The 57,671-nt window shown below is 49.7% G+C and carries 46 protein-coding genes (2 of these 46 cut by a window edge); 23 read left to right on the forward strand and 23 right to left on the reverse strand.

Features of this window, described 5'->3' with window-relative positions; genetic code table 11:
- The 5 genes from ACO0LL_RS12320 to ACO0LL_RS12340 all read right to left on the reverse strand — a co-directional run.
- A protein-coding gene (locus ACO0LL_RS12320; RefSeq protein WP_422951155.1) for a glutathione S-transferase family protein crosses the window boundary here: on the reverse strand, positions 1-36 show its beginning. The gene continues 573 nt to the left of window position 1, outside the view; 36 of the gene's 609 nt are visible here — the first part of the coding sequence; its start codon is at positions 34-36; its stop codon lies off the left edge, out of view.
- A gap of 143 nt (positions 37-179) precedes the next feature.
- Complete coding sequence (locus tag ACO0LL_RS12325; RefSeq protein ID WP_422951156.1) at positions 180-2,972, reverse strand: Ig-like domain-containing protein; 2,793 nt, start codon at positions 2,970-2,972, stop codon at positions 180-182.
- Between the two features lie 528 nt (positions 2,973-3,500).
- The gene (locus ACO0LL_RS12330) at positions 3,501-3,872 is read right to left on the reverse strand and encodes a protein-tyrosine phosphatase family protein (protein ID WP_422951157.1); all 372 of its coding nucleotides are present in this window, start codon (positions 3,870-3,872) and stop codon (positions 3,501-3,503) included.
- A gap of 170 nt (positions 3,873-4,042) precedes the next feature.
- Positions 4,043-4,519 carry a hypothetical protein gene (locus tag ACO0LL_RS12335; RefSeq protein WP_422951158.1) on the reverse strand — a complete coding sequence of 159 codons (477 nt, stop codon included), beginning with the start codon at positions 4,517-4,519 and terminating at the stop codon, positions 4,043-4,045.
- Between the two features lie 73 nt (positions 4,520-4,592).
- Positions 4,593-6,380 carry a DUF885 domain-containing protein gene (locus tag ACO0LL_RS12340; protein WP_422951159.1) on the reverse strand — a complete coding sequence of 596 codons (1,788 nt, stop codon included), beginning with the start codon at positions 6,378-6,380 and terminating at the stop codon, positions 4,593-4,595.
- 232 nt (positions 6,381-6,612) lie between these two features.
- Here ACO0LL_RS12340 and ACO0LL_RS12345 point away from each other — a divergent pair, with 232 nt between their 5' ends.
- From ACO0LL_RS12345 to dut, 7 genes are all read left to right on the forward strand, one after another.
- Positions 6,613-7,761, forward strand: a complete 1,149-nt coding sequence (locus tag ACO0LL_RS12345; RefSeq protein ID WP_422951160.1) for a methyltransferase — start codon at positions 6,613-6,615, stop codon at positions 7,759-7,761.
- A gap of 74 nt (positions 7,762-7,835) precedes the next feature.
- Complete coding sequence (locus tag ACO0LL_RS12350; protein ID WP_110257360.1) at positions 7,836-8,051, forward strand: hypothetical protein; 216 nt, start codon at positions 7,836-7,838, stop codon at positions 8,049-8,051.
- Between the two features lie 138 nt (positions 8,052-8,189).
- A complete protein-coding gene (locus tag ACO0LL_RS12355) occupies positions 8,190-9,167 on the forward strand; it encodes a bifunctional riboflavin kinase/FAD synthetase (RefSeq protein WP_422951161.1) in 978 nt (325 codons plus the stop codon).
- Positions 9,168-9,233: 66 nt separating this feature from the next.
- Positions 9,234-12,098 (forward strand): isoleucine--tRNA ligase, encoded by a 2,865-nt coding sequence (gene ileS / locus ACO0LL_RS12360; RefSeq protein ID WP_422951162.1) that lies wholly within the window; start codon positions 9,234-9,236, stop codon positions 12,096-12,098.
- A 92-nt stretch (positions 12,099-12,190) separates the two neighbouring features.
- Positions 12,191-12,715, forward strand: coding sequence for a signal peptidase II (gene lspA, locus ACO0LL_RS12365; RefSeq protein WP_422951163.1), 525 nt, complete (start codon positions 12,191-12,193; stop codon positions 12,713-12,715).
- 17 nt (positions 12,716-12,732) lie between these two features.
- Positions 12,733-13,938 carry a bifunctional phosphopantothenoylcysteine decarboxylase/phosphopantothenate--cysteine ligase CoaBC gene (gene coaBC, locus ACO0LL_RS12370; RefSeq protein WP_422951278.1) on the forward strand — a complete coding sequence of 402 codons (1,206 nt, stop codon included), beginning with the start codon at positions 12,733-12,735 and terminating at the stop codon, positions 13,936-13,938.
- A gap of 58 nt (positions 13,939-13,996) precedes the next feature.
- Positions 13,997-14,446, forward strand: a complete 450-nt coding sequence (gene dut / locus ACO0LL_RS12375) for a dUTP diphosphatase (protein ID WP_422951164.1) — start codon at positions 13,997-13,999, stop codon at positions 14,444-14,446.
- 28 nt (positions 14,447-14,474) lie between these two features.
- Here dut and ACO0LL_RS12380 read toward each other — a convergent pair whose 3' ends face one another.
- Both ACO0LL_RS12380 and ACO0LL_RS12385 read right to left on the reverse strand, forming a co-directional pair.
- Entirely contained in the window at positions 14,475-15,830 is a 1,356-nt protein-coding gene (locus tag ACO0LL_RS12380; RefSeq protein ID WP_422951165.1) for a sensor histidine kinase, read from the reverse strand.
- Positions 15,827-16,567 carry a response regulator gene (locus tag ACO0LL_RS12385; protein ID WP_422951166.1) on the reverse strand — a complete coding sequence of 247 codons (741 nt, stop codon included), beginning with the start codon at positions 16,565-16,567 and terminating at the stop codon, positions 15,827-15,829. The genes ACO0LL_RS12380 and ACO0LL_RS12385 overlap by 4 nt, the downstream gene beginning before the upstream one ends.
- Positions 16,568-16,862: 295 nt before the next feature.
- On the opposite strand from ACO0LL_RS12385, the gene ACO0LL_RS12390 reads away from it, so the two are divergent.
- Positions 16,863-17,522 (forward strand): ABC transporter ATP-binding protein, encoded by a 660-nt coding sequence (locus ACO0LL_RS12390; RefSeq protein WP_422951167.1) that lies wholly within the window; start codon positions 16,863-16,865, stop codon positions 17,520-17,522.
- The gene (locus ACO0LL_RS12395; protein ID WP_422951168.1) at positions 17,512-19,938 is read left to right on the forward strand and encodes an ABC transporter permease; all 2,427 of its coding nucleotides are present in this window, start codon (positions 17,512-17,514) and stop codon (positions 19,936-19,938) included. Before ACO0LL_RS12390 ends, ACO0LL_RS12395 begins: the two co-directional genes overlap by 11 nt.
- A gap of 254 nt (positions 19,939-20,192) precedes the next feature.
- On the opposite strand, the gene ACO0LL_RS12400 is transcribed toward ACO0LL_RS12395, so the two are convergent.
- Positions 20,193-20,717: an NADPH-dependent FMN reductase gene (locus ACO0LL_RS12400; RefSeq protein WP_422951169.1), complete on the reverse strand. Its 525-nt coding sequence runs from the start codon at positions 20,715-20,717 to the stop codon at positions 20,193-20,195.
- A gap of 257 nt (positions 20,718-20,974) precedes the next feature.
- Between ACO0LL_RS12400 and ACO0LL_RS12405 the strand changes: the two genes are divergently transcribed.
- A complete protein-coding gene (locus tag ACO0LL_RS12405; RefSeq protein WP_422951170.1) occupies positions 20,975-21,841 on the forward strand; it encodes a pirin family protein in 867 nt (288 codons plus the stop codon).
- 8 nt (positions 21,842-21,849) lie between these two features.
- Positions 21,850-22,254, forward strand: a complete 405-nt coding sequence (locus ACO0LL_RS12410) for an OsmC family protein (RefSeq protein ID WP_422951171.1) — start codon at positions 21,850-21,852, stop codon at positions 22,252-22,254.
- 53 nt (positions 22,255-22,307) lie between these two features.
- Here the strand turns inward: ACO0LL_RS12410 and ACO0LL_RS12415 are convergent, their stop codons facing one another.
- The 3 genes from ACO0LL_RS12415 to clpS all read right to left on the reverse strand — a co-directional run bounded on the left by ACO0LL_RS12415 (position 22,308) and on the right by clpS (position 25,255).
- Positions 22,308-22,574: a hypothetical protein gene (locus ACO0LL_RS12415; RefSeq protein WP_422951172.1), complete on the reverse strand. Its 267-nt coding sequence runs from the start codon at positions 22,572-22,574 to the stop codon at positions 22,308-22,310.
- Positions 22,575-22,649: 75 nt separating this feature from the next.
- Complete coding sequence (clpA, locus tag ACO0LL_RS12420; protein WP_422951173.1) at positions 22,650-24,950, reverse strand: ATP-dependent Clp protease ATP-binding subunit ClpA; 2,301 nt, start codon at positions 24,948-24,950, stop codon at positions 22,650-22,652.
- Positions 24,947-25,255: an ATP-dependent Clp protease adapter ClpS gene (gene clpS, locus ACO0LL_RS12425; RefSeq protein WP_422951174.1), complete on the reverse strand. Its 309-nt coding sequence runs from the start codon at positions 25,253-25,255 to the stop codon at positions 24,947-24,949. Before clpS ends, clpA begins: the two co-directional genes overlap by 4 nt.
- A 397-nt stretch (positions 25,256-25,652) precedes the next feature.
- On the opposite strand from clpS, the gene ACO0LL_RS12430 reads away from it, so the two are divergent.
- The 3 genes from ACO0LL_RS12430 to ACO0LL_RS12440 all read left to right on the forward strand — a co-directional run bounded on the left by ACO0LL_RS12430 (position 25,653) and on the right by ACO0LL_RS12440 (position 28,052).
- A complete protein-coding gene (locus ACO0LL_RS12430) occupies positions 25,653-25,856 on the forward strand; it encodes a cold-shock protein (protein WP_110257373.1) in 204 nt (67 codons plus the stop codon).
- Positions 25,857-26,046: 190 nt separating this feature from the next.
- The gene (locus ACO0LL_RS12435; RefSeq protein ID WP_422951175.1) at positions 26,047-27,414 is read left to right on the forward strand and encodes a cache domain-containing protein; all 1,368 of its coding nucleotides are present in this window, start codon (positions 26,047-26,049) and stop codon (positions 27,412-27,414) included.
- Positions 27,411-28,052, forward strand: a complete 642-nt coding sequence (locus ACO0LL_RS12440; protein ID WP_422951176.1) for a response regulator transcription factor — start codon at positions 27,411-27,413, stop codon at positions 28,050-28,052. Before ACO0LL_RS12435 ends, ACO0LL_RS12440 begins: the two co-directional genes overlap by 4 nt.
- 111 nt (positions 28,053-28,163) lie before the next feature.
- On the opposite strand, the gene ACO0LL_RS12445 is transcribed toward ACO0LL_RS12440, so the two are convergent.
- From ACO0LL_RS12445 to icd, 3 genes are all read right to left on the reverse strand, one after another.
- Complete coding sequence (locus tag ACO0LL_RS12445; RefSeq protein ID WP_422951177.1) at positions 28,164-29,393, reverse strand: hypothetical protein; 1,230 nt, start codon at positions 29,391-29,393, stop codon at positions 28,164-28,166.
- Positions 29,394-29,415: 22 nt separating this feature from the next.
- A complete protein-coding gene (locus ACO0LL_RS12450) occupies positions 29,416-32,331 on the reverse strand; it encodes a DUF3857 domain-containing protein (RefSeq protein WP_422951178.1) in 2,916 nt (971 codons plus the stop codon).
- Between the two features lie 371 nt (positions 32,332-32,702).
- Complete coding sequence (icd, locus tag ACO0LL_RS12455) at positions 32,703-33,956, reverse strand: NADP-dependent isocitrate dehydrogenase (protein WP_422942419.1); 1,254 nt, start codon at positions 33,954-33,956, stop codon at positions 32,703-32,705.
- Positions 33,957-34,316: 360 nt separating this feature from the next.
- Between icd and ACO0LL_RS12460 the strand changes: the two genes are divergently transcribed.
- Positions 34,317-34,862 (forward strand): pseudouridine synthase, encoded by a 546-nt coding sequence (locus ACO0LL_RS12460; protein WP_422951179.1) that lies wholly within the window; start codon positions 34,317-34,319, stop codon positions 34,860-34,862.
- A 145-nt stretch (positions 34,863-35,007) separates the two neighbouring features.
- Positions 35,008-35,184, forward strand: a complete 177-nt coding sequence (locus ACO0LL_RS12465) for a hypothetical protein (RefSeq protein ID WP_422951180.1) — start codon at positions 35,008-35,010, stop codon at positions 35,182-35,184.
- Positions 35,185-35,453: 269 nt separating this feature from the next.
- Here ACO0LL_RS12465 and rpsT read toward each other — a convergent pair whose 3' ends face one another.
- Positions 35,454-35,717 carry a 30S ribosomal protein S20 gene (rpsT, locus tag ACO0LL_RS12470; protein ID WP_162040741.1) on the reverse strand — a complete coding sequence of 88 codons (264 nt, stop codon included), beginning with the start codon at positions 35,715-35,717 and terminating at the stop codon, positions 35,454-35,456.
- 314 nt (positions 35,718-36,031) lie between these two features.
- Between rpsT and ACO0LL_RS12475 the strand changes: the two genes are divergently transcribed.
- Complete coding sequence (locus tag ACO0LL_RS12475) at positions 36,032-36,622, forward strand: GNAT family N-acetyltransferase (protein ID WP_422951181.1); 591 nt, start codon at positions 36,032-36,034, stop codon at positions 36,620-36,622.
- Between the two features lie 19 nt (positions 36,623-36,641).
- Positions 36,642-37,811 (forward strand): vWA domain-containing protein, encoded by a 1,170-nt coding sequence (locus ACO0LL_RS12480; protein ID WP_422951182.1) that lies wholly within the window; start codon positions 36,642-36,644, stop codon positions 37,809-37,811.
- A 120-nt stretch (positions 37,812-37,931) separates the two neighbouring features.
- Here the strand turns inward: ACO0LL_RS12480 and ACO0LL_RS12485 are convergent, their stop codons facing one another.
- Positions 37,932-38,759 carry a response regulator gene (locus ACO0LL_RS12485; RefSeq protein WP_422951183.1) on the reverse strand — a complete coding sequence of 276 codons (828 nt, stop codon included), beginning with the start codon at positions 38,757-38,759 and terminating at the stop codon, positions 37,932-37,934.
- Positions 38,760-38,909: 150 nt separating this feature from the next.
- Between ACO0LL_RS12485 and ACO0LL_RS12490 the strand changes: the two genes are divergently transcribed.
- Positions 38,910-40,901, forward strand: a complete 1,992-nt coding sequence (locus ACO0LL_RS12490; protein WP_422951184.1) for a DNA topoisomerase IV subunit B — start codon at positions 38,910-38,912, stop codon at positions 40,899-40,901.
- Positions 40,902-40,951: 50 nt separating this feature from the next.
- A complete protein-coding gene (parC, locus tag ACO0LL_RS12495) occupies positions 40,952-43,279 on the forward strand; it encodes a DNA topoisomerase IV subunit A (protein WP_422951185.1) in 2,328 nt (775 codons plus the stop codon).
- Between the two features lie 223 nt (positions 43,280-43,502).
- Here the strand turns inward: parC and ACO0LL_RS12500 are convergent, their stop codons facing one another.
- Positions 43,503-44,234: an SDR family NAD(P)-dependent oxidoreductase gene (locus ACO0LL_RS12500; RefSeq protein WP_422951186.1), complete on the reverse strand. Its 732-nt coding sequence runs from the start codon at positions 44,232-44,234 to the stop codon at positions 43,503-43,505.
- Positions 44,235-44,236: 2 nt separating this feature from the next.
- On the reverse strand, positions 44,237-45,334 hold the full coding sequence (locus ACO0LL_RS12505) for a patatin-like phospholipase family protein (RefSeq protein WP_422951187.1): 1,098 nt from the start codon (positions 45,332-45,334) through the stop codon (positions 44,237-44,239).
- A 41-nt stretch (positions 45,335-45,375) separates the two neighbouring features.
- On the opposite strand from ACO0LL_RS12505, the gene ACO0LL_RS12510 reads away from it, so the two are divergent.
- Positions 45,376-46,569: a phosphatase PAP2 family protein gene (locus ACO0LL_RS12510; protein ID WP_422951188.1), complete on the forward strand. Its 1,194-nt coding sequence runs from the start codon at positions 45,376-45,378 to the stop codon at positions 46,567-46,569.
- Positions 46,566-47,186, forward strand: coding sequence for a CDP-alcohol phosphatidyltransferase family protein (locus ACO0LL_RS12515; RefSeq protein WP_422951189.1), 621 nt, complete (start codon positions 46,566-46,568; stop codon positions 47,184-47,186). The genes ACO0LL_RS12510 and ACO0LL_RS12515 overlap by 4 nt, the downstream gene beginning before the upstream one ends.
- Here ACO0LL_RS12515 and ACO0LL_RS12520 read toward each other — a convergent pair.
- The 4 genes from ACO0LL_RS12520 to ACO0LL_RS12535 all read right to left on the reverse strand — a co-directional run bounded on the left by ACO0LL_RS12520 (position 47,134) and on the right by ACO0LL_RS12535 (position 52,085).
- Complete coding sequence (locus ACO0LL_RS12520) at positions 47,134-48,936, reverse strand: bifunctional alpha/beta hydrolase/class I SAM-dependent methyltransferase (RefSeq protein ID WP_422951190.1); 1,803 nt, start codon at positions 48,934-48,936, stop codon at positions 47,134-47,136. The genes ACO0LL_RS12515 and ACO0LL_RS12520 overlap by 53 nt on opposite strands.
- A gap of 26 nt (positions 48,937-48,962) precedes the next feature.
- Positions 48,963-49,844, reverse strand: coding sequence for a phosphatidate cytidylyltransferase (locus ACO0LL_RS12525; RefSeq protein ID WP_422951191.1), 882 nt, complete (start codon positions 49,842-49,844; stop codon positions 48,963-48,965).
- A 204-nt stretch (positions 49,845-50,048) separates the two neighbouring features.
- Positions 50,049-51,692, reverse strand: coding sequence for a diguanylate cyclase (locus ACO0LL_RS12530; protein WP_422951192.1), 1,644 nt, complete (start codon positions 51,690-51,692; stop codon positions 50,049-50,051).
- Entirely contained in the window at positions 51,693-52,085 is a 393-nt protein-coding gene (locus ACO0LL_RS12535) for a response regulator (protein ID WP_422951193.1), read from the reverse strand.
- Positions 52,086-52,450: 365 nt separating this feature from the next.
- Between ACO0LL_RS12535 and ACO0LL_RS12540 the strand changes: the two genes are divergently transcribed.
- The gene (locus ACO0LL_RS12540) at positions 52,451-54,094 is read left to right on the forward strand and encodes a M28 family peptidase (protein WP_422951194.1); all 1,644 of its coding nucleotides are present in this window, start codon (positions 52,451-52,453) and stop codon (positions 54,092-54,094) included.
- Between the two features lie 131 nt (positions 54,095-54,225).
- On the opposite strand, the gene ACO0LL_RS12545 is transcribed toward ACO0LL_RS12540, so the two are convergent.
- Positions 54,226-57,671, reverse strand: the 3' portion of a protein-coding gene (locus ACO0LL_RS12545; RefSeq protein WP_422951195.1) for a DUF748 domain-containing protein. It continues 289 nt past the right edge of the window; only the last 3,446 of its 3,735 coding nucleotides appear in the window; the start codon falls outside the window, past its right edge — the gene reads right to left on this strand; the stop codon is at positions 54,226-54,228.

The following is a 57,671-nucleotide window of genomic DNA, read 5'->3' on the forward strand; positions in this document are numbered from 1 at the left end:
ATTCGCGTCTGGTGCGTGATAAAACCTGATTTTCATTTTGGTCTCCGGCATTCGTTGGGTGGATGGCTTGGCTAGATGGCTTGGTTATATGACATATCTTACCGCGAATCATACAAATAAAAAAAACCCGCCAGGCCTGGCGGGTTTTCCCCGTTTTTACTACTTCAGCATATAAAAATTTATTGCGAAATCAACGATATATCATCGATCAGGAAAGATGTCGCTGTCACACTACCTTCAACGCCCACAAAATACACGCGTATGGTCTGACCTTTATAGCTGCTCAGATCAAAGGTTTTGTTGACATAGGTCGTGCCCTTGTTCAGGTTCGAATAGGTCGCCAGCGTTGCCAATACCGTGCCGCTGCTGTTTTGAATTTGCAGCTTGAGGGTATCGTAAGCCTGGGTAGTCGTGGTTTCGTCGGAGCTCACTTTCAGCCAGAAACTCAGGTTGGCAGATGTTGCTGCGGCAGGGATAGTCACTTGCTGATACAGAGTATCAGTGTGGGCACTGCCATAGCCATTGAGCCAGGCTTTGTAGCTGCCTGTACGCGATGCTTCAGAGCCACCGGTACTGATGACGCCTGAACTGGCCGTCCATGAACTGGCACCACTCTCGAAGCCGCCGTTGGTAATCAACTGTGTAGAGGTACTGTTATTGACAGTAAAACTCACGGTAGAAGAAGTACCAATATTATTGGCAGCATCATAAGCTTTGGCAACCAGGCTATGCGTACCGTTTGACAGTGTTGTTGAATTCAATGTCGTTGAATATGGTGTGCTTGTGCTGGTCGCTTTCAGAGCACCATCGACATAAAACTCCACTTTGGTCACGCCTACATTATCTGTCGCTGTCGCTGACAGGCTAATGTTACCGCTGGTGCCACTTTCACTGGCTGACACGGTAGGTGCAGTCGTATCACTGACAGGGTTATTGATAGTGAAGCTGACTGCCGATGAAGTGCCAACATTATTGGCCGCATCATAGGCTTTGGCGACCAGACTGTGGCTGGCATTGGTCAACGTTGTGGAGTTCAGCGTCATGCTGTACGGTGTGCTGGTGGCCGTACCTTTGAGTGCACCATCGACATAGAATTCCACTTTGCTGACACCAACATTATCTGTCGCATTGGCAGACAAGGTGATGTTGCCGCTAGCACCGGATTCGCCTGCGCTGACTGTCGGTGGCGTGCTGTCTGTACTATTCGATTGGGTAACCCAAATCGGTGCTGACCACAGGATTTTACCGTCATCCTGGGTGATCTTTGCATAGTAAAAATGCTCGCCTACTGCCGGGGTAATCGTTGTCGTTGCAGTGCTGGATAATTGCGTGACTGTACCATTACGGCCTGGTACGCCTTCATAGATCACTACGGTAGAAACAGTGCGGCCACTGGTGCTGGCGAAATTGCTGACCAGGGTCAACGGGCCACTATTGGTGAAACGCTCTCCCATGATATGGCCATTCGCAGTCAGGATGATTTGCGAAGTTTTGTCCATGGTGGCAAAGATACGGCGTGCCTTCATGGCATCGACGAAATTTGCATTATTCAGAGCAGCACCGTTTGCCAGCAAGATGCCGGTGCGATTAGTATAAGAAGCACCCCAGTTGGCGCAGTGATTATCCTGGTCTGTCGTAAATGCAACGTGGAAACCGGCTTCCAGTGCTTTGTTACAGGCACCTTCATAACTGCTACGGCTGGTTTCTGTCTCTGTGGTGTTGGTCGAAAAAGCTGAAGTATTCAAGACTTCGCAGGCAACCATAGCTTGGTCACCGTCGGCGGTGTAGCCAAGTGCAGTACCATTGACGATGAACTGACCACTGCTCGATGGATGATTGAACTGCCCTATCCAACCACGCTGACGCATCAGGGTATACAAGCCAGCATAATCATTCTTGGCAGTCAGTGTGTCTGCGATCAATTGATTGCTGCTATTGTATTCCCAACCCAATAATTCATTGGAGTTGAAAATATTCATGTGGCCGCCATTGTTGATGACGCCCCATTCCAAACCGTAAATCGCCAGGAAGCCAGCATGGCCAGAATTAAAACTGCTCGCCGCTGTCAGACCTGACTGATACAGATTCTTTGCTGTTACCGGGTTGGCTGAAGTATTCGTGCTGTCAGAGCCATCGTACATATGGTTGTGCTCAGACGTCATCAGGAAATCCAGGCCCTTGTTCAAGGCAAACTGATACGCATCGGTAGGGCCATAGACAGCAGATTGCGGATTTTGCGCACCTGTACATGAAGTCAGTTCACCACCACCATCACTGTGATTGGTCTGGCTGTGCAGGTTGCCGTAGTAGATAGTGTAAGGCAATGAACCTGTAGCCGCTGCTGGTGGCGGTGCCATACCTGCTACAGTCTTGGCTGTGGATGCAGTGGCAAGTGCCTTGCTGGCCTTGGTCGGCAAGGCGGCAAAGCTTGGCATTTTTGGTGTAGCGAGCTTACCGACTTGCAGCGGCCAGCTTTGTGTAATGATTTCTGTGTCGTGGACAGCCAATGCGCGCTCTACCGTGCTGGCAACATCGCCAGCGGGAGCCGCTTGAATAGCAGATGTGTCCGTTGCCTTGGCGGTGAGCCTGACTTGATAGACGCCATCTTTCAAAGCTGCGCCAGTTGGGCCACGGCCGCTCCAGAACATTTGTGCGGTGACAGTTTTCTTGAACAGTTTTTCTGTGCCATACCAGCGGTCAACGACCTTGCCATCGCTGCCCAGCAACTCCAGACGCCAGGTGATGGTCTGTTCTTTTGTCACGTAGGGATATTCGAATTCCATCGTAAAGTAACGGGATTCGGCACCGGCTTTTGCATCTGAGCGATATGGCACATGCAGACTTGCGTCAAACTCGTGATGATCCGGGATGGACGCGTAGGCTGCGCAGATACCTGTAAAACTAACTGTGAAGATAAGACCAAGTTGCAGTGCCAGCACTTTTAGCTTGCCGGCTTTTTGTAGACCTTGCATAAAAATATTCCCCCTGAATGATTGTTCATTAGTATTGATCTATGTGGCCGTCTCACACATATCCTCACCCAGATGAAAGTATCAAAGCAGAGTCATACTTTGCCTGCGCGTATTCCATCAGGAACACACCTGTCTCGCTTCTTTTTCTTCAGCCTTTGTTCAGATATCCGTAAGCAGCCATTCTTGTACAGCTCTACTATTTTTCTTACCACCATGCTGTCTGCAGCTTTCCAGAAACGAGATTTAACGACAGTTATATTAAGCAATCGTTTGCGCAAACGATTACTAGATTAACATCCGCTTATGTCAGTTTTGTTACCAAGGTTTGACTTTTTTTAACAAATTTGTGAAAAAACCACTCTTGCTTATCTGTTTTGTGCATTTCTATGACTTTTGCACCACAATTTTTGGTGGCGCACCAAAACAGGCGAGTGAATATTTTTCCCGAGAGAAATTTAAATTTCCGCAGTGAAATATTTATCGAAAAAGATGAATAACAAAATCTGCGCAGAGCAGAATTTTGCTATTTCATGCACGCAATGCGGCCTGATGCTTGTTCAGCCAGTCGATTTGCTCTTCGGTATCGGGAACGGTAACAGCGCCTGCCTTGCTGATCATTGCCAGCGCAGCATTAGCATCAAGCCCGTGTCTTATCAAGACTGCTGCTGCAAGCAGGCCGGTCCGCCCTATTCCTGCGCGGCAATGAATGACGGTATTGTTCCCCTTGAGAATGTCATCATGCAATTGCACTACCAGTCTCTGCGTGACAGAAAAAGACGATGGCAAGCCTTTGTCCTTGATGGGGTAATGCATGAAGTTAATTTGATTTGCAGCGCATAAATCTGGCGCGGTCAGCAAACCCAGATCACGTATTTCATGGGTTTCCAGCAGAGAGACCATCCTGCTGATGCCGAATTACGCAATGCCACGAAATTCATCTTCTATCCATTCGCCCGCAACAGGCTTGGCCATGACGGCGATGAAACCTTTGCCGATCTGGCTGACTTTATAAATATCAGGGCGCATTGCTATTTGCTGTTGAAAATCATGTCAGCTTGATTTGCACAATACTAAGAGCATTGCGGAGGGAACTTGCCAGAATATTTCCCCATCCTGTCGCCCGTGCCAGGTTTGCCTATGGTCAACACAAGTTGTTCATTTATCCAATCAATTTTCGATACTTGCGTAAAGACTTTGCCTTTATTGCTGACTTCACTCACCAAATCACCAGCATCATTGATCTGCCAGGTACCCTCAATAAAACTCAGCCCAAGTTTACGCAAATCTTCCGCCTTTTTTCCACAAGGTGGATACATGACAAAACTATGGTCGGCCTTGTATTGAACCACTTCTCCTAAAGGGCTCGACGATTTGTAAAGAGCCAGTTTATCTGCGTTTAATGCAGCAATTTCGGCGGTCAAACCTTTTTGCCATGTGCCGATAAGCAGTTGTTCTTTATCCTTGATAGTCGATTCCAGACTGAATGCGTAACCAGGGCATATCGCCATGAGAGCTAACATAAAATTGAATGATTTTAATCTGATCATGGCGGGCGACTTTACTTGATAATTTTGAAGAACAGCAATGCTAGCAACAATTCAGAAATCATTTAAGAAATCTTTACTTTCCCGCATCCTTCAACATCAGCTTCTTGATCATCCCGACAGATGCACTGCCATAGCTCAGGAATTGCTCATGGAATTGCTTGAGTTTGAATTTATCGCCTTGCTGTTTCTTGAGCTGTTCGCGGAATTCAAGTATCTCGCTATAACCACTGAAATAGCTGGTGAGCTGCACGGATGTATATTGCACACGCAGCCATTTTCCATCAGCCTCTGCCTTGGTCTGGAAAGCCTGGTTCATTAAAAAGTCTTTGGCTTCTGTCTCGGTCATGCCGAGTACGTGCACCTGATAATCGAGGATGGTATTGCAGACTGCGCGCAAGTTCCATTTGTAATACATAAGCCACATCTCGGCCGTATTGCCACCATAGCCTGACTCCAGCATCATGCGTTCGCTATACACAGCCCAGCCTTCTATCATTGCGCCATTGCCAAACAGGGTCTTGATGACTGATGGTGATTTATTCGCATGTTGCAGTTGCGTGTAATGACCAGGGATGGCTTCGTGAATGTTCAATATCTGCAAGACCCAGTGATTGTATTCACGTAGCGTGCTTTCAACTTGCTCGGCGGGTTGGCCGTCAAAAGGGGTGACGTTGTAATAGGTTTTATCATTGGGTCTGAAGATGCCAGGCGCTTCGATGGAGGCCAGACTGACGCCGCGTTGATATACTGGGGTCTCGCGTACGACCAGTGGCTTTTTCAAGTCCAGGCTGACGAGATCATGTTCGCGTATCCATTTTTCCAGCTGCGGCAATTGTTGGCGAATTTCAGGATACAAGTCTTTTGCGACCACATGATTTTCAGACAGTTTGTCGATGACCATGGCAATCTTTTTGATGCGATCTGCAGGCTTGGCTTGCGCACCCATGGTTTTATCCCAGAGCTGGTCAGCCAGCTTTTCCATATTATTGTGCGCTTCGTCTCTGGCGGTCAGTGCGCGCTGGTAAGTCTGTTCGGCACTCAATGAAGACTGGATATCAGCAGTGAATTTACCTTCATATAGCTGCTTGCCTATGCGGAAAGAACGGGCCGTTGCGGGATCAAGTTTCTTTTCCAGATTTTCCAGAAATTGCACATAGTCATTGACGGCAGACCGGGCATTTTTCAAGCCTTCTTCCAGCGTTTGCCTGTCTTTTGTTGCGAGCTTTTCCTGCGATGCTGCTTTTTCCAGATCAGCCAATACCGAAATCGCGCCAGCACTTTGCTTGATCGCCAGACGGGTGTGCTCATTTGTAGGGTTTTTGATGCTGGCTTTGGCTGCTGCATAATAGGCAGGCACTGCTTGCAGGCGCTGTATCGCTACCTGCACCCGCTTTGCTTTCGGCGCGAAGTCAGTATTGAGAATGGCATCAAAACTGCCGGCAATATTGTGCTGGGTAGGGTTCCATTCAAATTCGCGGAACTGCGTCAAATACCACCGCGTGCCATTCAGGTAATTGCGCATCAGCGCCAGGTCAGTCTGTTCTTTGGCGGACAAGGCATCTGCACTAACCCTGTTCAACTGCGCCAGCCAGTTATCGGTGAATGCAACATAAGCATCGCGGGTAGCCTGATCTGGCAATACCAGTTTATTGGCATCCTGGTAACGGCCTGCTGCCATCGCCATGTCCGGGTCTTGTTGCCATAATGCGCTGAGGAAGGCTGTCTTGATCTGCGCAAAACCCAGGTCTGCCTTCCTGCTTTCCACTACGGTCGAGGGAGTAGCAGCCAAGCTGAGAGGAGCAGCAATAATCAATGACGACAACAAAGTCGCAAGAACAACAGGACGAAATTGGAGAGACATAGTGAGTTCCTGGTAGGCTTATAGCAGGATTAATATATTAAGAAACATGAGGTTAACATAAGATTGTGTCTGGCAGCTGGATTTTTTACTTTGTCCCAAATAGAGAAATTCGCTTGTAAAACCATGCACACCCTCACAGAGCCCTCATCCAGTCAGCATTCTTTGTTACACTCCAGCCTTGGCCAGACACTGGCAAACCTGCAGCATCAACAAAATCAACAAAAAGAAAAATATGAACACCCCCGATCCCGCTCTGCAATTGCACTGGACAGAAAACGACGAAGCCCGCTCATGCCGCTGGCATTCCGAGAGTGGTGCACCAGCGCCCAAGCGTGTGCAGATTGCCGATGACCGCATGAATGTCGAAACCGCATACAAGCTGGCGTGTGAAGGTACAGCCCTGCTATGGCGTGGTGATTACCACAATGCCAAGCAGCTATTGCAGGCACTGGCACGCCGCATAGATAAAAAACCAGCCAGGGCCAGCAAAAAGGCCAAGGTGCCTGAATCTGCGAAAGAAGCTTTCAACCTGCACCGCCAGGCGCAGTCGCAAAGAGCGCGCGTGCTGGCCATGGTCTTGATACCCTTTGAAGCCGACTACCGCATCACCCTGCGCCGTGCGCCGGATGTAACACTAGCCTGTCGCGAAGTTTATGGCGAACCCAGCACAGCCTTTGTGGCTTCCCTGCGTGAATTGCTGGGTCTGATAGGTGCGCATGAATGGCGCAAGAATGGCGTAGAGATAGCTGCGTTGAGTGCAAAAATCCACCCTTACTATGGCGTGTTCTCACCAGTGCGTGGTGAATATATAGATTTGCTGGCGAAAGCCCCGCTGCCATCGACGACACTGGCTTTTGATATTGGTGTAGGCACCGGTGTGCTGTCCGCCTTGCTGGCCAAGCGAGGCGTTAAAAAGATCATCGCGACTGACCAGGACCAGCGCGCCCTCGCCTGTGCCCGTGAAAACATAGACAGGCTGGGTTTGTCCGGCCAGATTGAATTGATGCAGGCAGACCTGTTCCCGCCAGGACGTGCACCTTTGATAGTGTGTAACCCGCCATGGTTGCCAGCACGCCCCAATTCACCTATAGAATATGCCGTGTATGATCCCGACAGCCGCATGTTGCGCGGCTTTCTGGCTGGCGTGGCAGAACATCTGGAACCACAGGGTGAAGCCTGGCTGGTCATGTCTGACTTTGCCGAACACCTGGGCCTGCGCGCAGCGGCAGAGTTGCAAGGCTGGATAGATGCTGGCGGTTTGACAGTAGCTGGCAAAATGGATATCAAACCGCGCCATCCAAAATCAACCGATGAAAACGATCCCTTGCACGCAGCCCGCGTCAAAGAAGTTACTTCATTGTGGCGTTTGAAATTAAAATAGTATTTGTATTTGTGGTCAGTAGCTGCCAAGGTACTGACCACCAGAATTGATTAATCGTTTAGAAAATTAGCATCATGATCAACAAACCCGCCCGCATCCTGACCTTTAAATGCAAAAATTGCAGCAAATCCGTCCAGGTTTTCTTGCAAAAAGTCTCTGCCTGCTCCCACATTCAACCCTATCAAGGCATTTGCAACTGCGGCGAGATCATGAAACATGCGACTGGCAATAAGGAAGCTGTGCAGTCTTATCTGAGCTCCAATGATGTTTTGTGGTCACATCATCATTGATTCAGGTGCCAAATGCTGAGAAATGGGAGGATTTCACAAATTAATCCCTTGTGAAATTTGCATTTCCACCTCAGATCAGGTCTATAGCCAGACGAAAGCATTTATAATCTACGGCTTTGCAGCAGTTTTCTGGAAACAATGAAGGTATTTCGCGGACTTCCAAATGCAGCCTCCCGTGCACCCTGTGCGCTGGCGATAGGCAATTTTGACGGCGTACATCTGGGCCACCAGACTTTGCTTGCCCGTTTGCGGGATGCCGCCACACGTCTGGGCATAGAAGCTGCCGTCATGACATTTGAACCACATCCGCGTGCATTCTTCGCGCAGATGCAGGGTGACCTGTCGAAAGCACCTACCCGTATCGCCAATTTGCGCGACAACATGGCTTCTCTGCAGGCTGCTGGGGTAGATCGCGTCATCGTTGAACATTTCAATGCCCATTTTGCCGCATTGTCACCGCAAGACTTCATAGAAAAAGTGCTGGTCGATGGTCTGCATGTCAAATGGGTCATGGTCGGTGAAGATTTTCGCTTTGGTGCCAAACGCGCTGGCGATGTCGCCACCCTGACCGAAGCAGGCTTGCGCCATGGTTTTACCGTTGAAACCCTACCCTCAGTACAAAACAAGGGTGTGCGCATATCCTCGTCTGCAGTACGCCTTGCGCTGGCGAATGGTGATTTTGACGAGGCAGAAGCCTTGCTGGGTCACCCTTACCGTATTTCAGGCCATGTGGTGCACGGTCAAAAGCTGGGGCGCACCATAGGCTTTCCTACGCTGAATCTGCGTATTGCCCATCACCGCCCTGCCCTGCATGGCATCTTTATCGTGCAGGTTCACGGTTTGGCCGAACAGCCTTTGCCCGCCGTTGCCAGCCTGGGTGTGCGCCCTACTGTTGATGACAGTGGCCGCGTGCTGCTGGAAACCCATGTATTCGATTACAGCGGTCATGCCTACGGCAAAGTCGTGCAGATAGAGTTTTTGAAAAAGCTGCGTGACGAAGAAAAATACATAGACCTGCCTACCCTGACTGCGGCCATCAACAAGGACGCTGAACAGGCTCGTGCCTATTTTGCCGACAGCCACCGCCCTGCCCGCTCTGCCACTGACCGAATTTGAAGCTCACACTTTGTTTGTTGTGATTGCTTGTGACTTCATCCCGATTTTAAAAATAGAAAACTCATTATGTCTGAAAACAAAGCGGCAAAAACTGCCAGTAAATACCCGGTCAATATGACCGAAACCACCTTCCCTATGCGCGGCGATCTGGCCAAGCGTGAACCCAAGTGGGTCAAGGAATGGCAAGACAAAAAAATCTATGAACGCGTGCGCAAGGCATCTGCCGGTCGCCCAAAATTCATCCTGCACGACGGACCACCGTATGCCAATGGTGATATCCATCTCGGTCACGCGGTCAACAAGATATTGAAAGACATGATAGTCAAAGCCCGCACCATGGCTGGCTTTGATGCACCGTACGTGCCAGGCTGGGATTGTCATGGCATGCCTATCGAAATCCAGGTTGAAAAACTGTTTGGCAAGAACCTGCCAGTGGCCGAAGTACATGCCAAAGCACGTGTATATGCGAATGAACAGATAGAAAAACAAAAAGCCGGCTTCATCCGCCTTGGTGTTTTGGGCGAATGGGATAACCCCTACAAAACCATGGCCTTTGGCAATGAAGCGGATGAACTGCGCGCACTCGGCAAATTGCTGGAAAAAGGCTATGTCTATCGTGGCCTGAAACCAGTCAACTGGTGTTTTGATTGCGGTTCTGCCCTGGCGGAAGCCGAGGTTGAATATGAAAACAAACGCGACCCGTCCATCGATGTCGGTTTCCCGTTTGCGGAACATGACAAGCTGGCTGCCGCCTTTAAGCTCGACAAACTGCCGCTGGACAAAGGCTATTGCGTCATCTGGACGACAACGCCATGGACTATCCCGTCCAACCAGGCGCTGAACATGCATCCGGAAATCACTTACGCTCTGGTCAAGACCCAGCGTGAAGGTGAAGACATCCTGCTGATATTGGCAAAAGACCTGGTTGAAGCCAGCCTGACTAACTACGGTTTGACAGGTGAAGTCATCGCAACTTGCCTGGGTGCGGATTTGTCTGAAATCAAATTCAAACATCCACTGTCAGCACTGGATGCGGGCTATGACCGTTTTTCTCCAGTCTATCTGGGTGAATACGTGAGTACAGAAACCGGTACTGGCGTTGTCCACTCTGCCCCTGCCTACGGTATCGAAGATTTCCAGTCATGCAAGGCGCATGGCATGAAGGATGATGACATCATCGCCCCTGTCATGGGTGATGGCAAATTCGCGTCCAGCCTGCCTTTCTTTGCCGGCATGACAATCTGGGAAGCATCCAAGCCTATCTGCGACAAGCTGCGTGAAGCAGGTACGCTGTTCTCGTTCAAGATGTTTGAGCATAGCTATATGCATTGCTGGCGTCATAAGACGCCTATCATCTATCGCGCCACTTCACAGTGGTTTGCCAGCATGGACAATACGCCCAAAGCCGGTGGCGACAGTTTGCGTCAGACAGCATTGAAAGCCATCGATGACACAGCCTTTTTCCCGGCATGGGGCAAGGCACGTTTGCATGGCATGATCGCCAACCGTCCTGACTGGACCTTGTCACGTCAGCGTCAATGGGGTGTGCCTATGGCCTTCTTCCTGCATAAGGAAACTGGCCAATTGCATCCACGCACACCTGAGCTGCTGGAACAAATCGCCCTGCGCATAGAAAAAGAAGGCATCGAAGCCTGGCAAAAAATCGAAGTTGCTGATTTGCTCGGTGATGAAGCTGCCATGTATGTCAAGAACCGTGACACCTTGGATGTGTGGTTTGATTCTGGCGTGACACATCAGACTGTCTTGCGCGGCTCACATAAAGCGCAGTCAGCCTTCCCGGCAGACCTGTATCTGGAAGGTTCTGACCAGCATCGCGGCTGGTTCCATTCTTCACTGCTGACAGCATCCATGCTGGATGGTCGTGCGCCTTACAAAGCCTTGCTGACACATGGTTTTGTCGTCGATGGCCAAGGCCGGAAAATGTCCAAGTCCTTGAAAAACGGCATGGAGCCGCAAGAAATCTCCAGCACCCTGGGTGCTGACATCTTGCGGCTGTGGGTAGCGTCTTCTGATTATTCAGGTGAATTGTCTATCTCTGATGAAATCCTGAAACGTGTGACAGAAGCCTATCGCCGCATCCGTAATACCCTGCGCTTTTTGCTGGCCAACACTTCTGATTTTGATGCGGCAAAAGATGCTGTTGCGATCAATGAATTGCTGGAGATAGATCGCTATGCCATCGCCGATACGGCAGCGTTGCAAAAAGATATCCTGGCACATTTTGAGGCATTTGAATTCCACCCTGTGGTCAGCAAATTGCAATCATTCTGCTCGGAAGATCTGGGTGGTTTCTATCTCGACATCCTGAAAGACCGCCTGTACACCAGCGGTACGACTTCGCATGCGCGCCGTTCTGCACAAACGGCGATCTGGCATATCACGCAATCACTGCTGCGCCTGATGGCACCAATGCTGTCTTTCACCGCAGAAGAAGCATGGCAATTCTTTGCCGCTGCCGATGCCTACAAAGACAGCGATGAAACCATCTTCACGCAAACTTATTACAGCTTGCCGGAGATCGCTGATGCTGAAGCCCTGCTGACCAAGTACGCCGCCCTGCGTGCAGTGCGCACTGATGTGACCAAACAACTCGAAGAAGTACGTGTTGCTGGTGGCATAGGTTCATCCCTGCAGGCAGAAGTGACAATCAAGGCCAGCGGCAGCAAGTTTGATGTATTGAACAGCTTTGCCGATGACTTGAAATTCACCCTGATCACCTCCGCAGCAGGTGTGGAGCAGGTTGCCAGCGAAGCGGAAGAAGCCGTGGTCGTTACTCCATCCAAATACGAAAAGTGCGAGCGTTGCTGGCATTATCGTGCAGACGTGGGTAGCAATGCTGAGCACGCTGGCCTGTGTGGCCGCTGTGTCAGTAATCTGTTTGGCGCTGGTGAAGCACGTCGCTTTGCATAGTAAAAATGTAGTTGTAATGTAGTTGCGAGTGTGGAGCAGGTGTAACCTGCTCCTGCCTGCATTAATCAAGACTTCACAAGAGTTCAATATCCATGGCGACCAAAAAACGTCCTGCTGCATCAAATAATTCTTCAGGCACCAAGTCATCTGGTTCCAGCCTGATACCCTGGCTGGGTCTGGCCGCCATCATTATCTTACTGGATCAGGTCACAAAAATCACGATCAGCAAGGCCTTTGCCTTTGGCGAGACTTTGAGTATTACTTCGTTTTTCAATCTGACGCTGGTTTACAACAACGGGGCAGCCTTCAGCTTCCTTGCCAATGAACCAGGCTGGCAGCGGTACTTCTTTACGGCTATCGGTTTGATCGCAGCCGCTTACATTATTTACCTGTTGAAACGCCATGCAGGACAAAAACTGTTTTGCACTGCACTGACGCTGATCAAGGGTGGCGCCCTAGGCAATGTCATCGACAGGGTGGTGTATGGTCATGTCATAGATTTCCTGGATTTCCATTACACAACTTATCATTTCCCGGCATTTAACATCGCTGACAGCGCGATTTGCGTAGGTGCGGCATTATTCATAATAGATGAATTACGCCGCGTCAAAAAATAAGGAATAACACCATGAGTCTGCGACTGGCTGGTAAAAAGATTGTTCTGGGCCTGACTGGCGGCGTCGCCTGTTACAAAATTGCAGAATTGACGCGCGCACTTGGCAAGGCTGGGGCCGATGTACAGGTGGTGATGACAGAATCTGCCACCCATTTCATCACGCCAGTGACCATGCAAGCCCTGTCTGGCAATACGGTCTATACCGACCAGTGGGATGCGCGCGTCAATAATAATATGCCGCACATAGACCTGACGCGGGACGCTGATGCCATCGTCATCGCGCCTTGCAGCACGGACTTTATCTTCAAGCTGGCACATGGTGCCTGCAATAATTTACTTTCCACTCTGTGCGTTGCCCGCCCTGCCAATCTACCATTACTCATAGCCCCAGCCATGAATGTAGAGATGTGGCAAAACCCGGCCACCCAGCGCAATGTGCAACAGATCAGGGCAGATGGCATACATCTGCTGGGCCCGGCTGCTGGCGATCAGGCATGCGGCGAAACCGGCATGGGCCGCATGCTGGAACCCGAGCAATTACTGACAGAAATCATCGCCTCCTTCCAGGCCAAGACGCTGGCTGGAAAACATGTATTGATCACCGCTGGCCCTACATTTGAGCCAATAGACCCGGTACGCGGCATTACCAATCTGTCATCTGGCAAGATGGGTTATGCGATTGCGCAGGCCGCCTGGGAAGCTGGTGCCATCGTGACGCTGGTGTCTGGCCCAACCGCGCTGGATGCGCCACATGGGGTGCGCCGTGTCGATGTACAAACTGCGCAGCAAATGTTTGATGCGGTAGTGGCTCAACTCCGGCAGCACAAGCAGGATGTGTTTGTTGCCGTTGCCGCCGTCGCCGACTGGCGCGTTGCCAATGCAAGCACGCAGAAACTGAAAAAAACCAGTGAAGGCGATGTGCCACAACTGCAATTTGCGCAAAACCCTGACATATTGGCCAGCGTCGCCGCCATGCCAAATGCACCTTATTGCGTAGGCTTTGCCGCAGAATCAGAAAACCTTTTGCAATATGGTGCTGCCAAACGCCAGAAGAAAGACGTGCCCCTGCTGGTTGGCAATATCGGCCATCACACCTTTGGCAAGGATGAGAACGAGCTGGTGCTGTTTGATGTGCACGGCCACACTACTTTGCCGCGCGCCGACAAACAAGCACTGGCCCAACAACTGGTGGCAGAAATCGCCTTGCGTTCCAGCCTCATTTAAATCTTCCCTACCTGCTCAAAGAGCGCCCGCTCTTTGAGCATTATTTTTTCTCAATACCATGAAAAACATAGACCTGAAAATTCTCGACAGCCGCATGAAAGACATGCTGCCAGCCTACGGTACACCTGGCAGCGCTGGCCTCGACCTGCGCGCCTGCATAGATGAAGCGATTACCATACAACCCGGCCAGACAGTGTTGATCCCTACCGGTCTGGCCATTCATATCTCTGACCCGGGCTACGCCGCCATGATCTTGCCACGCAGCGGCATGGGCCATAAAAACGGTATCGTGCTGGGCAACCTGGTTGGTCTGATTGATTCCGACTATCAGGGTCAATTGATGGTATCGACCTGGAACCGTGGCCAGTCAGAATTCACCCTGCAACCTATGGAAAGACTGGCGCAACTGATCATCGTACCTGTGTTGCAAGTCGGCTTTAATATCGTCGATGAATTTGGCCAGAGTGAGCGTGGTGAAGGTGGTTTTGGGAGTACCGGCAAGCATTGAAACTGTCATTACTGACAGATAACGAAGCTTATTTTGTTTCTGCAGCTACCGGAAAAATCAGCTTGGCCTCCAGGCCGCCGCCATCACGATTACTTAAAGTGATGGAGCCATTTACAGCAAGTGCTAATTGCTGAGCAATTGCCAGGCCAAGACCAGTCCCACCAGTCTTGCGGTTACGCGAATTTTCCACACGATAGAATGGCTGCAATACTGCAGCCATTTCACTATCAGGTATCCCTGGTCCCCTATCCAATACTGACACCGATATCTGTCCTGGCGATATTCTGCGAAGTTGTATCTCGACATCTCCTGCAAATTTCAAGGCATTGTCTATCAAATTAATCATGATACGTTTGAGCGTATTTGGCCTCGAAGAAAGTATCGTGCCGATTTCCCCACTCAGACGCACAGCGTGTTGGGCATCCACATAATCACAGACCAGGCTGTCAAGTAAAGCATCAATGTCGACCCGGCATACTTCTTCTGTGGTTCTTCGCGCGCTTCGTGCGTAGGTGATTCCCTCCTCTACCAGTTGCTGCATGGCGTCGAGATCGTTCAACATTTTTTCTTGCAAGCTGCCATCATCCATTAGCTCGGCTCGCAAGCGCATGCGTGTAATGGGCGTCTGCAAATCATGTGAGATCGAAGCCAGTATCTGCACTCTCTCAGCCAGATGTTCTTTGATCTGCGCCTGCATGGCATTGAATGCAGCCGCGGCTCTGGCAACTTCGCTGGGACCATCCACTGGAATGGCTTCACCGTGCAATGATGAACCCAGCGTATCTGCTGCCTCAGCCAAACGCTGCAAAGGTCGTGTCGCCTGTTTTACAGCCAGCCAGGTAAACGTGATCACTGCAAGCATTTGAAGTGCGAAGACTAAACCAGCCCCCCAATCTACAGGCCAGACAATTTTATTAATAATGGCGATTAATACGCTTCCGTCTTTCAATGAGAAATACAAACGCCCCATCTCTCCCGGATAAAGACCTACCGAGCTTCTCGCTGCATAGCTTGTAGCCAGTTCCTCCTTAAGGGGATCGGCCAAACCATGCCGACGATGCGGATTTGTCCATTTGCTCGTCGATGTTGCCAGATAATCTGGAGCAACTGTACTTAACTCATAGTGGTAAGCATGACGCTGCATTTTTTCCATCCAAAGCTTGCGTTCCGATGGCGTGGCTGCGTCAAGAATGGGCAACAGTACTGATAAATCTTTTGTCAGGTAATAATCTGTGCGGGCAATCTGATCTTCATGGATAGAAATGTATCCATATACGTTGTTGATAAGATGCCCAAGCAATAAAGCTAATATCCATACAAAAGCCAGGCGTGAAAATAATGAATTGGGCCATATACCTTGCAATTTCCGTTTCAACTCAGTCATGACTGCTCATCCCGGTGTTCTACCGTACTCGAAAAAATATAACCTTCACTTCTCAGCGTCTTGATGTATTGGGGTTCTCGTGAATCGTCACGCAGGCGCTTACGCAAACGACTGACCAGGATATCGATGGAGCGATCAAAATAATCTGCGTCGCGGTTTTGTGTCAGGTTGAGCAATTGGTCACGCGTGAGTACGCGCTTTGGATGGTCGAGAAAAACCCGTAACAGGCGATATTCGGCACCGCTCAATGAAACAATCGCGCCACTGTCGTCAATTAACTGTCGGGCATGTGTATCCACGACCCAGACACCAAAACCCAGCATGCGGCCGCCACTGAGCTCACGTAATTGCACTGGAATCATTCGGGCGCGGCGCAAGATGGCGCGTATGCGTGCCAGCAATTCGCGCGTCGCAAAGGGTTTGGTCAGGTAATCGTCCGCCCCCATTTCCAGACCCAGGATGCGGTCTGCCTCTTCATTCCTGGCCGTCAGCATCAAGATCGGCACTGGTTGCACTTGCGTTGCCGTCAACTCACGGCACAGGCTAAGACCATCCTCGCGCGGCATCATCAAATCAAGCACGATCAGATCAATGCCGCCAGTAGCAAGTATGCTGCGCATCTGCCGCCCATTGGCGGCCACGCTCACCTTGAAACCACTTTTTTCAAGGTAACGCTTTAATAGATCGCGAATTTCTTCATCATCATCGACGATCAGTAAATGATCTGCTTTCTCCATAACTTGCTTTATAACTGATTTATTCATCAAATCGGTACATTTTTTCTCCATATTTGTTTCTGGATTGTTTCTGTTCGTTCCTGGAAACATGGCGTTGCAAGAAGTGCCATGCACGGACACACAACAGAAACACCGCAGGAATTAAATAGCTTCAGTCGCAGTTCTGCACAGTATCCCGCTGGCAAATGCGCCTATCAAATCATATGGAAAAAAAATGCCAATACAAACAATAGCAAGACCATTGATCGTATTAAAAGACATATGTAAAACATACGAGACTGCATCAGGCGCATTCATGGCCCTTAAAAACATCAGTCTGGAGATACGAGAAGGGGAATTTGTCGCCATCATCGGTAAATCTGGTAGTGGAAAATCGACTTTGATGAACGTCATGACAGGTATTGACCACGTCAACTCAGGAGAAATATTGATAGGTGCCACTCCGGTGCATACTTTAAAACAAAGCGAACTGGCGACCTGGCGCGGTAAAAACGTCGGCATTATTTTTCAATTTTTTCAACTACTCCCCACCTTGACCATAGCCGAAAACGTCATGCTCCCCATGGATTTTTGCAATATGTACCTGCCTCGCGAACGCAAGCCGCGCGCCATCGCATTGCTGGAAAAGCTGGGGATAGGCGATCAAGCCAACAAATTACCCAGCAGCTTGTCTGGTGGTCAGCAACAGCGTGCTGCCATTGCCAGAGCACTGGCAAATGATCCGCAGATTCTGGTGGCAGATGAACCTACCGGTAATCTTGATACGGAAACAGCAAATAGCATCATGCAATTATTCGCGCAATTGGTGGTGGAAGGAAAAACCGTGTTGATGGTGACCCATGAGCGCGACTATAGCCATTATTTTAGCCGCAGCGTCAACATGGCAGATGGAGAACTCCGCAATGCAGCAGAACGCATTTCCGACCCAACTTGCGGGAGGCAATATGTTGCATAAGCCTCGCTGGATGAAACTGGCGCGCGACGCGCAATTAATGCCTGGCCGTACTGCCATGATGATACTGGCCATCGCTGCAGGTGTGTTTGGTCTTGCCACCATGCTAGTCAGCTATACCATATTGATACGTGAAATCCGGCAAAACTATCTGGCTACCAATCCAGCTTCCGCCACGTTGAGGATAGATAATATCGACGCTCAGTTGATTCAGGCTATACGCAATTTCCCTGGCATAGCGGCTGCGCAAGCCAGTGCGAAAGTGGATGCGGGCATACAACTGGCAGATGGTCGTTTGCAAGCGCTCAACCTGATGATCGTCGATGACTTTAAAGAACTGCGTATCAATAGTATTTTTCCAGAAACTGGTGCATGGCCACCACCGCCAGGCACACTACTTTTAGAAAAAGACTCCTTAAAGAAGTTGAAACTGAAAACAGGTGATGTGCTGCAATTGAAAATGGCGGATGGTAGCCAACGCCAAATAACTGTCTCCGGCAGCGCACATGACCCGGGCGTGCCCGTACCCAGCATGTCTGCCTTTGCCTACGCAACGCCAGATACCATGGCAGCTCTGGGTATCAGGGGTGGTATGCATGATTTGAAAATTACCGTCCGCAATAATCCCTTTGACATCGATGCTATCGAGCAAATTGCCAGCAGCCTGGCACTTTGGATACAGCAACAAGGGCATGTCGTAGAACGCATCAGAATACCGCCACCCGGTGAACATCCGCACCAACTGATCATGACTTCCATACTGGGAATGTTACTGGTGTTTAGTGGCATTGCATTGGTGCTGAGTGCGGTGCTGACCGCGACTATCATTGAAAGTATGCTGGCACAACAAGTGCGCCAGATCGGTGTGATGAAAACCATAGGTGCGCGAACTTCGCAAATCTCCGCCTTATATCTCAGCTTCGTCTTGATCATAGGCTTGCTGGCGACTTGCATAGGCGCACCAGCTGGCTTGGCGGCAGGTCGCGCCTTTTCTCAACAAATTTTAGTGAGTGTACTTAATTTCAATATGAATAGTGGCGCAGTCCCTGACTATGCATATCTGGTACTGATCATGGCTGGAGTACTAGTTCCGCTTTGCATGGCAGTATTACCTATTTCCAGAGCATGCAATGTAAGTGCGCATACTGCAATGACTGACTTTGGCACGGCAGGGAAATTTTTTACGGAAAAAGCTTTCGGCAACTGGCTATATCATTTGCCCGGACTGGATCGCGGCATGCTGATGTCATTCCGAAACAGCTTCAGGAGCCGTGGTCGTTTGATGCTCACGCTGGCTTTGCTAGCGACTGCCGGAGCGATGTTTATCAGTAGTCTTAACGTCAGGAAGGCATCGCAGGAACACCTGGTAGAGGCAGCCGCAGAACGTCACTATGATCTTGAAATTCATTTAAGCAAACCGGAAGACAAGAATAAAATCATTCTCATTATCGGCACCGTCTCTGGCGTGAACCTGGTCGAAGCCTGGAGTAGTAGCGCCGTAGCACGACACAGGCCAGACGGTTTGAATATTGAGAGAACCTATCCTGATGGCGGCCACGGCTCACTCAATGTGACCGCTATTCCCGATGGCAGCAAACTGATCAGCCTGACGATGCAAAGTGGGCAGTGGTTTAGTGAAGTAAAGAGTAGTACAGGAAATGACCTTGATACGGTAGTGTTAAACAACAAGGCACTGGAATCATTTCCCAAGGCTATAGTCGGCGATACCATTACCCTGGGAGTACGTGACAAGACAGCCAGCTTGCGTGTGGCCGGTATCGCCCGACAGAAAATGACTGGCGCAATGGCTTATGTATCGCCTGCCACTTACGCCAAATTAACCAGTCAGAGTGAGCTTTACAGAAGCTTTCGTGTAGTAATGGATCAGCATGATCCAAAAACGATAGATGCAATCACAAAGCAAATTGAAGCGGCTTTGAGCAGGCAAGACATACGTATCAGTGCGAGCATTACGGAAAACATGCTGCGCCAGGAAGTTGACGATCACTTTGATCTTCTGGTCAACGCCTTGCTATTTATTTCTATCCTGATGGCGCTGGTTGGCGTACTTGGCTTAGGCTCATCCATGAGTAGCAATGTCGCAGAACGTACTCGTGAGTTTGGCGTCATGCGTAGTATCGGTGCCAGCCCTGGTGTAGTAATACGCAACGTCATTGCAGAAGGTCTGTTCATCGCCCTGATGAGCTTTGGCATTGCCGTTGCCATGGCGCTGCCTTTGTCAGCAAGCATCAGCGCGTTTTTGGGCAATCTGCTATTTGACGAAGCCTTTCCTCTGGTCATCTCACAAAAATCTTTGTGGATATGGTTATTCATCGTCACAAGCGGCGCTGTTCTGGCTTCAGCTTATCCGGCCTGGAAAGCGTCACGTTTAAGCATACGCGCCAGTTTTGCGCATTGAACTCTTTTATTCTTTGAAAGTACTATATGAAAAAATCTACCACCATTGCGATTGCCGTCATCGTTTTCCTGATTACTTTATTCATCGTGGCACATCACTTTGATCTGACGCTGATACACAAAATGGTGCATGGCGGTTAGAAGCCAGCATCATTGTGGGGGGGCAGTATCGTCCCCCATATTCCCTTGTTGAAAAGCTGGAGTAGAATTTCCTTTCAATTCGCAAAAGGATTCAAAAATCAAGCAGCTTCAGACTCAAGCCAGAGTTGCCAGCGCCGCTAGCAATTTAACTTTCAATTCCTCATTCTTCAATTCCTGCTTCTCCACATCAAAATTATCATGGAAGGCAGGTACAGACAAACTTGCCTTCAGTTGCCCACCAAAAAATGGCGCAGATCCTGTAGCGGCAGCCAGTACACTGGCACCACCACGTGCGCCTGGCGAAGTCGATAGCATGACCATGGGCTTGCCCTGAAACACCTTGCCATTGGCACGAGAGCACCAGTCAAACAGGTTTTTATAGGCAGCGCTGTAAGAGCCATTATGTTCAGCAAAAGAAATCAGGATAGCGTCACTGGCAGCGATCTTGTCCAAAAAAGCCAGCGCCAGTGCTGGCTTGCCCAGGTCAGCTTCTTTATCAACGCTAAACAAAGGCAGTTCATAGTCATTCAAATCCAGTAATTCAACTTCGGCACCCGCGACCTGTTTGGCGGCATAAGTGACCAGTTGCTTGTTGATGGATTTTTTGCTGCTGCTGGCGGCGAAGGCGAGTAATTTCATGATGATGTCCTTATTGAAAAGTAAGAATCAAATTAAGTATAAATCTGCTTGTTACATTGTAAAGCAAGATGATCAAGTGTCGATGCGATAAAACCTGCCGTACTTGGGCAGAGCTGCAATGATCAATCTGGATTAGAATGCTAATTAAATGAAATTAAGCGACATCATTATCAAGCGATGTTTATTCAAGCCGAGTACTTGAAGCCAGCGCTCTGTGCGACTTGAGCATCCCTGCAAATCTTTATTGGAAATCCATCATGAGCGTCATCAGCCTGACCATCTCCGCACGCACGAAAGACCTTGGCGGTTTTACTGTAGGGCGCATTTTGCCTTTTGCCAAACGACACCTGGTTGGCCCCTTCATTTTTCTTGACCACATGGGCCCGGCACAATTTGAGGCAGGACAAGGCATGGATGTACGTCCCCATCCCCACATAGGTCTGGCAACAGTCACCTATCTGTTTGAAGGCAGCATGTACCATCGCGACAGCCTGGGCTCAGAACAAGAGATACTGGCTGGTGCAGTCAACTGGATGACTGCTGGACGCGGCATTACCCATTCAGAACGCAATAGCGATGCGCAACGTGCGCAGACACGCACAGTACATGGCCTGCAAAGCTGGGTGGCCTTGCCCAAGGAATTTGAAGAGGTTGAGCCCTCGTTTCATCATCATGCGTCAGAGAGTTTGCCGGTGTTTGATATTGGCCAGGTGGCACTGAAACTGATTGCCGGTTCTGCCTATGGGCACACCGCTCCCGTTAAAATTTTCAGCCCGTTGTTTTATGTAGAGGCAAAAATGCCTGCGGGTACACAGTTGCAAGTACCTGCAGAATATGCTGAACGTGCTTTGTATCTGATCTCAGGCCAGATCAGCATCAATGATGAAGCCGTTGAAGAACGCACCATGCCAGTTTTCGAGGAAGGCGCAGAAGTGATTATTACAGCGACCAGCGATGCCCATCTGGTATTGCTGGGTGGAGCAACATTGCCTGAACAACGCTATATTTTCTGGAATTTTGTCTCGACTTCAGAAGCGCGCATAGAGCAGGCAAAAGCCGACTGGAAGGCTGGGCGCTTTGCTAAAGTACCAGGCGACAATGAATTTATTCCATTACCAGAATAGGAAGCAACATGTCAGATAAAACCATCTTTGCCCATGTCACGGAAACCGGCGAAACCGCTTTTGCCGTAGATATCAATGTCTCTAACCACCAGATCAAAGGCGACGAGCCACCGGATGCCGGCGGCGGCAATCTGGGCCCCGCCCCATTCGACTTATTGACTGCAGCTCTGGGTGAGTGCACAGCCATGACCGTGCGCTGGTATGCGAACCAGCATCAATGGCCTTTGGACAAGGTAGAAGTCAAATTGACGCATCACAAGGAAGGTGTGCAGGATATCTTCAAGAAAGAAGTTATCCTGCATGGTGCAGATTTAACAGAAGAACAAAGGACAAGACTGGTCGCTATTGCAGCGAAATGCCCTGTACATAAGACCATCACCAGCTCGCCCATCATAGAAACCAGCGCTGGCTGAAAAAGCAAAAGCCCGGTTCAATTCTATCTGATCCGGGCTTTTTATTTGTACAACTACTTTTTCAGTTTGCGGCTGCGCCCCGCAGATTCACGCAGGATGGTGTAATTCCAGTCGTCATCATGAGAACCTACCGAGACGCGGAACATATCACTGTCACCTTTCAGGCGCTTGCCAAGTGCGACATGCTTCTTGCTGACATCGCTACGTTCATAGACATCAACTTCAACTTCATTTCCTTCCAGGGCGGCCTGGGATAGAACTGCGTCTATGGTCTTGGTTGTATATTCAAGTACATATGTGGGAAGTGTCAGGCCTGCCATACTTGTCTCCATCACGCAAAAATATACAGAATTAATGAAAAACCCCGGCCGTAGCCGGGGCAGACAAGGGTGGAATTATTCTACTTCTACCACCTCTTGAGATGCCTCAGGTGGGGTGGCATCGCCTTCAGAAAATTCCAGTTTGACCTGGTCTTTATCATCAAGATCGACAATCACACGTCCGCCTGTCACCAGCTTACCGAATAAGAGCTCATCCGCCAAGGCTTTACGTATCATATCCTGTATCAATCGTGCCATAGGGCGGGCACCCATCAAAGGATCGAAGCCTTTTTTGCCGAGGAACTTGCGCAGGTTTTCAGTAAATGTGGCTTCAACTTTTTTCTCATGCAATTGCTCTTCGAGCTGCATGAGGAACTTATCGACCACACGCAAGATGATCTCTTCGTCGAGTGCGCGGAAGCTGATAATGGCATCCAGACGGTTACGGAACTCAGGCGTAAACATGCGTTTGATATCAGCCATTTCATCGCCAGCTTCTTTGCTGTCGTTGAAACCGATAGAACGTTTTTGCAAACTTTCAGCGCCCGCATTTGTCGTCATGATAATAATGACATTGCGGAAATCTGCCTTGCGACCGTTGTTATCTGTTAACGTGCCATGGTCCATCACCTGCAACAAGATGTTGAAAACATCAGGATGGGCTTTTTCAATTTCATCCAGCAACAACACGGCATGTGGTTTTTTGGTGATGGCCTCAGTCATCAAACCACCCTGATCAAAGCCGACATAACCCGGAGGCGCACCAATCAGACGGCTGACGGCATGACGCTCCATATATTCAGACATGTCAAAGCGGATCAGCTCTATACCCAGGGTAAAGGCCAATTGCTTGGCAACCTCGGTTTTACCAACACCGGTAGGACCGGAAAACAGGAAAGAACCAATAGGCTTATCTGTCTTGCCGAGACCAGCACGTGCCATCTTGATCGATGAAGCCAGTGCTTCAATTGCAGGCTCCTGGCCAAACACGACATTTTTCAGGTCGCGTTCTATGGTTTGCAGCTTGCTGCGGTCATCCTGATTGACGGTCTGTGGCGGAATACGGGCAATTTTCGAAATGATGTCTTCGATATCGGCCTTGCCTATGGTTTTCTTTTGCTTGGACTTGGGCAAAATACGCTGCGCAGCACCAGCCTCGTCGATGACATCAATAGCCTTGTCAGGCAAATGGCGATCATTGATGAAACGTGCCGACAGTTCTGCCGCCGTCGTCAGCGCAGATGCTGAATACTTGACGTTATGATGCTCCTCAAACTTGGATTTCAAGCCGCGCAAAATTTGCACAGTTTGCTCTACCGTTGGTTCATTGACATCGATCTTCTGGAAGCGGCGCGCCAGAGCATGGTCTTTTTCAAAGACGCCACGGTATTCTGTGTAAGTGGTCGCACCTATGCATTTCAGTTGTCCACTGGACAAGGCTGGTTTCAAGAGGTTGGACGCATCCAGCGTACCGCCCGATGCTGAGCCAGCACCAATGATGGTATGAATTTCATCAATGAACAGAATGCCGTTGGGCGTGTCTTTCAACTGCTTGAGCACGCCCTTGAGACGTAACTCGAAGTCGCCACGGTATTTGGTACCGGCCAGCAAAGCGCCCATGTCCAGAGAATAGACAACGGCGTTTTGCAAAATATCAGGTACATCACTCTGGGTGATACGCCATGCCAGGCCTTCGGCAATAGCTGTTTTACCAACACCGGCTTCACCCACCAGCAAAGGATTATTTTTACGGCGACGGCAAAGAATCTGGATAACGCGCTCAACTTCATTGTCGCGGCCTATCAACGGATCTATCTTGCCTTCAGCAGCTGCCTTGTTCAGGTTCTGGGTGAACTGATCCAGCGGATTTTCCTTGGCTTGCGCTTCAGCCTGGTTTTCTTCGCTGCCTTCAGGTGATTTAGGCACTTCGTTATGGCTGTCTTTACGCACACCATGCGAAATGAAGTTGACGACGTCGAGACGTGTCACACCCTGCTGATGTAAATAATACACAGCATGCGAATCTTTTTCACCGAAGATGGCAACCAGTACATTCGCACCAGTCACCTCTTTCTTGCCATTCGATGCTGACTGCACATGCATGATGGCGCGCTGTATCACGCGCTGGAAACCAAGCGTAGGCTGGGTATCAACCTCATTGGTGCCAGGTACGGTGGGGGTATTATCAGTAATGAAATTACCCAGGGTTTTGCGCAAATCCTCGATATTCACTGCGCAGGCTCTTAGCACCTCCGCAGCAGAAGGGTTATCCAGCAAGGCGAGCAGCAGGTGCTCTACCGTGATGAATTCATAACGAGCCTGCCTGGCCTCGACAAAGGCCATATGCAAACTAACTTCCAGTTCTTGCGCAATCATACTTCCTCCATCACACATTGCAGGGGGTGTCCTGCCTTACGGGCGTGCGTTAAAACGAGTTCCACTTTGGTCAGCGCAATATCCTTGGAATAGACACCACATATCCCTTTGCCATCCCTGTGCACCTTGAGCATGATCTGCATGGCAGTCTCACGATCCTTATTAAAATATTCCTGAACGATCGCCACCACAAACTCCATAGGAGTGTAGTCGTCGTTGAGTAAAGTTACCTGATACATGGAAGGCGGTTTTAACTTCTGTGCCTGACGTTCCAGTATCGTACCGTTTTCTTGCTTGTTTCCCATACGTATATTCTAGTACGTTGATTCATTTCAGAGACAAATAATAAGCGAATAAAAACGGCTTAATTTTCTCCTTGGTCAATGTTACGCGCTTTCTGCTTTCCTCGCAGATGGTGATCAATTCCTTTAGATCAAGTTTCAATGGTAAAACTATTTCTTCACATCAAATGTCACGGTATTTTCTTGTCATTAAGTAAAAATACAACAGTACTGCAAAACTACTTGATATGTAACCAGAAGTTTCTTGACTTTAGCTTTTTTTCCGCCAAGAATGATATTTATTGACAAATAAAGTAGTAAATCGTCAATATGAAGTGAGCAGGTCAAGGGGGAGGTAGCGTAGTGCTAGGTTTCTTGCTTTTACGGCTCGTGTGATTAGTTTTTATTTGAAAGATGCATTATGGCAACAGGTACCGTCAAGTGGTTCAATGATTCCAAAGGTTTCGGCTTTATCACTCCGGATGACGGTGGTGAGGATTTGTTCGCCCACTTTTCCGCAATCCAGATGAACGGCTTCAAGACCCTGAAAGAAGGTCAAAAAGTTTCGTTCGAAGTCACGCAAGGCCCTAAAGGCAAGCAAGCTTCCAACATCCAAAACCCTTAATCTTAGATTTTTCTCAGATTTTGGTTTTTTAAAAAGCCCCGCATTGCGGGGCTTTTTTTCGTCCAGTGGCAATTTTCTTATTCCCTTTCACCCCTCCTCTCACTGATTAAATTTTGCTTTAACGGAGTTCAAGGCTAAAGTAGATACCTTTTTCAAATGCATTTATTAAACGCAGGCCCAGATTTCCCCCATGAAGCTCAGGCATAAAATCATCTTGCTGGCTGTTGTCCCGCTGCTGCTGGCTTTTGCCGGCATCGCCATGGCGGTATTTTATCAAGCCACTTTTTTGGCAAAACAGCAAAGAAGCACGATAGAACAAGCCTACATTGCCAGTAAGGAAGCTGAACTCAAGCATTATGTCACCTTGGGTACTGCAGCGATTGCCCACCTTTACAACAGCAAGCAACAAGGCCCGGCCACGCAGGAAGAAGCCAAGAAAATACTGGCTGCCCTGGATTTTGGTGATGATGGTTATTTTTACATCTACGACATGGATGGCAAAAACCTCATGCATCCCCGCCGCCCTGACCTGGTAGGCCAGGACTTGTGGAATATGACTGACCCCCAGGGCAGCCTGACCATACAAAACCTGCTCAACAAGGCCAAGGCAGGTGGTGGGGCCATTCGTTATATGTGGGAAAAACCGTCCATGCAAAAGGTCATGCCCAAACTCGGTTATGTGGTGCACCTGGAAAAATGGGGCTGGATGATGGGTACGGGCATCTACCTTGATGATGTTGATACCGCCCTCAATAAAATTGATGTACAAGTGGCAAAAAACATACAAAGTACCATGTCATGGATTGCTGGCATCGCGATTATCAGTGCCTTGCTGATTGCCCTGTCCGGCCTGGCCCTGAACATCACCGAATCACGGCTTGCCGAAGCCAAGCTCAAGGTGCTCGCACAAAGCGTGGTCAGCTCGCAGGAGGATGAGCGTGCCCGCCTGTCCCGTGACCTGCATGATGGTCTGAGTCAGCTGCTGGTCTCCGTTAAACTGCAAATCGAGTCAGGCCAGGTCAAACTGCATCAAGCCAGTGCGGGGCCGGAAGCCGCCAAGCTATCATTTGCGCGTGCCACCGACCAGCTCAATGAAGCGCTCAGCGAGGTCAGGCGCATCTCGCACAATCTCCGCCCCGCCCTGCTCGATGATCTGGGCCTGGTGGCCGCCTTTGAACATCTGAGCGATGAGTTTGAGCACGCCAGTGGCTTACCGGTCAGCTTTCATGCTTCTGGTGATTTCCATGCACTTGATGAAATCGGCAACACCGTCCTGTTCCGGGTGGCGCAGGAAGCCCTGACGAATATACATAAACATGCCCAGCAAGTCAGCCACGTTAATGTGCACTTGCTCAGCGACGCTGAAAATATCAATCTCATCATCAGCGATGACGGACGAGGCTTTGATATCAAGGGCGTGGCCAACCATCCACACCGTGGCATAGGTCTGAGCAATATGCGTGAACGTCTGGCTGCGATTAATGGCAGTTTGCAATTACAATCCGATACCGGCGGCACTACCGTGACCGCCTGCATACCAAATGGAGACAACCAATGACCGAGCAGATACCGGTCCAGCCTGTACGACAAGTGCATTTATTACTGGTTGATGATCACCCGCTGGTCAGGGACGGCTTAAGAGCAAGGCTGGAGACCATCGCCAGCATCAGAATAGCTGGTGAAGCAGGTACAGCAGAAGAGGCGCTGGCCATCGCTGCCAGCGCCCCTGTAGACTTGATACTGATGGATATTAACCTGGGCACCGGTAATGGCATCAGCCTGACTGCGCGCTTCAAGACCGAGTACCCGCATATCGCGGTGATCATGTTGTCGATGCACGAAAAAACTGAATATGTGAATCAGTCCATACAGGCCGGTGCCCGCGCCTACGTGCTCAAGGATGCGCCCGCCGTAGAAATCATAGAGGCAATCGATACCGTCATCGCCGGGGGCACATATTTCAGCTCAGGCCTGAACCGGCAAACTGCCAGCAGCGATGCCGGCCAGCTTTTGACGCAGAGAGAGCAATCCATCCTGAAATGCATAGCAACTGGCAAATCGAATAAACACATTGCCCGCGAACTGGGGCTCAGCGTCAGGACGGTGGAAACCCACAGGCTCAATATCAAACGCAAGCTCAACATCGAAGGCCAGGCTGACCTTATACGCTATGCCTTGAGCAATGTGATCGTCTGAAGACTGACTGACTCTGAATAGAATTCAAGCCGCACATGCAAATGAGAAGAGCTGAAAAGAGCTATCAAAGATAAATGCCCGCCCCGGATAAATCACGGGCCGCGCTATTTTTTATTTCTTTTTAAACGTCGCCAGAGTGCGGGTACGTTCGTCCAGGTCCTGCTTCTCAAGATCAAGCAAGGCTTGTCTTTCTATATTGATCTGCCTGACCAGACTGTTATATTTATTGACGTCCTGATCATTATCGAAAAGCAAGGTATCACCGTCGATTTTTATTTTTCCGAAACTGCTTTCACAGAGCGCCAATACCTGTTTCTTCAGTTCCAGAAAAGCGCGCAAATGTTCATTTCGCTTTAATCTCGAGTCGAGAATTTCTTCCATATTCTTTTTATTGTTAGCAATGACTTCCTGGCGCTGTTGCGGAGACATGTTGATTCTTTCCAGCGCATCGGTATAGCTTGCACGCAAACTGTCGTAACGCTTGGAATTATTATCAAACATGGTCTCTGCCGCCAGGATAGACAGATTACTATTTTCTATACCTTGACGCGACGTCAGGTTGGCAGGCTTTAACAAGCCCCCGAGGTCCAATGCCTTGAGCTCTTCAGAGAAACGCAAGTTTTGCTTGATATTGGCGCGCAGATATTCAAATGTCAAACGCACTTCCTGATCCAGAGAGCGCTGGCCAGTAAGAGGAATACGTTCAGATAATTTGACGTTTTCATCTATCTCTTCTTTTTCGAGCTTGATGCTGATTTCCATCAACTCGGCAATAACCTGGCGTGCTTGTCGCACCCGGCCCTGCATTTCCTTGCCCGACCAGTTTGCCATTTCTTCATTGCGTTCTTCCTTGCTGTTATTCAGGGCATTGAGCATGCTCAGGAAAGTTGGCGTTGAACGAAAATCATTGACCGCCTTGCGGTCAGCGGGCGAGAGCTTATTGAACTCACTACGCGCCGCATCAAGGCCCTGGTTCATCTCGGTGCGCCAGAGGCGGGTAGAAATTTTAGCGGTAGGCTTGGGCAATTCCTTTAACAGCTTTTGTGCATAATCCGATGAAATATGCTTTGCAAGTACCGTCGATATATGCAAATTGATTGCATCCACAGTAAATGGACGCATATAGATTTCCTGATCAAAATACATTTCAGGTTTTGTCCTGTTGTTATTTTCCAGGTCACGACGGATGGAGTTCTGTATCCCCTGGTCTATACCAAAGATACTGACAATTTGCTGCACGTCCTCAATTGCAGCCGGATCCTTGATCGGTATCCCTGCTGCACCAGCAAACGACACCAGGGACGACAAAAACAGCACTAACAATAATCTACACACCAACATCATTACTCCCTCATTAATAGTTTTATTTATTTTTCTTCAATCGCTCTGCTTCAAACTCAGCCAATGGCCTGTAATCTGCATTGAGCATGCTTTTTTCAAAAGACCTTTGCATGTAAACCAGGGCCTTGATCTTGTTACCGTTAATCATATTCAATTGCGCGATATAGAAGTATGCTTCAGCCAGCGCCATATCCAGCTCATCTCCGGTACGTTTATGCACCTGATGCAATACCTGGTCTTCAGACTTACCACCGGGCTGCGTGGCAGACAACATGTCATTGAGCCAATCGTCACCGCCATCGCTAATGCTCGCTGCTATCACTGACAAATTCTGCCGCCTGAGTGCAAGCTGTCGCATTATGCTGGCGCGCAGTTTGGACTGGCTGCCACTGCTTTTTTCTATCGCTAAAGCAAAACTGTCTGTGGCATCCTTCCATTTTCCCAGGGCATACAGGGACATGCCACGCAACATGTAGAGCCTGCTGTCAGCGGCCTCCATCGACAATAATCGTGCGCTGTCAGCCTCGCTATTCTTGAAGTCAGCAAATGCGAAGTAGGTACTTGCGCGGCAGCGCACATATTCCTGGGTATCCAGGCCATCTTTTTTAGCCATTTGCAAATCCACCAATGCATCAGACTTGCGCCCCACTCGTGCATACGCCAGGCCGCGTTCGCAAAGAGCCAGTGCAGAACTATTGCCGCTAGCGCGCGCTTCATTGATCAGACTGGATTTGTTGCGGATGTCTTCTTCCAGTTGCTCCTTGATTCTCTGCTTCATGGGCATATCAGGCATATCAGACACACCCGGCACATCAGGCACATTAGCCACATCAGGTACCTTACGGGCAGCCGCATCGCGCAAGTCTGTCTTGCGTATCTGTATACTACCTTCCAGCATGACACCGACTTTGCGGGTATTCGCCATGAAATCAACCACGTCCTGCGGCGCTACCCTGTCTTTCAGGCTGCGCAGTTCTACGCTGACCTTGAAGATATTCTGTTTGAAAGTCAAAGTTTCACTTGCCTTGAATGCCGTATCATCAATATTTGTCATCGACGGCGTGTAGTTCGCATTGACCTCTTCTGGCAATCTGGCTTCCAGTTCATAGCGTATCAGCGGCGGATGTGTCGGCACGACCAGGGCTTGCTTGCGCTTGGGGTTTTCGGGAACATAAAAACGTTCACGCATATTCGATGCCTGATAACGCAGCTGCCATCCCGAAGCATTTTTGACCAGCAAACCAGGTATCTGGAATTTCAATTCAATATTGACTGTATTGGCCTGGCGGTTGTCAGCTACAGTGGGGCCAGACTTGAGCTCGGCATCAGGGTACCGCCTTAACACTGAGGCGATATAGGCATTTTTTAATTGGTCCCTGGTTTGCCGTGCCACATAGGAGCGTATCTGCTCTGCTTCTATGCCTGAATATTGATGTGTGACTTGAAATTCGGCCATCCCATCCATTTTATCCAGGCGTATTTTTTCCAGGCGTGCATTGACGGTCGCGGTACCCTCTTCATTTTTGGAAATCGTGGCAAGTTCAAAAGTATCCTTGTTAATCACCAGTACTTCAGCCCCGCCATGTACCTGCCCCATATTGGCAAGTGGCCCGTACTGGGCTGCCCTGGTCGGGTCGAGGTAATAGACTTTGCCATTCACTTTTACCCTGACAATTGCATGATCAAATGCCAAAGGTGAAGGCAGCATTTTTCCGGGCATTGCTGGATTGGATGCAGAAATCAGAACCGGGGACGCCTCTATTCCCAGTTTGCGCAAAATCGTCGATAGCAACAAAGACTTATCCTTGCAATCACCATAACGGCGCGCCAGCACCACATCTGGAGGAAAAGGCTTGTGAGAATTCTCGCCTATGGAAATCGACAGATAACGTATCTCATTCTGTACATAAGCCAGCGCTTGCTGCACAGTCTGGTCTGAGTTGCCGGTACCACGCAGGCCCGCCACGACTTTATCAAGCTCAGCGCTATTAGTGTTCACATCAAACAGATTTTGTGCCCACTGATTGACTTGCTGCCATTGCGAAAACTCTGAAAACTGTATGACCCTGAACTGGAATATGTCATGCGGCACATAGGGCTCAAACTCTATGGCCTTGATCTGATCTGCAGTAAATGTAATGATCTTGCGGCCCGCAATCTGCTCTTCTTTGGTTTGGATATTGCCACTGCCCTGGCCAAGAATGCGGTACTTGACAGGCCTGCTGGCAGGCGTGTTCAGGCGTATGCGCTTGCGTAAAATCGGGTAGCCGTTGTCCCATACCAGGGTCGAGAAGAAATGACCATCAAAAACCGGATTCTGCCCCGTCGTTGAATACGCTATATCGACAATATCGCCCACGCGGATGTCGTCAATCACAATCGACGCTGTGACTGAACCTGTAAAAATACCGGAATCAAGTTCACTTTCCATCTGCAGATAACGGATATCAGCAGTAGTCGTTTTGTCAAATACCTGACTGCCCCGTATGACCCGGATGCTGTGCAAGCCCACTTTTTGATATTCAGGATGAAATGGAATCTCAATCCGGCCCACCTGCGTCAGCATAGAGGCTTCATTTGCCTGCATCATGCGATGCACATAAGTGCTCGCCTGCTTATCTACATAGGTCTGGACATCGGACAGGCGAATCACCAGTGGCGCTGCATTACTGGCATTTGCCACCTGGCTTCCATTATCCAATTCCACCCATGAGGGCACTGGTTCACCGCGTGTCAGGTTTCGTTCAAAGCGCTGGGACTCCTGCGTCCTGCCGCCCGTCTGCACTTCGGTTTGCGCCGCATAGGCACGACTGCCCATAACCAGCAAACAGAGGCAAAAACAGATGCACAGTACAGAAGCAGTACTCTTAAAGGAGATAGAGGATATTTTATTCAGCCTGATCAGTTTGAACAAGGCGGGCGTCATGAATGGCGTCATAAGTATGCGAGGAATGGGCACTTACTTGAAATCCAAGATCAAGATAAGTGAATAGCATTCTGCTGTCATAAGCCACAGGAACACAGACCGGAGTGGTCTCACACGGGTCCCGAAGCCTTGATCCAACAAACTATACCTGCCTTGAAAATCAACTTCGAGATTTGTTTTTCAACTTGATTCTATCAGAATGACATGTTTTTTTGTCTAAAAACCGGTAGAAGAAAACTTCATTAAATCTCACGCTCATGGTGCAGATAAGCGACAAAAAAGCCCCCTGTCGCAAAACAGGGGGCTTTGACTGCGTCTTGACTGTCTGGCCGGATTTATTCCTGCCAAACAAACAAACAAACAAACAAACAGCGGACTCAGATTTACATGTTTTCTATCATGACATCGCCGAAACCGGAGCAAGACACTTGTGTCGCGCCTTCCATCAAGCGGGCGAAGTCATAAGTGACTTTCTTGGCTGTGATGGCTTTTTCTGTTGCGCTGATCAACAGATCAGCCGCTTCCAGCCAACCCATGTGACGCAACATCATTTCTGCGGACAGGATCAGGGAACCTGGGTTCACATAATCTTTACCGGCATACTTAGGTGCTGTACCGTGAGTAGCTTCAAACATGGCGATAGAGTCAGACAAGTTTGCACCTGGAGCAATACCAATACCACCAACCTGAGCTGCCAGCGCGTCAGAGATATAGTCACCGTTCAGGTTCAATGTAGCGATAACGCTGTATTCTGCAGGACGCAACAGGATTTGCTGCAGGAATGCATCAGCGATGGAATCTTTAACAGTGATTTCTTTACCTGTTTTTGGATTCTTGAATTTGCACCATGGGCCGCCGTCGATCAGCTCAGCACCGAATTCTTTTTGCGCCAGAGCGTATGCCCAATCACGGAAGCCACCTTCGGTGTACTTCATGATGTTGCCTTTGTGGACGATAGTCACAGATGGCTTGTCATTGTCGATGGCGTACTGGATCGCTTTGCGTACCAGACGTTCTGTACCTTCGCGGGAAACTGGCTTGACGCCGATACCGGAAGTTTCAGGGAAACGGATTTTTTTGACGCCCATTTCTTCTGTCAGGAACTTGATCAGTTTTTTAACCTGATCAGAGCCTTCAGCGAATTCGATACCAGCATAGATATCTTCAGAATTTTCACGGAAGATGACCATGTCTGTTTTTTCTGGCTCACGCACTGGGGATGGCACGCCTTTGAAATAACGTACTGGGCGCAGGCAGACATACAGGTCCAGCTCTTGACGCAGGGCCACGTTCAGGGAACGGATGCCGCCGCCAACTGGCGTAGTCAATGGGCCTTTGATGGAAACTACGTAGTCTTTCAAGACTTTCAGTGTTTCTTCTGGCAACCAGACATCAGGGCCATATACTTTAGTGGATTTTTCGCCAGCATAGATTTCCATCCAGCTGATTTTGCGTTTGCCGCCATAGGCTTTTGCTACGGCCGCATCAACGACCTTGATCATGACCGGGCTGATATCGACGCCAGTACCATCACCTTCGATGAATGGAATGATAGGATTGTCAGGAACATTCAATGAAAAATCAGCATTGACGGTAATTTGTTTACCTTCAGCAGGTACTTGAATATGTTGATACATCGTTTTCTCCGTAGTTGGGCGATCAAGCGGGTCACGCTTTTCTCATCATTTGCCTTGTATGCGTATATTTTGTAGAGTAATCACTCTTCTATAAGACACAAGACCATCTTTTCGTATTATGCACTACTATTTTACCGTATGCCATCAGTTTGTCAGCTTTGCTGGCGTCACGGCGACTTCGGTTTTCACGTATTACCCAGTTTGAAAATACAAAATGACAAGCTCTGGGACAATCTCACCTGGACAGACACAAAGTAATTGGCATAAGGGAAATTATCTTCGCATACACTCGTTTTTCATATGGCAGACTATGCACCACTGTTCAATCATGCAAGTGCATTTTACGGTTACCATATTGCCATGAAACTGATTTTACTCAACAAACCATTTAATGTGATGTGCCAGTTTTCGGCACACCCCAGCCGCCCTACCCTGGCTGACTATGTCAAGATACCGCACATCTATCCCGCTGGCCGGCTTGACGCAGATAGTGAGGGATTGATATTACTGACTGATGACGGCCAGCTACAAAATCGTATCAGCCACCCCGATCACAAACAGCCAAAAACATATCTGGTACAAGTCGAGGGAACACCCACGCGCGAAGCACTGGAAAAACTGCGTCAGCCTTTGGACCTTGGTGATTTTGTGACCCAGCCCTGCGTCGTCAAACATATATATCCGCCAGAATGGCTATGGCCACGCAATCCGCCGGTACGTGAACGGGCGAACATTCCTACCAGCTGGCTAAGCCTGACTTTATCAGAAGGGAAAAATCGTCAGGTCAGGCGCATGACAGCAGCAGTTGGCTTGCCAACTTTGCGCCTGGTGCGTATCAGCATAGGTGGATATTCACTGGAAACCCACCCCTTATTACCCGGCGAATGGCAAGAAGTTAAAATTTAAATAATGTTTGCACAGAAATTCAGAAAAAAATCCATAAACGTTATAAATTAATTAGAATTCCTGTCAACGCCCGATTCATCGGTAGCGTTATTTGCCTTGATTCAATTGAATCACTCTTAACCAATACTTTATGAAGGACACCAAAATGAAAAAATTGATCGCCGCTCTGGTCGTAGGTCTGTTTGCTTCTGCTGCTTTCGCCCAGGCACCTGCTCCTTCAGCATCCGCTGCTGCTTCTACTGAAGCTTCCAAACCAGCAAAAAAAGCAAAGAAAGCCAAGAAAGCTAAAGCAGCATCTGCATCCGCTTCTGCATCCATGTAATTCTGTCGCTTTTCAGTACAGAAGCAAGGCAGGCTTATCACCTGCCTTTTTTTACGCCTGAAATTATTGACCGGCAGTTTTAAGGGCGTGCTTAAAGAACTCCAGCACGCGTCAAACATGCATCAAGCTACAAATGCAAATCATAGAAACAAAAACACGATAAAGAAGCGACAAAAAGCAAAAGCCGCAATAAATTGCGGCTTTTTTTCACTTCAGGCAGTCAAGTCAGCACATTAGCACTAACTTACAGCTTTAGAAGCAGGCTTAAATTAAGCCAGTGCTTTCAAAGCAGATGCCAGACGGCTCTTATGGCGAGCTGCCTTGTTTTTGTGAATGATTTTCTTGTCAGCGATACGGTCGATAACCGATACGGAGCTTTGGAAAATTGTTGCTGCAGCAGCTTTATCACCAGCTTCGATTGCTTTACGAACAGCTTTGATCGCTGTGCGCAGCGTAGAGCGCTGGCTAGAGTTGTGTGCATTCAGTTTAACTGCTTGACGAGCACGTTTGCGTGCTTGTGCGGTATTTGCCATGAGATTTCCTAAACGTGGTCAAAGCGACGAGGTCAAAACATTTGATTTAAATGCCACGCCGCAAAAATTCTATACAGCTTTGCAGTATAACCGGATTTATTTTTGATAGCAAGCTTTCCTGTCGATTCTTGCAACAGGCAGGCATATTTCTGCTGTTTCAGCGAAATTTACGCAACTGTCATGCTCAAAATCTGCACGACTGTATCTATGCGCCTGGGTGTGGGGATGCAAAACTAGGCAATATCCAGATTTTACTACCAATGCCATTTCTCTGCCCACACCACAATCCACAATCCACCATCACAAGGATGAACATGCACTGCAACGCTATTACTTTAAAAGGAAAACACGTCACTCTGGAGCCGCTGGAACAGCATCACCTGGCTGATATCCAGGCCGCGGCAGCCGATGGTGAATTATGGAAGCTGTTTTTTACCTCAGTCCCCTCTCCCGATAATACCCAGAACTGGCTCAATATCGCCCTGGACATGCAACAACAGCAAAAAGCCATCCCTTTTGTCGTCCGTGAAAATGCAACTGGCCAGATAGTCGGCGCCACCAGATACTGTAATATGGATATCAATAACAAGCGTCTGGAAATAGGCTACACCTGGTATGCGCAGCGGGTGCAACGCAGCCCGGTGAATACCGAGTGCAAATTGCTGTTGCTGGGTCATGCCTTTGAAGAGTTTGGTTGTATAGCTGTCGAGTTTCGTACTGACTGGTTTAACCGCCGATCACAGGCAGCGATAGAACGTCTGGGTGCGAAGCGTGATGCCGTCCTGCGTAATCACATGATTTTGCCTGATGGCCGCATCCGTGATACGGTGGTATACAGTATCCTGCATTCTGAATGGGCGGGCGTGAAAAAGAATTTGCAATATATGCAATCCAAATATGAATAAATAGTAGGGAGACTGACCAGTGCTGATCGATTTTTTCTTTACCCTGAAAGACGCCAAGATCCCGGTATCCATCAAGGAATTCCTGATGCTGCTGGAGGCCATGGAAAAAGGCTTGATCAGCATGTCACTCGACGACTTTTACTTCCTGGCGCGCACCATCATGGTCAAGGATGAAGCGCATTACGACAAGTTCGACAAAGCCTTTGGCCTGTACTTCAAGGGCATAGACACGATATTTGAAAAGCGCCCCGACATCCCGCTGGACTGGCTCATGAAGCGCATGGAGCGTGATTTGACCGACGAGCAAAAAGCCGCCATCGAGAAATTTGGCTACGACAAGCTGATGGACAGGTTGCAGGAATTGCTCAAAGAACAAAAAGAACGCCACGGAGGTGGCAGCAAATGGATAGGCACAGGGGGCACCTCCCCCTTTGGCAATGGTGGCACTAATCCAGAGGGCATACGCATAGGTGGCAAAGGCGGTGGCCGTAGCGCCGTCAAGGTGTGGGAGGCTCGCGCCTTCCGCGACTATGACGCTGAACGCGAACTCGGCACCCGCAATATCAAGGTCGCCCTGCGCCGCCTGCGCAAATTCGCCCGCCAGGGTGCAGAAGAAGAACTGGCACTCGATGCGACGATCAAGGCCACCGCCAACAATGCCGGTTACCTCGACATCAAGATGCAGCCTGAGCGCAAGAACAATATCAAAGTGCTCATGTTGCTGGATGTAGGCGGCACCATGGACGACCACATTGCCCAGACCGAAGAGTTATTTTCTGCCGCCAAGACAGAATTCAAGAACATGGAGTTCTTTTATTTCCACAATTGCGTCTATGACTACCTGTGGAAAAACAACCGCCGCCGCCATGCAGAGAAATTCCCAACCTGGGATGTCTTGCGCAAATACACGCCTGATACCAAGGTCATCTTCGTCGGTGATGCGACTATGAGCCCGTATGAAATACTGCAGGCTGGTGGCTCTATTGAATACAACAATGAAGAAGCTGGGGCGACCTGGTTGCAACGGTTTACGTCAGCCTTCCCGAAATACATCTGGCTGAATCCTGAACCTGAAGGGCTCTGGCAATACCGGCAGTCTATCTCTGTCATCAAGCAGATTATGAGTAACCGTATGTTTCCGGTAACGATAGAGGGTCTGGAGCGGGGAATGAGACTGTTGAGCAAATAACAAGCAATCAAGAACAAGCTTTGTCAGACTGTGTTGCCAAAGCTTGTCTTAGACAATTGTTACATTATAGGTACGGGCTTTTGCCAGGGACAAGCGGGTGCCGGGTGACTATTTTATTTATTACCGCAGCTGCAAAAACTTTTGTATAGTCGATAAAACCTGCTTCCTCGACAAAGGCTTAGTCAAAAAGCCTTCACACCCAGCCTGTTGCGCATTTGCAACTTTATAATTAAAACTCTTATCAACCAAAAAGATCACCGTTGTCCTGCGGTCTGTATTTTGCTTTTTCAGCTCAGCACACAGGCGATAAGGGTCAATGTCTGGCGTAGAGGAATTAATCATCGTCATGGCATGGCGATTGTTCTTATCCAGCATCAGGGCACTACGTTCATCTGTTGCCAGTGTCACGGTGATGCCATATTTATCCATGATCATGGCGACATACTCGCGAAAGCGCATGTCCTTATCGACGATCATGATGCCGCCCTTGGGCACACTGGGCCTGCGCATCTTTTGGTATTCGCTGGGGTCGGTCAGATCAAGGTCAAGACGTTCGCGGCGACGGCGCTCAGGCACAGCCACCTCACCAAAGGCGCTCAGCGTGGTCAGCAAGAGCTGACGGCGGTCTATCAGTTCATCGAGGACGTCAAACAATTTACGCCAGCGTATAGGACGCGGCATGGACTGATAATGTAAATTGACTTCAGTCTTACCAATAAGCAATACTGGCTGCGCTCCGCCCAGATTGAGGTCGGACAGGGTCGCCAGTGCTTTTAAATCCTCTGCGTTGACAATATGAATGTCAGGATCTTGTAGACTACCGGCTTTTAATACCAGATAGCGATAGCCCTTCTCGCGGAGAACAGCAAGAACGGTTGAGAAGGTTTCTTCCTCTTTTGGAGAAAATCCAAACAGTCGGATCGCGATCGTTGGAGTTTTTGTTGGCATCGTTTTTCCATCTTACACATTGCAGCTTCGATCATTGCAGCTACAATAGCTGCAAAAACGCTGCAAGAATACAGCTTAATTCTGCCAGCCTCACAAAAAAATTGCAAAACATCATCAAAAAATTAACCAAAACAACAGATTTTCATTCGCATGGCCACTAAAAAAAATACTTCTCCGTCAGACTATAGCGAATCATCCATCCGAGTACTCAAAGGCCTGGAGCCGGTCAAACAAAGACCGGGGATGTATACCCGCACCGAAAACCCGCTGCATATCATACAAGAGGTCATCGACAATGCCTCGGATGAAGCGCTGGGCGGGCATTGTAAAAATATTCTGGTCACCATCAATGCTGATACCAGTATCAGTGTAGAAGATGATGGCCGTGGTATTCCAGTCGGTTTGCACCCTGAAGAAGGCGTGCCTACCGTAGAAATCGTCTTTACCCGCCTGCATGCAGGTGGCAAGTTTGATAAAGGCTCTGGTGGAGCCTATGCCTTCTCCGGCGGTTTGCATGGCGTCGGTGTCTCAGTCACCAATGCCCTGTCCAAGCGCCTGGAAATCACAGTCTGGCGCGAAGCTGGCCTGCATAACCTGACTTTTGCCAATGGCGATGTGATAGAACCGTTGCGCAGCCAGCCACTGGCGCGCGGAGACAAAAAGAGCGGTACGCGTGTCACTATCTGGCCAGATGCCAAGTATTTTGACAGCGCCAACATCCCGCAAGGCGAATTGCAGCGCCTGTTGCGCTCCAAGGCAGTTTTGCTGCCGGGCGTTAAAGTCACGCTGCTGAATGCCAAAACCGGCGAGAGCCAGACCTGGCAATATGACCAGGGCTTGCGTGGCTACTTGACCGAAGCTTTGGCGCAGTCTTCCCATGGCGAACCGCTGATACCCCTGTTTGAAGGCGAGCAATTTGCCAATTCCGACAGTGACGGCTTTGCCGAAGGCGAAGGCGCCTCCTGGGTAGTGGCATGGACTGAAGAAGGCAATGTGGTCCGCGAATCCTATGTCAACCTCATCCCTACCCCTGCTGGTGGCACGCATGAATCCGGCTTGCGTGAAGGCCTGTTTGGTGCGGTGAAGAGCTTTGCCGAGATGCATTCCTTGCTGCCTAAAGGTGTCAAGCTCTTGCCAGAAGACGTATTTGCCCGCGTATCCTTCGTTTTGTCTGCCAAGGTACTGGACCCGCAATTCCAGGGGCAGATCAAGGAAAGGCTGAATTCACGCGATGCCGTACGTCTGGTGTCGTCGTTCACCAAGCCGCCGCTGGAACTGTGGCTGAATTCCCACGTGGAATATGGCAAGAAGCTGGCTGAACTAGTCATCAAGCAAGCGCAATCGCGCCTGCGCTCTGCCCAGAAAGTGGAAAAGAAAAAATCTTCAGGCGTGGCCGTCTTGCCTGGCAAGCTGACCGATTGCGAATCGAATGATATTGCCCGCAATGAAATCTTCCTGGTCGAGGGTGATTCTGCAGGTGGCTCTGCCAAGATGGGCCGCGACAAGGAATTCCAGGCGATCTTGCCACTGCGCGGCAAGGTCTTGAACTCATGGGAATCTGAGCGCGACCGCCTGTTTGCCAATAACGAGATTCATGATATCGCTGTCGCTATCGGGGTAGATCCGCATGGCATGAATGAGATTGTTGATTTTACCAATCTGCGCTACGGCAAAATTTGCATACTCTCTGATGCTGACGTTGATGGCTCGCACATCCAGGTCTTGTTGCTGACGCTGTTCTTCCGCCACTTCCCACAACTGATTGCACGCGGCCATATTTGCGTAGCTCGCCCGCCACTGTTTCGCGTTGATGCACCTGCACGTGGCAAGAAACCAGCACAGAAAATCTATGCACTGGATCAAGGCGAACTTATCGCTATCGAAGACAAATTGCGCAAGGACGGCGTCAAGGATGGCGCCTGGGCAATTTCCCGCTTCAAGGGCCTGGGTGAAATGAATGCCAACCAGTTATGGGAAACCACGATGAACCCGGATACGCGCCGCCTGCTGCCAGTTTCTCTGGGCGAGTTTGATCAGGTCTTTTCTGAAGGTCGTTTCAATATGCTGATGGGCAAAGGCGAAGCCGCCGCCCGCCGTGCCTGGATAGAAGAGCATGGTAATGCGGTTGAAGCTGACATCTAAGATATCTGATCTCGCAGACCATAAAAGAATACAAAAATACGAATAGAACCATGAGCGAACAAGCGAATTTATTTGATCAAACCCCACCGCCACCAGGCGATGGTGAAACCCTGACCCTGGCGACCTTTGCTGAGCGCGCCTATCTTGACTACGCCATCTCGGTCGTCAAAGGCCGCGCCCTGCCTGATGTTTGCGACGGTCAAAAACCAGTGCAACGCCGCATCCTGTATGCGATGAATGAGCTGGGCCTGAACTCTGCCGCCAAGCCGCGTAAATCTGCTGCTGTGGTTGGTGATGTACTGGGTAAGCTGCATCCACATGGTGACCAGTCTGTCTATGACGCGCTGGTGCGTATGGCGCAGGATTTCTCTCTGCGCTACCCATTGATTGATGGCCAGGGTAACTTCGGCTCCCGCGACGGCGACGGTGCGGCGGCGATGCGATATACAGAAGCGCGCTTGACACCAATCTCCAAATTGCTCATGGATGAAATCGATCAGGGTACGGTTGATTTCCAGCCTAATTATGACGGCACCACCGTAGAACCAAAATTGCTGCCTAGCCGACTGCCCTTCGTCTTGTTGAATGGTGCATCTGGTATTGCGGTCGGCCTGGCAACAGAAATCCCTTCGCATAATCTGACTGAAGTTGCCAAAGCCGCAGTAGCCCTGATACGCAACCCGGCCATGAAGCATGCCGAGTTGATGGAATACATCCCCGGCCCCGACTTCCCGGGTGGCGGGCAAATCATCACGCCAGCATCTACCATTGCCGATATGTATGCGACTGGCCGCGGCAGCATGAAGGTACGTGCACGCTGGAAGATAGAAGAAATGGCACGTGGCCAGTGGCAAGCCGTGGTCACTGAATTACCACCGGGCACGTCCTCACAAAAAGTGCTGGAAGAGATAGATGAGCTGACCAACCCAAAAATCAAGCTGGGTAAAAAGACACTGTCGCCTGAACAGGTGGCGTTGAAACAAGTCATATTGTCTGTACTCGATACGGTCCGTGATGAATCCGGCAAGGATGCTCCTGTACGTCTGGTACTGGAACCAAAATCCAAAAACCAGGATCAGGCCGAGTTCATGCAAATGCTGCTCGCCCATACTTCACTGGAGACCTCGGCATCGATCAACCTGGTGATGATAGGCGGCGATGGCCGTCCACGTCAGAAAGGTTTGTTTGACATCCTCAGTGAATGGATAGCCTTCCGCTTTACCACGGTCACACGCCGTACCCAGTTCCGACTCAAGAAGGTCGATGACCGCATCCATATCCTGGAGGGCCGTGAAGCGGTACTGTTGAATATTGATGAAGTCATACGCATCATTCGTGAATCTGACGATCCCAAGCCTGCACTGATTGCTGCCTTCAAGCTGTCAGATATCCAGGCGGAAGATATTCTCGAAATCCGCTTGCGTCAGTTGGCACGTCTGGAATCTATCAAGATCCAACAGCAACTGGATGAATTGCGTAAAGAAAAAGCGGGTCTGCACGATTTGCTGGAAAATCCGTCTTCAATGAAGCGCATGCTCATCAAGGAAATTGAGGCCGATGCCAAACAATTTGGCGATGCCCGCCGCACTGTCATTGAAGAAGCCGCCAAAGCGTCGATAGAACAAAAAGTCATCGATGAACCAGTGACCGTTGTCATATCCGAAAAAGGCTGGGTACGTGCACGTACCGGCCATGGTCATGATAATGGCCAATTCACCTTCAAGGCAGGTGACAGCTTGTACGGCACGTTTGAATGCCGCACGGTAGATCAATTGCTGGTATTTGGTTCAAATGGCCGCGTATATTCCGTCGCCGTCTCTGCCTTACCCGGCGCCCGTGGCGATGGCGTGCCTATCACCACCTTGATCGACCTGGCAGTAGGTAGCAAGATTTTGCATTACTTTGCTGGCAGTGCCGACATCAGCCTGTTGCTGTCATCAACCGCTGGTTATGGCTTTACCGCAAAAGTCGGCGACATGGTAGGCCGCATGAAAGCCGGTAAAGCTTTCATGACACTGGAAGAAGCTGACCAGCCACTGCCGCCAGCCGTAGTCACTGAGGACGCCAGCGCAATTGCCTGTTTGTCAGAAAAAGGCCGCTTGCTGGTCTTTGGTCTGGCAGAAATCAAGCAACTCTCCAGCGGTGGCCGTGGCGTGATCTTGATGGAATTGGAAGACAAGGAAAGCCTTGTGTCAGCTCAGGCTATCAGTCAACGCGGTGTACGCGTGCTTGGTATAGGCCGTGGTGGCAAACCCCAGGAAGTCAATCTCAGCGCAAGCGGTCTGGGTATCCATATCGGCAAGCGTGCGCGTAAAGGCAAGACACTGGAAGCCAAGATTAAGGCTAGTGGCTTGCAAAAAATTACGGCAAAAGAGTAATAGCTGTTTGCGTTTGATCAGTATTGTTTACTGATTGTGATATTGAAAATCCTCCATGACCTAAGTGTCATGGAGGATTTTTCATTGCAAGCTGCTCAAATTGAATATCAAAAGCATTTCACTTGTTGTATTACAAACGTCGCTGGATTCCAGCCAAAATCATGCTGGAATGAGGTCTGTATGATTGCCGTAATTTGAAACGCAAGAATTCAGCATAAGCCCTCTACTTCCTCAATTTCAACACCCACCTCGGTAACAGATTGAGCAACGCAATCAACCACTTCATCTGCCACGGAAACACCAGCCTGTCGCGCCGCGCAGTAATAGCTTCTACAATCAAGGCCACGGCCTTTTGCTCAGACATAATAAAAGGCTTGTGACTGGCATCGCCATCATTCAAGGCTCGAAGTTTTTCGGTATCAATATAGCCAGGCACTATCGCTGTCACGGCAATAGCAAAAGGTTTGAGTGCAATGCGGTAGGTATCGCACAAACTCAAGACACTGCGCTTGGTCGCGCTATAGACGGACGCGCCGGGATAATCATGCAGCAAACCCGCAACCGATGAGATGGCCACCAGTTGCCCCGACTTTTGCAGCAGCATTTTTTCCGCCGTCAGTTCAAATGCATGGCTCAGGCCACTGACATTGGTGCGCAGCATATGCAGGGTGGCAGCCTCATCCAGCAAATGGCTGCGGGTATTGTAATAAATACCGGCGGTGACGATAAGCATGTCCAGGCCCTGCCCAGCAAAGTCATCAATGGCTTGCGACAGGGCAGCACGGTCTGCAATATCTAACTGATAGCTGACTACACCAGTCAGGTCATGCAGGTCAGCTGGCAGGCGCTGCAAGTCTCGACCACAGATGGCGACCCGATCACCGTGCTGCAGATAGTGGCGTGCCAGGGCCAGGCCTATGCCACTGATGCCGCCTACGACCATGATGCTCTTCATGCTCAGGCCATGCCCCGGCTGTATTTGTCGCTGCTGCGTATCATGGCAGCTTCGTCATAGGCCGCCTCGCGAGTGAAAGCTTCCATTCCGCGTGCATAACCATATTGCCATTGGGCTTCCATATAAGCAGCATAGGTGGCATGGGTTTCTGGCATGCTCAGGCGTATGCGGTTAATGCGCCAGTCCAGTTTCTTTTGTACCGACTCTTTGGCCAAGACCGTCGCTACATCGGAGGTATCGATACGCACATCAACTGCCTGACCATTTGCATAGCGCAGGCGGGCATTGCCATCGAGACCCAGGACTGTACGCCAGGCAGGGATGGAAAAAGCCTGGTCAAAGCTTTGCTTGAATTCCATCATGACTTCATCGGCCAGGCGCTTGGCGATCTCTATGGGGAACAAGTCCAGTACGCCACCAAAATAATTGCCATCAGTGTGGGTATGGCAGCGAAAATAAAACATATCGGTAATAGAAATACGTGCTGCCAGACTGGTTGGCGTTTGCACGTCACACAATAACTGTTCTGAAATGGCGTGCTCACCCCAACGCGGGTCAGCCAGTGGTGAAGCCATGCCATCCAGCAGCGCTGCAGCTCTTGGATCACAAAACACGGTTTCGGCAAATAATTTGCGCTGGCCACGGGCAAGGCCGACTTCGTTTTCGTCAAACAGCAATTTGCCACCTATGATGGCAGTGGCTACTGACTGCTCGCTTGCCGCCAATCGTGGCAAGGGCAATTCCGCCGGGATTTCAAACAGGTATTCGTTGAACAGGTCAGGTATGGTGCTGGCAGAGTCACGGCCAAAACCACGTTTGGCGGCCAAGGCCAAGGCGCGGACTATGCCTGCCCTGGGAGAAGATTTCAAACCGCTCCAGTAATGGTACATTTCTTCAGAGCTCAGCCATGCCTTGCGTTGCGCATCGTCAGGAAGCCCGGCAATGATGCTTGCCGCAATCGCACCGCCGCAACTGGCCAGCAGTATATCTGGCGCACGACCAGCCTCGCAGGCGGCTGCGTACATTCCCAGGTAAATACCAAAACGAAACCCACCACCTGCCAATACCATGCAGCGTTTATATTTTTTAACTTGATTCATCCTGCTAAAATATCACACTGTTAAGGCTAAACATATATCAAATGCCATCCACTCCTGCAACTGTGCAACACCGCTTGCGTCACTGGTTGCTGAATTCCCTGGCATTTGGCTTGTGCTATCTGACCGCGAATATACTGGCGCAGCGGCAAGGAGTGGTAAGACACGCTGCCCTGACATTTGAGGCTGACATCCCGTTTTTGCAATGGATGATACTGCCCTACCTCAGTTCAGGCCTGTTTTTTTGTCTGACATTCTTTGTAGTGCGCAGCCAGGATCAATTACGCCTGCTCAGCCAGCGCCTGTTACTGGCAACAGTCATTGCAGCCTTCATCTTCGTGCTCTACCCTCTTCAATTCAGCTGGCCCAGACCTGCCATCTCCTCTGCATGGTGTGCATATCTATATGATTATCTGGCGCTAACGGATAAACCATATAATCAATTACCTTCGCTGCATGTTGCTTACTGCCTGTTATTCTGGAGCGCCTTGCGCGAGCATGTCCGCGCAAGACCGCTGCGCATGGCGCTGGCTACATGGTTACTTCTCACAGCGGCCTCGACGGTATTCACTTATCAACACCATTTGCTGGATGTGCTGGGCGGCAGTTTACTGGGATTGTTTTGCCTCGTCTTTATCAAACCGAAAAGAGCAGAACCGCATGTAGCGTTTTATTACCTGATATTTGCCAGCATATTTTTTATCACCGGCTTCATCTTTGCCCATAGCTGGCTGGCTTTGTATATAGCATGCGGTCTCGCCCTGGTCAGCCTGGCTTATTATCGTAACGATGTTCACTTCCTGCATAAAAAACAGGGGCAATATCCGTGGTGGATATGGGCCATGTATGCACCTTATTTGCTCGGTTACCAGCTTACCTGGCTGGCCGTTGTCTGGCGTGAGAGGCGCAAACCCGTCATCATCAAATTGACAGATCGACTCTGGGTGGGGCGCCGCCTCAGTAGCCGGGAGGCAAAACAACTGCCACCAGATTGCAGCATCATCGACCTGGCAAATGAACTCAGCGAAACGCCTGCCTTGCGCAAGCACGCTTACAAACATTTCCCTCTGCTTGATCTGCTCAAGCCGGGCAAACAGGTAAGCGATGAAATTTTGCAATACATGCGCCAGGAAATTGAATCGGGCAAAACGGTTTACCTGCATTGCGCCATGGGTTATAGCCGATGTATATTGCTGGCCAAACTGTATATGTCACAAGGAACAAACAGCAGACCATGAGTTTTTCTATTTACCAACTGAAGCCACGCTTCCAGCAATTGCTGCAACCTTTGCTGGCTAGCCTGGCGAAACGACATATCACGCCAAATCAGGTAACTCTGCTGGCGATGGTTTTGTCCATCGCCTATGGCATTGCACTGGCTTGTTATCCGCAGAATAAAAGCTTGTGGCTGGGGCTGCCAGTCTTTATGTTCGTGCGCATGGCGCTGAATGCGATAGATGGCATGCTGGCCAACTTCACCCAGCAAAAAACTGCCTTTGGAGCGATTCTCAATGAGCTTGGCGATCAGGTTTCAGATGCCGCCCTGGCCTTGCCTTTTGCCCTGGTAACGGGGATACAAGTACCTTTGCTGATTGCGGTAGCCATGCTGGCACTGTTGACAGAGTTTGCAGGCGTTGCCGCCTTGCTAGCAGGTTCAAAACGCCGCTTTGACGGCCCCATGGGCAAAAGCGACCGTGCTTTTGCCTTTGGTTTGCTGGCCCTGCTGGTAGCGTTTCAGCTTCCAGCAGTCTGGCTGAATGCCGTGTTGATCATCGTCCTGCTGCTCTTGCTCTGGACTTTGTTCAATCGGATAAAACGGGCACTGCCGCATCACGCTGCGCCACCGACACCGTAAATATCCCCGCTATACCAAGCTGAGTCGCAATTTTTTTGCAACCTATGCTGGCGACCAGGGCGTCCATCTCTGCCTGTGGACGTGGACGCATTTGCCATGACTGGCCGCGATGGCTATTCAGGGTCTTGGCGATCATCAATAACTGCGGATGCCATGGCTGGCCGGTGTAAACCAGATGCCCGCCAATTTTCAATTGCTGCTGTATGCCGCGCAAGGATGCCAGTACCAGCACATTGTCACTGAACAGCTCATACAAACCAGAGACGATGACGATGTCATAGGCGTCTTCTTCTGCCGGGTAACTGGTAGCGGCAAAGGCATCGCGGCATTGATAGCTGAGTTTGTTTTTCAACTGCAAACGCTCTGCCAGCAATTTGGCCTGATCCAGATTGGCTTGATCAAAGTCACGCAGGCTGATTTCTATATTGCGGTTCTGGAATCGCTTGATGGTTTCCAGTACATAGCGACCACCACCGGCAGCAATATCAAGTATGCGCACAGGCTGGTCTGCCGGGTATTGCTGTATCAGGTCAGACAAAGTCTGCTGCATCTGTGCCTTGCGCTGGCGTATACCGCGCCAACCTATCGCATCCAGATAACCACGGTCTATCATGCCACCTATCAGCAAACGACCACCTGCCTGGTTGCGATAAACATAATCGAGGGATGCGCCAGAATCAAAACCGTGTTGCAAACCTATCGTCATGCCATTGCTGAGCCTGCCCAAGTGACCGAGCATGAATTTTTGCATGCCGTAAAAAGCGTTTTCCAGCGCCCCACCTAATTTGCCTTGTTGCAATGCCTGGTATTGGCGCGCACTCTGGCTTAAGGTATCTGCCTTGAAGTAATGCGGCAAGGGCAACAGCTCTTTGGCATAACATTCATTGATGAAATCCTTAGCGGCCTGTATGGCTTGCTGCATCTGGTTTTCGCTCTCATAAAAAATCGCGTGATGGCAATTTTCTATAAGGACATAGCGTTTCAGTGTAGATGAGATAGTTTCAAAAAATTGCTTTTGCGGTGCCTGTTTGACGACGTAATCCTTGTCAGCGACCAGCATCAGCACAGGCGCATCTATCGCCTGGGCATCTTGCACTACCCGCTTGGCAGTATCGGCCAGGTCCAGCAAAACGCGGGCAGAAATATTCTTGGTAATCAGCGGGTCGGCATCATAAGCTTTGGCCTGTTCAGCAGAATGCGTGAGCATGGATGAGCGTATATAGCTGGTCACAAACAAGTCAGGCTTGAAGCAGGTGGCAAAACGCAGCGCCGGTTTAGCCAATGGCACGTACAGATTGATATCAAATGCAGCAGCCGCCATAACCACACCACGAACACGCGGCGCATAGTCATGCAGCCAGGTAGCGGCAATCACGGCACCCACGCTGTTTGCCACAATGAGCATGTCTTCTTTGGCGATACCGTAGGTCTGATGGATATGATTGATGAAGCTGTCAAAGTCGCGCACCATGGTTTGAAAATCGGGTGCATCACCGCGTTCACCCGGTGAATTGCCATGGCCACGTGCATCCCAGGCAAACGCCCAGTCCCCGGTAAAACCAAATTGCTCTACCAGCGTGCCTATCCGACCAGAATGCTCATGGCCGCGGTGTAAAAATATCAGGGCTTTTTGTGGCTGGCCTGCAGGAATCGCCAGCGGTTGCCAAATGCGATAAAACAAACGGGTACTGTCATGGCTATCAAAGCCAGATTCACTGCACAGCCATTTTGTTTGCAATTCTGTTGTCATGCATAGTCCTTATTAAATTCTTTTCTTCAAAATAACAATCCCAGATACAGCAAAGGTGCTGTCAGGACCAGGCTATCTACCCTGTCCAGTATGCCGCCATGTCCGGGTATCAGTTCAGAAAAATCCTTGATCTTCAGATAGCGTTTAGCTGCTGAAAATATCAGATCACCGGCAAAACCGCCGAGCGACAGCAAGATACCCATCAACAGTAAATAACCGGGGTTGGCCAGATGCAAATACATGCCAAGGCCAAGGGATACCAACATGGAAATCACGACACCGCCGATCAAACCCTGTACAGTTTTATTCGGGCTGATGGTGGGGGCGATGGTTTGTTTGCCAAAAATTTTGCCACTGACGAACTGGGCAATATCATTGAGTGCAGTTACTACAAACAGATAAAAAAACCAGGCCAGCCTGACTTCATTTGAAAATGGCAAGGTCAATAAATCCAGCATGAAACTCAGGCCGTAGCAGAGCAGCAAAAACAGCATGAGAAGTAAATGATTGCGTTGTCGCCAGATAAAAAACTGCAGCGCTTGCAGACACAATAAGGCAGGCAAAATCAGCCCAGCATCAAAGCTTTCCACATATTGCAAACCCACCTGCAAAACCAGCAAAACAAAGCATGACAACAGGAAGCGCCAACGGGGGCCGGTGTAGTGCAGGGACAATTCACGCACTGCCAGCAATACGATAAGCAAGGCCATCAGCAGTGGCCCCAACGGATATAAAAACAGGCTCAGACTGACCACGGGGAAGATAAACCACCAGGCATTCACCTGTTTGCGCAACTGACTTTCGGGCGAACTATGCCTGCCTACACCAACACTCGCAAACGCCAGCAGCAGGTAGAGCATCAACATGGCAGCCAAAGTCGAATTGCCGAGAAGTAATTTTGAAAACACTAAGCGACCTGAACAACAGTAAAGACACTCCAGTGTACACCGAACTTTGTCTGCTCTTGCTTTTTCAATATGTAAGCATAAGAAACAAAGCAGGTACAAACCTGTGCCGTAAACTAAACAGGCTGCCACGGAGTTGGGTCTCCATGGCAGCCTGTTTAGTTTCCTGTCTTATTTCCTGTTTTACTTCCTGCTCAGTAGCTAAGTTCAGGCCAGACTGATGCGGTTGCGCCCTTCCTGCTTCGACACATACATGGCGGCATCGGCAATATCAAATAATTCATCCGCATCCAACGTAGACTCAAGATCCGCTACGCCTCCAGAAAAACTGACCGAGAAATGTCCACCCTCGCAGTGCTGCTGTATCTTGGTGAAGGCCAGCCTGACCTGATCAAGAACGCGGCGCGCCGTGGTGGCATTGGTGTCCGGGAAAATCACGGCAAACTCTTCTCCACCATAACGGCCAACGATGTCACTGCGGCGCAAGCGCTGGCGTAACAACCTTGCCAGCGTACGCAAGACCTGGTCACCAGCGGGATGACCGTAAGTGTCATTGATCGTTTTAAAATTATCCAGGTCTATCATCGCCAGGGCCAGTGGCGAACCGGTACGGCCCGCCTGGGAAATCTCGGATGCCAGTTGTTCCTTGATCGCCGTATGATTGAACAAACCTGTCAGGCCATCACGCATGATCAGGGCTCGCAAGGAGCGGTAACGCTCAGCCCTTGAAGCAATCGAAGATTTCAGGTATTCAGGCGCTACCGGCTTGGTAATGAAATCATCCGCCCCTGCCCTGACAGCATCAAGTTGCTTGCTGAGGTCAGCCTCACTGGACAGGAATACGATGGGCACATCGACATAAGAATTATCTTGCCGGATCAGGCGCGAGAGTTCGACACCACTGCAGACTGGCATGTAAATATCCATGAGCAGCAATTCAGGACGGAAATCTGTCATCACCGTCAATATCTGCGTAGGGTCATTGAGCAGATAAACATTCATGCCGGCATCACGCAGAATCGCACCGTAAAACTTGGAGGTCACGGCGTCATCATCAATGATGAGCACGCGATAACCCTTGTTTTCATCGAGTTGCAGCAGGGATTCTATACGTTCAGTCAGTGCAACAACATCGACAGGCTTGGTGAAATAACCGTCACCACTGGCGCGCACGGCCAACAGACGCGAATCAAAGCTGCTGGAACGGGACACAAACACAGTGGGAATACGGAAACGTTCTATCTGCTTGATGCGTGAGATTTCTTCAGCACCAGCGACCTTACCTTCCGGGAAGCTTAGCTCTATGACGATGACATGCGGTCTGCGGGTAGCCACCGCCTTTGCCAGTGCAGCCAGGTGATTGATGCGCACCACTTCATAGCCGAAATGCTCAAGCTGCGTGGTAATCTCCTGATTTTGCGCTTCATCCTCATCCACCAGATAGATCAGGTGTGGGTCACTGAGTTCGCGCTCTTCTTCCTGCACGCTTTCAGCCACACCATTGACTGGCTTGCTGTCATGCTTCAGGGCATATTCAAAATAACGGTTAACTTCTTCCGAATAGGCTTGTAACTCGGCCGGGTCCCAGGCTTTTCCTTCAAGATGCGGCTTCAAGGTGGATTCAAATACCCTGGCCTGCGTGCCTATGTCAGCAAAACCAAAAGTACCGGCAGAACCTGCCATGGTATGCAGGTGGCGGTGCAGGACAACCATGGACTCTTTGTCAGTTGGGGATTCAACGACCTTTTGCAGAGTACTGGTTATCTCTTCAAACTTTGACGGCAATTTTTGGAAAAAAATTGCCTCGAGAGCAAGCAATTTTTCTTGCAGGCTATCATTTTTGTCAGACATTTAAGCCTTCTCCTGCCATAAACCTCGCACCTGGATAGACAGTTCCATAGGATCAAAAGGTTTTGCAATGACGCCTATAGCGCCCAGCGACTTATAAAAATCCATTTCGGATGACTGCACCTTGGCAGTCATGAAGATCACCGGCGTAGAAGCAGTGCCTGGTAATTTACGTAGCTCTGCCAGGGTGGTCGGGCCATCCATATTCGGCATCATGACGTCCAGCAGCAGCAAATCAGGGACAAAGCCAGCATTAACTTCGGCAATGGCCTGCGCCCCTGAACTACAAGTTTTCAAACTGAAACCACCGACAACTTCCAAAGCAATTTGAGCCACGGTTTGTATATCAGCATCGTCTTCAACATACAAAATGCTGGCGAGCGTTGCAGAAGTCATTACTACTCCTTATTGCGATAGATAAAACAGATGGCTTCAGGATAAATCAAGATTACTCGCAAAACAACAATAAATCCTGTTCATTATCAGAATAATCATCAGTCACACAGCCCTCGACAACAAGTCAGGAGCTAAATCCTGCTTTTACTCCACGGAAAATGTATTTTTTGAAATAATTGTTCACTTGTGCATCAAGCAATCAAGATTGTCATTGCCTCAAGACAAGTAATTAGAGAACATGGCTGTTTTCCTGTTTTCATACATCAATTAATATCTAAAGCAACGAAAAAAACACCTGCTTTGTAATATGATCTGGCGCAAATCAAGCCAAATCAAATCAATTTATAGAATTCACAGGAGTACTGATGCGCCTTGCGTCTATCGCCATATCTAGCATCGCTTTACATTTTGCGCTGTACCATCAGCCCGTCCAGGCGCAACAAGTACAGGAAGCGCCTTTGCGTGCGCATCTGGCATTTTTATCTGACGACTTGCTGGAAGGGCGCGGTACCGGACAACGCGGTGGCGATCTCGCAGTGCGCTATCTGGAAGCCCAGGCAGCAGCAATGGGTTTAGTGCCCTTACCGGGCGCAAACGGCTATAGACAAACGGTAACACTGGTTGGCAGCCAAACCCTCAGTAGTAGCCAACTCCGTTTTGAAACAAACAAAGCTACCCTGTCGCCAGCTCTGGGAGCTGAGATTGTGTATGGTTCTTCCAACGGCAAAGCCGACAATGATTTCGATGCTCCGCTGGTATTTGTCGGCTACGGTGTGCGCGCACCAGAAGAACGCTGGGATGATTTCAAAGGCGTCGATCTGAAAGGCAAGTTGCTGATCATGATGGTCAACGATCCCCAGCCAACCGTGGCAGAACCAAATCGTTTTGCAGGAAAGGCACTCACCTATTATGGTCGCTGGACCTACAAGTTTGAAGAAGCGGCACGACAAGGTGCTGCGGGTGTTTTACTGATACACACTACGCCATCAGCAAGTTACGCCTGGAACGTGCCACAAACATCTTTTAGCCACGAGCGATTCAGCCTTGGCAGCGATGACAATAAGGGTAATGCACTGGAAGGCTGGCTGCAGGAAGATACCGCAAAAGCCCTGTTCGCTGCGGCTGGACAAGACCTGGATACGCTGCGCGCACAAGCTGAAACCCGTGAATTTAAACCTGTTGCTCTGGATGCCAGGATACATGTGGCATTGCGCAGTACAGTGCGTAAAGTGGAACAACAAAATATCATTGGCATGGTACCCGGCAAGGATGCAAAACTCAAAGAACAGGCCGTACTGTATTCCGCGCACTGGGATCATCTGGGCATAGTGCAAGAACCGGGCAAACCCGCACAAATCTGGAATGGCGCCGTAGATAATGCTTCCGGTGCAGCTGCATTGCTAGCCATGGCACAAGCTGCAGTGGCACATCCAACTAAACGCACACAGATTTTCTTATGGCCTGCGGCAGAAGAACAAGGCCTGCTAGGCAGTGCATTTTACGTCCAACACCCATTGTGGCCACTGGCAAACACTGCGGCTGATCTCAATCTGGACAGCATGAATTTTGTCGGCAAAACCCAGGACATGGGCGTAGCAGGCAGTGAGCACAGCAGCCTGTTTAACACCGCCACGTCCGTTGCCAAAAAAATGGGCTTACGTATTGCACCACCCGTTGCCGATTTAGGAGGTGCCTTCTTTCGCGCAGATCATTTCAATTTCGTGCGGGCCGGTGTTCCAGCATTTAATGTCGGTTCAGCCGTGTTTTCTGGTGATGGATCATTTGCCTTCGATCATGATGCCGAACAAGAGGCTGCGCAAATGAAAGCGTTTAAAAAAGACTACCATACCCCGCGCGACCGCTATAACCCGGCATGGGATTTAAGCGGCATGCTACAACAGGCGCAATTTACCTTGAATCTGGGTTATGCAGTGGCTAACGATACTGCTATGCCCGTCTGGAAAAAGGGTGGTATACATACGCGAACAGCGAAGCGCGCAGCGCAGTAACAGGGCTGCAGCAGAGTCATATACCAATCTCTGCTGCGATTGCTGCAACTACTGCAACAGCATCAACGCGCCACCTAATTACAGCAGGCAATCACTTTGCGCTGCTTTCATCTGGTTGAAGCTGTTTTCAGTTATTTCAGCGAAAAATCCACCCGGCTCGGACTGCCCTTGTCTTTGATGCCATCGGCATTCAGCCTCGGAGCAATCAGGAATAATCTTTCGCGTTCAATGCCAGAAACATCTTCCAGATAATCACGTACATTATCTGCACGTTTTTGCGCCAGACTGCGCAAGGCATCCGGCGTGACCTGGGTATTGGCGAGTATCATTTTCTCGGCTTCTGCGGTTGGCAGGGTCTTGGCAAGGCCAATCGCATTACGTGGCTTGGTGAATTTTTCTGCCTGATAGACTTCTTCTACATATTTGGCTTTTTCTGCATCTGTAATGACGATGTCTTCTTTCTTGATCGTGCGGTCTTTTTGATGCACGTCTTTCCATTTCAATTCGCGCATTTTTTGCAGCAGCAATATCTGGCGTATACCGTCACTGTCAGTCGCTGGCTCTACCCGGCCTATGATGTCCAGCTTCAAGGCACTGCGGCTTTTAAGTGCCTTGGCCAGATTATCAAGTTTGGCTGTTGCCTCGGGCGTCAGGATGGTTTGACCTGCCAGGAATTCGGTATAAGCCAGTTCTTCGCCGCCACCAAACATGGAACCCAGCAAAGCGAATGGCGAAGTCACGGCCTTGGTAATCACGTTCATGAAAACCTTGAAGATAATGCCACCGACTGAAAATTGCGGATCAGACAGGGAACCGGTGATCGGTAAATTAATATTTATCCTGCCCTGGTTGTCGCGTAACAGGGCCACGGCCAGCATGACAGGCAATTTGGTCGCGGTCGGGCTATCCACTTTTTCGCCGAAAGTCAGCTGATCAAGGCGCACATCATTTTCTGCCTGTAATTGCTGGTTCTCTATGCGGTAAGACACCTGCATCGACAGCTTGCCTTTTTCTATGACATAACCTGCATACTTGGCCGCATAAGGCGTCAGCCGTGTCAGCTCCAGACCGTTTGCGCTGGCCTTCACATCCATGAAAATCGGATTGGACAAAGGATTCAAAGCGCCAGATATGAGCAGTGGTGCATCATCATCGACCTTACCTGTCAGTTCTATGCTTGCAGGCTGAGGATTGTCTGAGGCTATCGCACCTATGGTACCGGCAACACCCGTCAGATTGGCGGTGTAATTCGGTTTGACGAAATTGTCGGTGAAATTGATATTACCGCCCTTGAGTGTGGTCTGCGCTATGCGTATCGCAACCGAATTGGCTTTTTCTACCTTAGCCGGCAAGGGTACGGTAACGATAGTCGATGTCGCAGTTTTGCTGGTGACGGCTTTGGCGGCGTCATCTGCCTGAGTTGCATGAGCAGTTGCTTCAGCTTCTTCTGCATCTGCTTTCTTGGTGCTAAGTATGGTTTGTATATTCAGCTTGCCCTTGGCAGATAAAATGGCACGCGCATAAAAGTCGTTGAGAGCAAGTTTCTTCAGGTTGACCAATTGTTTGTCGCCGCCAATCTGGGCGCTGATACCATCCATGGAGATATTCTTCCATTCCAGGAAATCTTCTTCAGCGCCATTTTCCAGCAGGTGAAAATCGTTCAGTGCCAGCATACCTTCATAATTGATCTGTCTGCTGCTATCGAGGACATTAGTCAGGTTCAGCTTACCCTTGATATCTGCCCTGCCACGTGTCAGCGCAGCATTCACATACGGTGATACATAGGGGAACAATGCCGACACAGGCAAACCCTGTCCATCCAGATTCATGCTGATATTTTTTAACTGGCTGGATGCTGTTGCATCAAGAATCAGTTTCGATTTTTTACCTATATTGGTCTGCAGAGTCATTTTCACTGCCTGCGACATATCGCTGCTGAGTTTTTCTGCATGCAGGTTAAAACCGTCAAGCCTGATTTTTACTTCTGGCGACATGGATTTATCGTTGAAACTGACAGCACTATCCTTGAAATCCAGGCTGGCCAAATTGACTTTCCATGCAGGAGCAGATGCGGTGCTTGCCGCATTATTGCCAGTCACTTCAGGTGCAGTCTGATTTGTGCCAGCACCAGATTTCAGCCATTTTTTAAAATTCAATACCGCCTGTTCATCGCGCAATACATCGGTCACCAAACCATCAAACAATATACTGCCTATATTGACTTGCCTGCTCTCCATGTTCAGGGTCAACTTATCAAGCGTCAATGCTTTCAGATTAAAAATACCATCATCAGCAGACTTGGGCTTGATGGCAAACTGACTGAGTTTCATCCCCAGATCATCGACTTGCACCAGTCCTTTTTGAACTTGCAATTGTGCATTTACATCAAACTTCCCGCTGACACTTGCGAGCAGATAATTGCTCAGCAAAGGCTGGTAAGTAGCCAGTGACCAGGAATTTAAAGCCAGTTGCGCTTTGAGCGTGCCAGCGAGAGCTTGCACCTCGCCTTCCAGTTTCAGGCTCTCGTCATTTTCACCACTCAGTGCAAGCTTGAAAGGCGCAGCTTTGGCGTCAGTTGAAGATGACAGTCCATGCGCGCTAAAGCTGATCTCTTTGAGATTGACCATCTGTGCGGGGTTGGCATGCTTGGCGTCACGGAAATGCACAATCCCTTTTGACAATTGCAACTCTGCCAGTTGCTGCAAGACTGTGACAGGTTTTGCCGCGTTCGCTGCTGAAGACGATGCAGAAGCAGAGGCGCTTGCCACTGCTGGCACTGCTGTATTCTTACTATTTGCTTTGCCATCTTTGGCTGGGTTAGCCGGGGCAGCCAAACTAGCCCAGTTCAATTGCCCCTGCTGGTTGATATCCAGCCAGATTTCTGGTGATGTCAGTTCCAGCTTGCTGATGCTGGCTGCAGCTGTCATGACATTGACTTGCTTGATTTGCGCGTGCAGGCTGCCCAGCTTCAGCAAGGGTGCATCTGACTTATCGTTGACATGCAAATCATCCAGATTGACGTCACCCGCCAACAATAGTTCGGCATGGGCATTCTTGCGGCTGAAAATCAAATCCAGTTTGGTAGATAGTTTTACGTTCTGGATTTGCACAGGCAAAGCCACGGGTACATAGGGCAGATATTGTGTCAGATCCAGCTTATCCAAATCAATCGCCAGTGAAGTATCCAAGCTATTTGTGAATGGCCTGGCCCTGCCCTTGAGTACAAAATTTGAACCATTGACCTTGGCCGATAACAAAGGCTCTACAAAACTCTCAACCTGATTAGGAAAATTGGACACAAAGGGCACACCAATTTGCAGCGCCTCTATCTTGAACTGTTCATTGACGACTTTGTCATCTATCTCTATGCGCCCACCTGCAAGCTGCAGGTTTGCCAGCGAAAAACGTGTCGTCGATTCGCTCTTGGGCATGGCGGCGATTTTTTCCAGGATATCGCTGTAGTTGTAGCGACCATAGCCTTCACCCGGAGTACGGATAATATGCACATAAGGCTCAGTGAGTTTGACTTCATCGACGATCAGGGCCTGGCGAAACACCGATGCCAGCGACAGATTCA

Source organism: Undibacterium sp. TC4M20W (assembly GCF_049340245.1).
In the GTDB taxonomy this organism is placed as follows: Bacteria; Pseudomonadota; Gammaproteobacteria; order Burkholderiales; family Burkholderiaceae_D; genus Undibacterium.

Bases quoted from the DNA above. Each gene is read 5' to 3' on its own strand.
- ACO0LL_RS12325 (WP_422951156.1), bottom strand. From the start codon at position 2,972: ATGCAAGGTCTACAAAAAGCCGGCAAGCTAAAAGTGCTGGCACTGCAA.
- ACO0LL_RS12330 (WP_422951157.1), bottom strand. From the start codon at position 3,872: ATGGTCTCTCTGCTGGAAACCCATGAAATACGTGATCTGGGTTTGCTG.
- ACO0LL_RS12335 (WP_422951158.1), bottom strand. From the start codon at position 4,519: ATGATCAGATTAAAATCATTCAATTTTATGTTAGCTCTCATGGCGATA.
- ACO0LL_RS12340 (WP_422951159.1), bottom strand. From the start codon at position 6,380: ATGTCTCTCCAATTTCGTCCTGTTGTTCTTGCGACTTTGTTGTCGTCA.
- ACO0LL_RS12345 (WP_422951160.1), top strand. From the start codon at position 6,613: ATGAACACCCCCGATCCCGCTCTGCAATTGCACTGGACAGAAAACGAC.
- ACO0LL_RS12350 (WP_110257360.1), top strand. From the start codon at position 7,836: ATGATCAACAAACCCGCCCGCATCCTGACCTTTAAATGCAAAAATTGC.
- ACO0LL_RS12355 (WP_422951161.1), top strand. From the start codon at position 8,190: ATGAAGGTATTTCGCGGACTTCCAAATGCAGCCTCCCGTGCACCCTGT.
- ileS (WP_422951162.1), top strand. From the start codon at position 9,234: ATGTCTGAAAACAAAGCGGCAAAAACTGCCAGTAAATACCCGGTCAAT.
- lspA (WP_422951163.1), top strand. From the start codon at position 12,191: ATGGCGACCAAAAAACGTCCTGCTGCATCAAATAATTCTTCAGGCACC.
- dut (WP_422951164.1), top strand. From the start codon at position 13,997: ATGAAAAACATAGACCTGAAAATTCTCGACAGCCGCATGAAAGACATG.
- ACO0LL_RS12380 (WP_422951165.1), bottom strand. From the start codon at position 15,830: ATGACTGAGTTGAAACGGAAATTGCAAGGTATATGGCCCAATTCATTA.
- ACO0LL_RS12385 (WP_422951166.1), bottom strand. From the start codon at position 16,567: ATGGAGAAAGCAGATCATTTACTGATCGTCGATGATGATGAAGAAATT.
- ACO0LL_RS12390 (WP_422951167.1), top strand. From the start codon at position 16,863: ATGGCCCTTAAAAACATCAGTCTGGAGATACGAGAAGGGGAATTTGTC.
- ACO0LL_RS12395 (WP_422951168.1), top strand. From the start codon at position 17,512: ATGTTGCATAAGCCTCGCTGGATGAAACTGGCGCGCGACGCGCAATTA.
- ACO0LL_RS12400 (WP_422951169.1), bottom strand. From the start codon at position 20,717: ATGAAATTACTCGCCTTCGCCGCCAGCAGCAGCAAAAAATCCATCAAC.
- ACO0LL_RS12405 (WP_422951170.1), top strand. From the start codon at position 20,975: ATGAGCGTCATCAGCCTGACCATCTCCGCACGCACGAAAGACCTTGGC.
- ACO0LL_RS12410 (WP_422951171.1), top strand. From the start codon at position 21,850: ATGTCAGATAAAACCATCTTTGCCCATGTCACGGAAACCGGCGAAACC.
- ACO0LL_RS12415 (WP_422951172.1), bottom strand. From the start codon at position 22,574: ATGGCAGGCCTGACACTTCCCACATATGTACTTGAATATACAACCAAG.
- clpA (WP_422951173.1), bottom strand. From the start codon at position 24,950: ATGATTGCGCAAGAACTGGAAGTTAGTTTGCATATGGCCTTTGTCGAG.
- clpS (WP_422951174.1), bottom strand. From the start codon at position 25,255: ATGGGAAACAAGCAAGAAAACGGTACGATACTGGAACGTCAGGCACAG.
- ACO0LL_RS12430 (WP_110257373.1), top strand. From the start codon at position 25,653: ATGGCAACAGGTACCGTCAAGTGGTTCAATGATTCCAAAGGTTTCGGC.
- ACO0LL_RS12435 (WP_422951175.1), top strand. From the start codon at position 26,047: ATGAAGCTCAGGCATAAAATCATCTTGCTGGCTGTTGTCCCGCTGCTG.
- ACO0LL_RS12440 (WP_422951176.1), top strand. From the start codon at position 27,411: ATGACCGAGCAGATACCGGTCCAGCCTGTACGACAAGTGCATTTATTA.
- ACO0LL_RS12445 (WP_422951177.1), bottom strand. From the start codon at position 29,393: ATGTTGGTGTGTAGATTATTGTTAGTGCTGTTTTTGTCGTCCCTGGTG.
- ACO0LL_RS12450 (WP_422951178.1), bottom strand. From the start codon at position 32,331: ATGACGCCATTCATGACGCCCGCCTTGTTCAAACTGATCAGGCTGAAT.
- icd (WP_422942419.1), bottom strand. From the start codon at position 33,956: ATGTATCAACATATTCAAGTACCTGCTGAAGGTAAACAAATTACCGTC.
- ACO0LL_RS12460 (WP_422951179.1), top strand. From the start codon at position 34,317: ATGAAACTGATTTTACTCAACAAACCATTTAATGTGATGTGCCAGTTT.
- ACO0LL_RS12465 (WP_422951180.1), top strand. From the start codon at position 35,008: ATGAAAAAATTGATCGCCGCTCTGGTCGTAGGTCTGTTTGCTTCTGCT.
- rpsT (WP_162040741.1), bottom strand. From the start codon at position 35,717: ATGGCAAATACCGCACAAGCACGCAAACGTGCTCGTCAAGCAGTTAAA.
- ACO0LL_RS12475 (WP_422951181.1), top strand. From the start codon at position 36,032: ATGCACTGCAACGCTATTACTTTAAAAGGAAAACACGTCACTCTGGAG.
- ACO0LL_RS12485 (WP_422951183.1), bottom strand. From the start codon at position 38,759: ATGCCAACAAAAACTCCAACGATCGCGATCCGACTGTTTGGATTTTCT.
- ACO0LL_RS12490 (WP_422951184.1), top strand. From the start codon at position 38,910: ATGGCCACTAAAAAAAATACTTCTCCGTCAGACTATAGCGAATCATCC.
- parC (WP_422951185.1), top strand. From the start codon at position 40,952: ATGAGCGAACAAGCGAATTTATTTGATCAAACCCCACCGCCACCAGGC.
- ACO0LL_RS12500 (WP_422951186.1), bottom strand. From the start codon at position 44,234: ATGAAGAGCATCATGGTCGTAGGCGGCATCAGTGGCATAGGCCTGGCC.
- ACO0LL_RS12505 (WP_422951187.1), bottom strand. From the start codon at position 45,334: ATGAATCAAGTTAAAAAATATAAACGCTGCATGGTATTGGCAGGTGGT.
- ACO0LL_RS12510 (WP_422951188.1), top strand. From the start codon at position 45,376: ATGCCATCCACTCCTGCAACTGTGCAACACCGCTTGCGTCACTGGTTG.
- ACO0LL_RS12515 (WP_422951189.1), top strand. From the start codon at position 46,566: ATGAGTTTTTCTATTTACCAACTGAAGCCACGCTTCCAGCAATTGCTG.
- ACO0LL_RS12520 (WP_422951190.1), bottom strand. From the start codon at position 48,936: ATGACAACAGAATTGCAAACAAAATGGCTGTGCAGTGAATCTGGCTTT.
- ACO0LL_RS12530 (WP_422951192.1), bottom strand. From the start codon at position 51,692: ATGTCTGACAAAAATGATAGCCTGCAAGAAAAATTGCTTGCTCTCGAG.
- ACO0LL_RS12535 (WP_422951193.1), bottom strand. From the start codon at position 52,085: ATGACTTCTGCAACGCTCGCCAGCATTTTGTATGTTGAAGACGATGCT.
- ACO0LL_RS12540 (WP_422951194.1), top strand. From the start codon at position 52,451: ATGCGCCTTGCGTCTATCGCCATATCTAGCATCGCTTTACATTTTGCG.